At 69.3% G+C, this 57,374-nt stretch carries 50 protein-coding genes, 2 tRNA genes and 2 pseudogenes (1 of these 54 running past the window's edge); 20 read left to right on the plus strand and 34 right to left on the minus strand.

Translation table 11 applies throughout. The annotated features are described in order from the left end of the window. The 17 genes from D1369_RS20080 to D1369_RS20160 form a co-directional block, all read right to left on the minus strand. A protein-coding gene (locus D1369_RS20080; RefSeq protein WP_037900781.1) for a hypothetical protein crosses the window boundary here: on the minus strand, nt 1–308 show its beginning. Its footprint begins 1,048 nt before the window's first position; 308 of the gene's 1,356 nt are visible here — the first part of the coding sequence; the start codon lies at nt 306–308; its stop codon lies off the left edge, out of view. A 47-nt stretch (nt 309–355) separates the two neighbouring features. Further along, nucleotides 356–1,843 (minus strand): aminopeptidase P family protein, encoded by a 1,488-nt coding sequence (locus tag D1369_RS20085; RefSeq protein WP_007383338.1) that lies wholly within the window; start codon nt 1,841–1,843, stop codon nt 356–358. A gap of 10 nt (nt 1,844–1,853) precedes the next feature. Further along, complete coding sequence (locus D1369_RS20090) at nt 1,854–2,768, minus strand: ornithine cyclodeaminase family protein (protein ID WP_106433613.1); 915 nt, start codon at nt 2,766–2,768, stop codon at nt 1,854–1,856. Between the two features lie 20 nt (nt 2,769–2,788). Next, on the minus strand, nt 2,789–4,045 hold the full coding sequence (locus tag D1369_RS20095; RefSeq protein WP_050789726.1) for an aminotransferase class I/II-fold pyridoxal phosphate-dependent enzyme: 1,257 nt from the start codon (nt 4,043–4,045) through the stop codon (nt 2,789–2,791). A 147-nt stretch (nt 4,046–4,192) separates the two neighbouring features. Next, nucleotides 4,193–5,122, minus strand: a complete 930-nt coding sequence (locus tag D1369_RS20100; protein ID WP_007383335.1) for a hypothetical protein — start codon at nt 5,120–5,122, stop codon at nt 4,193–4,195. 31 nt (nt 5,123–5,153) lie between these two features. Then, nucleotides 5,154–6,002 (minus strand): aldolase/citrate lyase family protein, encoded by an 849-nt coding sequence (locus D1369_RS20105; RefSeq protein WP_007383334.1) that lies wholly within the window; start codon nt 6,000–6,002, stop codon nt 5,154–5,156. Then, entirely contained in the window at nt 5,999–6,763 is a 765-nt protein-coding gene (locus D1369_RS20110; protein ID WP_007383333.1) for a 2-oxoglutarate and iron-dependent oxygenase domain-containing protein, read from the minus strand. The genes D1369_RS20105 and D1369_RS20110 overlap by 4 nt, the downstream gene beginning before the upstream one ends. Next, entirely contained in the window at nt 6,760–7,311 is a 552-nt protein-coding gene (locus D1369_RS20115; protein ID WP_007383332.1) for a MaoC family dehydratase, read from the minus strand. Before D1369_RS20115 ends, D1369_RS20110 begins: the two co-directional genes overlap by 4 nt. After that, the gene (locus D1369_RS20120) at nt 7,308–9,038 is read right to left on the minus strand and encodes a 2-isopropylmalate synthase (protein WP_050789725.1); all 1,731 of its coding nucleotides are present in this window, start codon (nt 9,036–9,038) and stop codon (nt 7,308–7,310) included. The genes D1369_RS20115 and D1369_RS20120 overlap by 4 nt, the downstream gene beginning before the upstream one ends. Nucleotides 9,039–9,425: 387 nt before the next feature. After that, nucleotides 9,426–10,169 (minus strand): 2OG-Fe dioxygenase family protein, encoded by a 744-nt coding sequence (locus D1369_RS20125; RefSeq protein WP_202477039.1) that lies wholly within the window; start codon nt 10,167–10,169, stop codon nt 9,426–9,428. Continuing rightward, the gene (locus D1369_RS20130) at nt 10,169–10,348 is read right to left on the minus strand and encodes a hypothetical protein (protein ID WP_007383329.1); all 180 of its coding nucleotides are present in this window, start codon (nt 10,346–10,348) and stop codon (nt 10,169–10,171) included. The genes D1369_RS20125 and D1369_RS20130 overlap by 1 nt, the downstream gene beginning before the upstream one ends. After that, nucleotides 10,345–11,313: a transketolase C-terminal domain-containing protein gene (locus tag D1369_RS20135; RefSeq protein WP_037900779.1), complete on the minus strand. Its 969-nt coding sequence runs from the start codon at nt 11,311–11,313 to the stop codon at nt 10,345–10,347. Before D1369_RS20135 ends, D1369_RS20130 begins: the two co-directional genes overlap by 4 nt. Next, nucleotides 11,310–12,152 (minus strand): transketolase, encoded by an 843-nt coding sequence (locus D1369_RS20140; protein WP_037900777.1) that lies wholly within the window; start codon nt 12,150–12,152, stop codon nt 11,310–11,312. The genes D1369_RS20135 and D1369_RS20140 overlap by 4 nt, the downstream gene beginning before the upstream one ends. Then, a complete protein-coding gene (locus D1369_RS20145) occupies nt 12,149–13,444 on the minus strand; it encodes a DegT/DnrJ/EryC1/StrS family aminotransferase (RefSeq protein ID WP_037903472.1) in 1,296 nt (431 codons plus the stop codon). The genes D1369_RS20140 and D1369_RS20145 overlap by 4 nt, the downstream gene beginning before the upstream one ends. A 43-nt stretch (nt 13,445–13,487) precedes the next feature. After that, nucleotides 13,488–14,540: a BtrH N-terminal domain-containing protein gene (locus D1369_RS20150; protein ID WP_007383327.1), complete on the minus strand. Its 1,053-nt coding sequence runs from the start codon at nt 14,538–14,540 to the stop codon at nt 13,488–13,490. Nucleotide 14,541: 1 nt separating this feature from the next. Continuing rightward, on the minus strand, nt 14,542–15,129 hold the full coding sequence (locus D1369_RS20155) for a hypothetical protein (protein ID WP_106433507.1): 588 nt from the start codon (nt 15,127–15,129) through the stop codon (nt 14,542–14,544). 148 nt (nt 15,130–15,277) lie between these two features. Next, nucleotides 15,278–16,054, minus strand: a complete 777-nt coding sequence (locus tag D1369_RS20160) for a sulfotransferase family protein (RefSeq protein ID WP_202477038.1) — start codon at nt 16,052–16,054, stop codon at nt 15,278–15,280. 201 nt (nt 16,055–16,255) lie between these two features. Between D1369_RS20160 and lysX the strand changes: the two genes are divergently transcribed. From lysX to D1369_RS20185, 5 genes are read left to right on the plus strand one after another with little or no spacing between them, the layout of a single operon-like run. After that, the gene (gene lysX / locus D1369_RS20165; RefSeq protein ID WP_007383324.1) at nt 16,256–17,134 is read left to right on the plus strand and encodes a lysine biosynthesis protein LysX; all 879 of its coding nucleotides are present in this window, start codon (nt 16,256–16,258) and stop codon (nt 17,132–17,134) included. Continuing rightward, nucleotides 17,131–18,255 (plus strand): M20/M25/M40 family metallo-hydrolase, encoded by a 1,125-nt coding sequence (locus D1369_RS20170; protein WP_007383323.1) that lies wholly within the window; start codon nt 17,131–17,133, stop codon nt 18,253–18,255. The genes lysX and D1369_RS20170 overlap by 4 nt, the downstream gene beginning before the upstream one ends. Nucleotides 18,256–18,260: 5 nt before the next feature. Then, nucleotides 18,261–22,346 carry a non-ribosomal peptide synthetase gene (locus D1369_RS20175; RefSeq protein WP_118082556.1) on the plus strand — a complete coding sequence of 1,362 codons (4,086 nt, stop codon included), beginning with the start codon at nt 18,261–18,263 and terminating at the stop codon, nt 22,344–22,346. 16 nt (nt 22,347–22,362) lie between these two features. Further along, nucleotides 22,363–23,517 carry an acyl-CoA dehydrogenase family protein gene (locus tag D1369_RS20180; protein ID WP_007383322.1) on the plus strand — a complete coding sequence of 385 codons (1,155 nt, stop codon included), beginning with the start codon at nt 22,363–22,365 and terminating at the stop codon, nt 23,515–23,517. Between the two features lies 1 nt (nt 23,518). Continuing rightward, on the plus strand, nt 23,519–24,592 hold the full coding sequence (locus D1369_RS20185; RefSeq protein ID WP_007383321.1) for an acyl-CoA dehydrogenase family protein: 1,074 nt from the start codon (nt 23,519–23,521) through the stop codon (nt 24,590–24,592). Nucleotides 24,593–24,596: 4 nt separating this feature from the next. On the opposite strand, the gene D1369_RS20190 is transcribed toward D1369_RS20185, so the two are convergent. The 4 genes from D1369_RS20190 to D1369_RS20205 form a co-directional block, all read right to left on the minus strand. Further along, nucleotides 24,597–25,310, minus strand: a complete 714-nt coding sequence (locus tag D1369_RS20190) for a response regulator transcription factor (protein ID WP_050789724.1) — start codon at nt 25,308–25,310, stop codon at nt 24,597–24,599. A gap of 81 nt (nt 25,311–25,391) precedes the next feature. Beyond that, complete coding sequence (locus D1369_RS20195; protein ID WP_007383319.1) at nt 25,392–25,571, minus strand: hypothetical protein; 180 nt, start codon at nt 25,569–25,571, stop codon at nt 25,392–25,394. Between the two features lie 124 nt (nt 25,572–25,695). Beyond that, nucleotides 25,696–28,599 carry a BTAD domain-containing putative transcriptional regulator gene (locus D1369_RS20200; protein ID WP_037903466.1) on the minus strand — a complete coding sequence of 968 codons (2,904 nt, stop codon included), beginning with the start codon at nt 28,597–28,599 and terminating at the stop codon, nt 25,696–25,698. Nucleotides 28,600–28,835: 236 nt separating this feature from the next. Continuing rightward, on the minus strand, nt 28,836–29,768 hold the full coding sequence (locus D1369_RS20205) for a phosphoribosylglycinamide synthetase (RefSeq protein WP_237557645.1): 933 nt from the start codon (nt 29,766–29,768) through the stop codon (nt 28,836–28,838). 354 nt (nt 29,769–30,122) lie between these two features. Here D1369_RS20205 and D1369_RS20210 point away from each other — a divergent pair, with 354 nt between their 5' ends. Further along, nucleotides 30,123–30,671 (plus strand): DUF1062 domain-containing protein, encoded by a 549-nt coding sequence (locus D1369_RS20210; RefSeq protein ID WP_007383316.1) that lies wholly within the window; start codon nt 30,123–30,125, stop codon nt 30,669–30,671. Between the two features lie 28 nt (nt 30,672–30,699). Continuing rightward, nucleotides 30,700–31,440: a VOC family protein gene (locus D1369_RS20215; protein WP_007383315.1), complete on the plus strand. Its 741-nt coding sequence runs from the start codon at nt 30,700–30,702 to the stop codon at nt 31,438–31,440. A 36-nt stretch (nt 31,441–31,476) separates the two neighbouring features. Here D1369_RS20215 and D1369_RS43920 read toward each other — a convergent pair. Together D1369_RS43920 and D1369_RS20225 are read right to left on the minus strand one after the other, a co-directional pair. Then, a pseudogene (locus D1369_RS43920) lies at nt 31,477–31,566 on the minus strand (VOC family protein); the annotation flags it as partial. A gap of 170 nt (nt 31,567–31,736) precedes the next feature. After that, nucleotides 31,737–31,823: transfer RNA gene (locus D1369_RS20225), tRNA-Leu, on the minus strand. Between the two features lie 477 nt (nt 31,824–32,300). On the opposite strand from D1369_RS20225, the gene D1369_RS20230 reads away from it, so the two are divergent. The 7 genes from D1369_RS20230 to D1369_RS20265 all read left to right on the plus strand — a co-directional run bounded on the left by D1369_RS20230 (nt 32,301) and on the right by D1369_RS20265 (nt 41,722). Then, nucleotides 32,301–33,188: a DUF3662 and FHA domain-containing protein gene (locus D1369_RS20230; RefSeq protein WP_118082557.1), complete on the plus strand. Its 888-nt coding sequence runs from the start codon at nt 32,301–32,303 to the stop codon at nt 33,186–33,188. A 10-nt stretch (nt 33,189–33,198) separates the two neighbouring features. Continuing rightward, complete coding sequence (locus tag D1369_RS20235) at nt 33,199–33,711, plus strand: FHA domain-containing protein (protein WP_007383314.1); 513 nt, start codon at nt 33,199–33,201, stop codon at nt 33,709–33,711. Between the two features lie 98 nt (nt 33,712–33,809). Next, nucleotides 33,810–35,375: a Stp1/IreP family PP2C-type Ser/Thr phosphatase gene (locus D1369_RS20240; protein ID WP_037903464.1), complete on the plus strand. Its 1,566-nt coding sequence runs from the start codon at nt 33,810–33,812 to the stop codon at nt 35,373–35,375. A 27-nt stretch (nt 35,376–35,402) separates the two neighbouring features. Further along, on the plus strand, nt 35,403–36,857 hold the full coding sequence (locus D1369_RS20245; protein WP_007383312.1) for an FtsW/RodA/SpoVE family cell cycle protein: 1,455 nt from the start codon (nt 35,403–35,405) through the stop codon (nt 36,855–36,857). Next, nucleotides 36,854–38,326 carry a penicillin-binding protein 2 gene (locus D1369_RS20250; protein WP_007383311.1) on the plus strand — a complete coding sequence of 491 codons (1,473 nt, stop codon included), beginning with the start codon at nt 36,854–36,856 and terminating at the stop codon, nt 38,324–38,326. Before D1369_RS20245 ends, D1369_RS20250 begins: the two co-directional genes overlap by 4 nt. Nucleotides 38,327–38,495: 169 nt before the next feature. Continuing rightward, on the plus strand, nt 38,496–40,487 hold the full coding sequence (pknB, locus tag D1369_RS20260) for a Stk1 family PASTA domain-containing Ser/Thr kinase (RefSeq protein WP_007383310.1): 1,992 nt from the start codon (nt 38,496–38,498) through the stop codon (nt 40,485–40,487). Nucleotides 40,488–40,666: 179 nt separating this feature from the next. Then, a complete protein-coding gene (locus tag D1369_RS20265) occupies nt 40,667–41,722 on the plus strand; it encodes a restriction endonuclease (RefSeq protein ID WP_237557644.1) in 1,056 nt (351 codons plus the stop codon). 66 nt (nt 41,723–41,788) lie between these two features. On the opposite strand, the gene D1369_RS20270 is transcribed toward D1369_RS20265, so the two are convergent. The 6 genes from D1369_RS20270 to D1369_RS20295 are packed head-to-tail and all read right to left on the minus strand — an operon-like array spanning nt 41,789 to nt 46,075. Further along, nucleotides 41,789–42,526, minus strand: coding sequence for a class E sortase (locus tag D1369_RS20270; protein WP_007383308.1), 738 nt, complete (start codon nt 42,524–42,526; stop codon nt 41,789–41,791). A gap of 13 nt (nt 42,527–42,539) precedes the next feature. Beyond that, a complete protein-coding gene (locus D1369_RS20275) occupies nt 42,540–43,733 on the minus strand; it encodes a class E sortase (RefSeq protein WP_007383307.1) in 1,194 nt (397 codons plus the stop codon). Then, nucleotides 43,730–44,368, minus strand: coding sequence for an aminodeoxychorismate/anthranilate synthase component II (locus D1369_RS20280; RefSeq protein ID WP_007383306.1), 639 nt, complete (start codon nt 44,366–44,368; stop codon nt 43,730–43,732). Before D1369_RS20280 ends, D1369_RS20275 begins: the two co-directional genes overlap by 4 nt. Then, the gene (locus D1369_RS20285; RefSeq protein ID WP_020119471.1) at nt 44,365–44,526 is read right to left on the minus strand and encodes a hypothetical protein; all 162 of its coding nucleotides are present in this window, start codon (nt 44,524–44,526) and stop codon (nt 44,365–44,367) included. Before D1369_RS20285 ends, D1369_RS20280 begins: the two co-directional genes overlap by 4 nt. A 52-nt stretch (nt 44,527–44,578) precedes the next feature. Then, nucleotides 44,579–45,268 (minus strand): class E sortase, encoded by a 690-nt coding sequence (locus D1369_RS20290; RefSeq protein WP_037900771.1) that lies wholly within the window; start codon nt 45,266–45,268, stop codon nt 44,579–44,581. A 27-nt stretch (nt 45,269–45,295) separates the two neighbouring features. Further along, the gene (locus D1369_RS20295) at nt 45,296–46,075 is read right to left on the minus strand and encodes a DUF881 domain-containing protein (RefSeq protein ID WP_007383303.1); all 780 of its coding nucleotides are present in this window, start codon (nt 46,073–46,075) and stop codon (nt 45,296–45,298) included. Between the two features lie 140 nt (nt 46,076–46,215). Between D1369_RS20295 and crgA the strand changes: the two genes are divergently transcribed. Further along, a complete protein-coding gene (crgA, locus tag D1369_RS20300) occupies nt 46,216–46,470 on the plus strand; it encodes a cell division protein CrgA (RefSeq protein WP_007383302.1) in 255 nt (84 codons plus the stop codon). A gap of 264 nt (nt 46,471–46,734) precedes the next feature. On the opposite strand, the gene D1369_RS20305 is transcribed toward crgA, so the two are convergent. After that, a complete protein-coding gene (locus D1369_RS20305; RefSeq protein WP_007383301.1) occupies nt 46,735–47,619 on the minus strand; it encodes a rhomboid family intramembrane serine protease in 885 nt (294 codons plus the stop codon). 104 nt (nt 47,620–47,723) lie between these two features. Then, nucleotides 47,724–48,257, minus strand: a complete 534-nt coding sequence (locus D1369_RS20310; RefSeq protein ID WP_007383300.1) for a peptidylprolyl isomerase — start codon at nt 48,255–48,257, stop codon at nt 47,724–47,726. A gap of 242 nt (nt 48,258–48,499) precedes the next feature. On the opposite strand from D1369_RS20310, the gene D1369_RS20315 reads away from it, so the two are divergent. Beyond that, nucleotides 48,500–49,201, plus strand: a complete 702-nt coding sequence (locus tag D1369_RS20315) for a DUF5324 family protein (RefSeq protein ID WP_007383299.1) — start codon at nt 48,500–48,502, stop codon at nt 49,199–49,201. 150 nt (nt 49,202–49,351) lie between these two features. Next, a complete protein-coding gene (locus tag D1369_RS20320; RefSeq protein ID WP_037900769.1) occupies nt 49,352–50,302 on the plus strand; it encodes a hypothetical protein in 951 nt (316 codons plus the stop codon). A gap of 114 nt (nt 50,303–50,416) precedes the next feature. Here the strand turns inward: D1369_RS20320 and D1369_RS20325 are convergent. After that, nucleotides 50,417–50,489: transfer RNA gene (locus D1369_RS20325), tRNA-Ala, on the minus strand. 186 nt (nt 50,490–50,675) lie between these two features. Between D1369_RS20325 and D1369_RS20330 the strand changes: the two genes are divergently transcribed. Both D1369_RS20330 and D1369_RS20335 read left to right on the plus strand, forming a co-directional pair. Further along, nucleotides 50,676–51,224 carry a DNA-binding protein gene (locus D1369_RS20330; protein ID WP_007383297.1) on the plus strand — a complete coding sequence of 183 codons (549 nt, stop codon included), beginning with the start codon at nt 50,676–50,678 and terminating at the stop codon, nt 51,222–51,224. Nucleotides 51,225–51,457: 233 nt separating this feature from the next. Next, a pseudogene (locus D1369_RS20335) lies at nt 51,458–52,354 on the plus strand (serine/threonine-protein kinase); the annotation flags it as partial. A gap of 2,170 nt (nt 52,355–54,524) precedes the next feature. Here D1369_RS20335 and D1369_RS20345 read toward each other — a convergent pair. Next, nucleotides 54,525–55,952 carry a hypothetical protein gene (locus tag D1369_RS20345; protein WP_037900764.1) on the minus strand — a complete coding sequence of 476 codons (1,428 nt, stop codon included), beginning with the start codon at nt 55,950–55,952 and terminating at the stop codon, nt 54,525–54,527. A gap of 247 nt (nt 55,953–56,199) precedes the next feature. After that, nucleotides 56,200–56,328 carry a DLW-39 family protein gene (locus D1369_RS43925; protein ID WP_003999697.1) on the minus strand — a complete coding sequence of 43 codons (129 nt, stop codon included), beginning with the start codon at nt 56,326–56,328 and terminating at the stop codon, nt 56,200–56,202. A gap of 339 nt (nt 56,329–56,667) precedes the next feature. Between D1369_RS43925 and D1369_RS20355 the strand changes: the two genes are divergently transcribed. Continuing rightward, nucleotides 56,668–57,009 carry a DUF6344 domain-containing protein gene (locus D1369_RS20355; RefSeq protein ID WP_007383294.1) on the plus strand — a complete coding sequence of 114 codons (342 nt, stop codon included), beginning with the start codon at nt 56,668–56,670 and terminating at the stop codon, nt 57,007–57,009. The last annotated feature ends 365 nt before the right edge of the window (nt 57,010–57,374 follow it).

The raw sequence follows: 57,374 nt of genomic DNA on the forward strand, positions 1-57,374 counted from the left end.
GGCGGGTTCGGCACGCCGGCGGAGGCCCGCTCGATGGCGCGTATCTGCACGTCCTCCATTCCGTTGGCACGGGCGAACGCGGCGAGATCCCCGTCGAACAGAAGGCCCGGAAGACGGAAGAGCGCATCGCGCAGCACTTCCAGGTCCCGGTGCAGTGCCTGGGTCTGTGCCGCGGAGAGGAACACCGGACGCGGCGCGTACGCCTCTCCGTAGGAAGCACGGCCGGCTTCGGTCCTGAGGACAGGTCCCTGCAGTCGTCCCCCGATCCGCTCCAGGTACTTCTCGGTCAGTGCGTGGTCGCGTGACATTTTCTCGGCACTCCTTGTTTTCCGGTGGGACAGCGGTGAACCGCCGGTCAGACGTCGTCGATGCCCGGTTCCCGCGGGCCGGCCTCCCGCTGGTCGGCGAGCCAGGCCTCGACCTCGTGGGACTCCGTGGGGAGCGCCTCGGTCAACACACGGTGGCCGCGGGCAGTGACCAGCACGTCGTCTTCGATCCGCACGCCGATACCGCGCAGCTCCTCGGGTACGAGCTCGTCGTGCGGCTGCAGATAGAGGCCGGGTTCCATGGTCAGTACGTGGTTCTCCCGCAGCACACCGCTGCCGTAGGCCTCCGGCCGGGCGTGTCCGCAGTCGTGGACGTCGAGGCCGAGCATGTGCCCGAAGCCGTGCAGCGACCATCGGCGGTATGCGAGGGAGGACGGGTCCATCGCCTCCTCCACGCTGCCCTTCAGGAGGCCGAGCGAGAGCAGCCCCTCGGCCAGGACGCGCATGCAGATCTCGTGGATCTCGGCGAAGGCCGCGCCAGGGGCCAGCGCCGCCAGCCCTGCGTTCCGCGAGGCGTACACGATGTCGTACACATCGCGCTGGGCCGGGGTGAACGTCCCGGAGACGGGCAGTACGCGGGTGACGTCCGCGGTGTAGCAGTTGTTGTTCTCGATGCCCATGTCCATCAGCAGGATCTGCCCGGGTTCGACGCTGCCGTCGTTGCGTGCCCAGTGCAGGATCGTGGAGCGGGGTCCGCCCGCTACGACGGAGCTGTAACCGAGGGCGTTGCCGTCGACGCGGGCACGCCAGGAGAACACCCCCTCGATGTACCGCTCGGACGTCGGGGCGTCGGACCGCAGTCGCCGGGCGACGTCCTCGAAGCCGCGGACCGTGGCGTCCACCGCGTCCTGGATCTGGGCGAGTTCCCACTCGTCCTTCTCCATCCGCAGCTCGCCGAGCACGCTGGCGAGCAGGGCGTCGCGGCCGGTGTCGCCGGGGGTCACGGGCAGCATGCCGGACTCGAGGCCGCCGTCGATGCCGGGGTCGTAGCCGCGTAGGACCCGCAGCCGGGCCGAGGAGGCCACCGCGCTCAGCACCGCGGGCAGCTCTTGCAGCGGGCGCGTGTCGATCGCCAGGATGGCGGCCTTCTCCTGTGGGGAGTTGCGCCGGCCGACCCAGATCTCGCCGTCCATCCGGTCGAGGTACTGAGCACCGGACTCCGCGTTCGAACGCGGGCGTGTGTAGAGGACGGCGTCGTGTCCGCCGGCCGTCGGGTGCATCACGAGCACCGAGTCGGGCTCCTGATCGCCGGTCAGCCACAGAAAGTCACTGCCCGCCCGGAAGGGGTAGGGGGAGCCGAACGTGCGCGAGTGGATGGTGCCCGTGGGGATCACCAACGTGTCGCCCGGGAACGCCGCCGAGAGCAGGTCCCGGCGCCGGGCGAGGTGCTTCACCTGGGGAACAGGGGTGAGATCTGCCTCCTCGGTGCGCCAGCCGGTCGTCATGAAGTCGAGGAATCGCGGGGGAAGCGCACGGTCGTGGCCGCCCGAGCGCTCTTCCCGTCCTATGTTGGCCAAGCTCTTGTCCTCATCCGTGTGTGGTCGGTGCTGCGCCGTGGTCGATCACATGGGCGCAGGTGATCAGGTCCAGGTAGGCGCACCCGGTGGACGCGAAGACCGTCCGCCGTTGTGCGAAGCCGGCCGAGCCGGGCCCGAGCAGGACGTCCAGTTCCACGGCCGCCGCGTGGCTCTCGCCGGCCTCGGCGATGGCCGTGGCCAGGTCTTCGACGATCACGACGCTGGTACGCAGGAGTTCGGCGGGCAGCTCGCGGGATTCGGTGGTGTGCGCCCCCATGCAGTTGATGTGGGCATGGGCGGGCAGGTCCGCCGAGATCGGCAGCGGTACCGCAGACGTGGTCGCGGTCGACAGGATGTCGACTCCCCGGCTCGCCTCTTCGGCCGAGTCGCACACCACGACCTCGACCGCGGCTCCGTCGGCGCGCGCCATGGTGGCGATGTCACGGGCGAACGCCGCTGCCCGGCGTCCGGTACGGGAGAAGACCCGCACCTCGGCGAGGTCGCGCACCGCCGACACCCCGAGGAACTGCTGCCGGGCCTGGACTCCCGACCCGATGATGCCCAGCACCCGGCTGTCCCGGGCGGCGCACCGATCGGTCACCAGCGCCGTCACGGCCGCGCACTTCACGTTGGTGACGGTCTCCCCGTCCAGCGTGCCGAGGTGGCGGCCGGTGGAGACGGAGAACATCGGCACCCGCGCGGTGACGGTCGCGCCCCGGTCCGCGACGGGGGTCGCCACGATCGTGGCGACCTTGTTGATGTAGAGGTCGTGGTCGGGCGAAACGGCGGGCATGGAGATGAACTTCGCGCCCGCCGCGTCCTCGATGGTCTCGCGCGGCGGAACAAGCATCCGCGTCACGGATCCGCTGCTCAGGGCTTCGCCCATCGCCTCGGCCAGCGAGCGGACGAACCGGGCGGACGACATGCGCTCCGTCGCCGTCGCCGTCACAGGAATCCGTCCAGCACGTCCTGGAGGGTGTCGACGAACTTCTCGGTCATCGCCGTGGTCATGTCGCCGCGCAGCATCAGCCGGATGCCGGCCTGCCCACGCGGCACCACCGGGAAGAACATCGCCGAACAGTAGTAGCCGCGCCGGTAGAGCTCGGTGGCCAGTTCCACGGCCCAGTCGTTCTCGCCCACGGTGACGAACTTGATGTGCGATCCGACACCGCGGATCGGCCTGTTGCTCATCCGCTGGTCGAACAGCGCGATGTTCTCGGCCAGTTGGCGCTGGCGCTCGCCGAGTTCCGGAGACCGGTGGACGGCGATGCTGCCCAGGGTCGTCCCGATGGCAGCGGTACGCAGTCCCTGGGACCAGCCCATCGGGCCGGACCGGTAGAGGAAGTCGAAGACACTCGACGAGCCGAGCATCGCGATCCCGCCGGTGGAGCCGAACGCCTTGGCCGTGGAGGCGACGATCATGGTGCGTTCGTCGAGTTCACGGAACACCGACCGGGCATAGCCCTCGCCGTTCGGGCCCTGGGTGGACAGGGCGTGGGAGTCGTCCATGTAGACGTACATGCCGTACTTCTCCTGCAGGGCCCTGATGCCCTCCAGGTCGGCGAGGCCGCCCGTGGAATAGGCGCCCTCGCAGACGTAGGCGACGCGCGGGTACTTGCGGCACACGTCTTCCAGGAAGTCCATGTCGTTGTGCGGGGAGGTGAGCACGAGCGTCTCGTCGGCCACGACCGGTTTGAGGAAGTTCATCGAGAAGTGCGCGAACCGGTCGAAGACGACGACCAGGGGATCGGTCCCGGTGATATGCCCGGACGCCAGCAGCGGCAGCACCGCCGCGCTGATGACCCCGCAGGAGATCGAGGGCAGCACGGGCGTGCCGAACAGCGCCGAGAGCTCCTCCTCGAGGCGGTGGGCCGCCTCCAGGCGGATCCGGAACTCGGCCATGGCCAGCCCGGTGACGTTCTCGGTCCGCAATGCCTCGACGCCGCTCTCGACGACTGTCGGATGGCTGTTGAGGCCGAGGTAGGAACAGGAGGCGAGGTTCAGGAACTCATGCCCTGTGCGTACGTCGCGCAGCCGGTTCTGGCCGCCACTGGCGTCGACCCGGATGTCGAGCATGCCGTGCGCCGCGGCCAGCTTCCAGGCTGCCTCGCCCGCCGGGACCATGCGCTGGTTGTTGCGGAACCGGTGCGGTCCCATCGTGGTGTTGTAAGGGGGGTCGATCACGGTGTCGCGGGTATGCATGCGTCTCCTCGACGGGGCGGATGGGAGGGAGGGGACGGCAGGCGCGGGCGCTCACAGGAAGGGCGGAGCGGCGTGGCCGTCGCCGGCCGGGCTGCGGCGGGTGCTCGGCGCCGGCCGGCCTGATCCCGGTTCGCCCCGCCGTCGCCGTCAGTTGCCTCGGACGGACGGTCCCTGGGCCGCGAGGACGCCGTCCACGCCCCGGTGGTAGCGGTCGTGGTCCGAGGTGTGCACCTCGGGCACCTTGACGTTGACCTCGGGGATGTCGAGACGGTAGTGGCGGTACCAGTTGTTCAGGTTCTGTCCGTCCGCGAACTGCAGCTCCATGTGGCGCAGCGGGCGCTTGCCGGGCTTGTCGGAGTCGATCAGCCGCGGCATGGAGCCCGCGTGCGCGAGCCCGCCGTCGACCTCGTTGTTGAGGACAACCATGATCATGTCATTGAGGAGGTCGCAGTCCACGACGACCGCGTGGTCGGCGAGGATCGCCTGGACATGCTCCTGCTTGACCGCGACGTTGTAGCTGTGCGGCATCAGCTCGATGAGGTCGGCCGGGGCGACGCCCGTCCGGACGCAGTACTCACGGGTGTTGCACACGATCGGCCGGCCGCCGTCGATGTTGGTGTTGGGGCCGTAGACGTTGGCGATGAACGTCGTTGCGGCATCGAAGTGCACGCACTTGGTGGTGAGGAACTCACGCGACTCGGTGTGGTCCGAATTGGGTGTGAAGCTGGTGTTCTTGTTGAACCCGTCCACGTCCATGCTCGCCACCTGGTCGTAGTCCATGACGAGCGGGGTGTGCTTCGCGAGGTCGGTCTGCGCGGTGAAGGAGCGGAATATCGCCTCGAGGTAGTCACGCGCCGCCGCGGCCTCGGCCTCGTCGTGGATGTCCTTGCCGTGCTTGGCCAGCAGCGTGCTGAGGCCGTGGCACACCGCCAGACCGGCCCCCTTCGCGACCAGTTCCTCCAGTCGGGCGGTGAGGTCGGCCGGCACGGGGCCGAACCGGCCGTCGACCAGCTCGACCTCGTAGTCGGAGATGTCGACCATCGCCTGCTGCGCGAGGTCCTTCATCGAGATGCTCACTGTGCTTCCCCTCGGGTGACGGTGTTCGGTTTCAGCGGACAGGACGTGCGATGCCGCTGTGCAGCGCGATCGTGCGCCGGGCTTTCAGGACGAAGGGCGGCGCGAGCACCCGGTCCTTGCTGACCGCGAAGCCGGCCTCGTCGGCCTCGTAGTCCTTGATCGTCTGGTAGTGGCGGTCCAGTTCTCCGGGTGAGGTGCCGAACGTCTCGACGATGACGTCGACCTGCTTCGGATGGATGGCCGCCTTCCCGGTGTAGCCGCACTGCTTCGCCACCTCGCTCTGGGCAAGGACGACGTCCATGTCCCACAACTCGAAGGAGTTTGTGTCGATGACCGGCAGGCCGTACCGCGATGCCGCCACACACATCCGGGCCCGCGCATGGGCAAGGTAGGACTCGTCCGGTGCCCACATCTCGGCCACCAGGTCGGCTTGTCCGAAGCACAGCCCGTCGCTGACCGCCGCTATCTCGAATGCGTTCTCGACGGCGTCCACCGTCTCGATGAAGCTGCAGATCTCCGGCGGATCGGACAGGTGGGACAGGAGCGAGCGGTAGATGGCGACATCGCGGGCGCCGCAGATCTTCGGCACCAGCACCGTTTCCACGGGCAGACCGCCGATCCGCCCGTCGAGCGCGAGCAGCGTCTGGATGTCAAGCAGGCCGTCCGGCGTCTCGATGCTGTTGATGCGCACCCATACGCCGGCATGACCCGTCCCCGTCAGATCTACTTCGCCGAGCCGCTCGCGGGCGGCGGGCTTCGCCTGTTTCGGGACGGAGTCCTCGAGGTCCAGCACCAGCGCGACCGACTCGCGCGGAACGTTCTTCAGCAGCTTGTCGACGCGCGACGCGGGGACGTAGAACAGGCAGGGGTGAACCTTCACGACCGGACCTCCTCCCGACCGAAGAAGGCGTTCAGCCTCTCCAGCGAGAAATCCTCGTAGGGGGCCGGCTCGTACGCGTCCGGCTGGGCCTGGGTGTACGTCGGGAACCACTCGATGACAGCGTCGTCGTAGCCCGGCTTGAAGAGCGCGATCGACTGTCGTGACCGGTCGCCCTCGCCCGCCCGCTGCGCCGCAGCATGTGCCTCGTGCGACCAGCGGACCTTGAGGTTCCCGGTGCTGACGATGAACCAGTCCCTGCCGGGGACGTCCACGTCGATCCAGTTGCCGGCCGCATCGCAGAGCTGCAGCCCTGGGCCGTCCTTGGTGAACAGTGTGATCGACGCGCCGTCGACGAACTCGCCCAGTCCCAGCGCCACGGTCAGCATCCCGGTGACCCGGTCGGCGACGACCCGGCACGCGGCGAAGTAGGTCTTGAGCGCGTCGCGCAGTGCGATGCCCCGCTTGTCGGCCGGGAAAGGAAGGTGCTCGGAGCCGTCGAGCACGAGCCGCCCCATGCCGGACTTCTCGGTGCACTTGGCCGGCCCGTCCTCCCTGCCGGTGTACGGGCAGGCCCTCCCCGGCGCCTGCCCGAAGAAGTCGTGGGCCAGTTCGTAGGCGTCGTCGAAGACCTTGCGGTCGATGCCGTGGTCGTGCACGACGAGGAATCCGGTTTCGGTGCAGGCCCGGAAGATCTCGGCGGAAATCCTCACCTCGTCCTGCTGCTCGGCCTGGGCCAGACTGATCACGGGAATGTCGGTCATGGACGCTTCCTGTCTCGAAACGATGGCCCGGCGGCGGGATCCTCCGGGTCGCGCATGGTGGCCAGCACGGTGCGGTCGAACGCGATGACCTGCACTCCGTCCTGGTTGCGACCCACCGTGTGGACCGTGACGACGCCCTCGCCGGGCCGGGTGGCGGAGGGGCGCTTGGAGACGATCGTGGTCTCGGCGTAGAGCGTGTCCCCGACGAACACCGGGGCGCTGAGCCGGACCTTGTCCCAGCCGAGGTTGGCGACCGCCTTCTGGCTGATGGTCTTGACCGTCATCCCGTTGACGATCCCGAACGTGACCAGGCTGGACACCAGCAGCTTCTTGAACGGGGTCTCGGACGCGTACTCCTCGTCGATGTGGAGGGGGTGCTGGTTGAGGCAGAGCAGCGAACTCCAGACGTTGTCGGTCGTGGTGATGGTGCGGCCGGGCCGGTGCTCGAAGACATGGCCGACGACGTAGTCCTCGTAGCTCAGGCCGGAGTCCTCACGGAAGCGCCCGGGTTCGAGTTCCACGTACGGCGTCGGTATCGGGTCGTTCACCGGGCTCCCTCCCGAGCTCCGGTCAGCTGCGGCACGGACCCGCCGTTCCCTGGCCGGGCCCCGCTGCGGTGCAGGGCCGACAGCACCGCCCGCACGGTCGCCTCGCCGGCGGTCGCGCCCAGTCCCGCCCCCCACACCGGCTCGTGCGCCACGAACAACTGCGCATAGCAGACGTGGCGTGCACCGGAACCCGGCCCGCCCTCGTCGCGGACCAGTTGCTCCACATGGGCGTCCACGCCGTACGCACGGGCCGCGGCCAGCAGCGCCTCGGCCGGGTCGTCACCGGAGGCGGGCGCCGTGAAGCCGGCCCAGTCACCGGCATCGCAGTACTCGGCGCGGAAGACGTCCCAGATCCGGCCCGGATCCACCTCGGTACCGGAGAGATCGGTGACCCGCTGCACAACGCGGGCGAACTCGGCACGCAGCGCGACGGGCAGTTCGATCCCCCAACGTGTGCGCAGCACATGGGCGATACCGCCCTTGCCCGACTGGCTGTTGACCCGGATGACCGCCTCGTAACTGCGACCGAGGTCCTGCGGATCGACCGGCAGGTAGGGCACGTCCCACGGCAGTTCCGCGGCCGGGACTCCGGCGGCTGCGGCCTGGTCCTCCAGGTGCAGCAGTCCCTTGGCGATGGCGTCCTGGTGGGTGCCGGAGAAGGCGGTGAAGACGAGATCGCCGGCGTACGGATGCCGGTCCGGCACCGGCATCCGGTTGCACTCCTCCGCGGCGCGGCGGACGGACGGGATGTCGGAGAGGTCGAGCTGGGGGTCGACGCCACGGCTGAACAGGTTCAGCGCCAGCGTGATCAGGCAGACGTTGCCGGTCCGCTCGCCGTTGCCGAACAGCGTGCCCTCGACCCGGTCGGCCCCCGCGGCGAGCGCGAACTCCGCCGCGGCCACCGCGGTACCGCGGTCGTTGTGCGGGTGGACGGAGAGGATGATGCCGTCCCGTCGGTCCAGATTCCGGCTCATCCACTCGATCTGGTCGGCAAACACAGTGGGCGCGTGCATCTCCACCGTGCTGGGCAGGTTGAGCGTCAGCGGGCGCTCCGGCGTGGCCTCGACGATCTCGGCCACCGTGTTCGCGATCTCCAGGGCGAACTGCGGCTCGGTGACGTTGAACGTCTCCGGCGAGTACTCGAACCGGATGGCACCGTCGGCCCGGTCGGCCAACCGCACCAGACGCTGCGCGCTCTCCTGGGCCAGCGCCATCACCTCGGACGGCGTCTTGCGGAACACCACCTCGCGCCACAGGCACGCTGTGGCGTGGCAGAGATGAACGACGGCGCGGTCCGTGCCCCGCACGGCCTCGAAAGTGCGGTCGATCAGCTCCGGGATGGCCGGGGTGAAAACCGTGACGGTGACATCGTCGGGAATGTGGCCGCCGGTGATGAGGTGACGCACGAATTCGAACTCGGTCTCACTGGCCGAGGGATAGCCGATCTCGATGTCCTTGAACCCCAGGCGGACCAGCAGGTCGAACATCTTCCGCTTACGCCGCAGGTCCATCGGGTTGGCCAGGGCCTGGTTGCCGTCGCGCAGGTCCACCGAACTCCACAGCGGCGCGTGCGCGGGTGCGCGACCGAGCCAGGTACGGGTGCCGGGCTCCAGGAGTTCCTGCGGCTCGGCACGCTGGTAGCGGTGAACCGGCATGCCGGACTGTTGCTGAGCGTTCCACCAGGGCTGTGTGTGCAGCCGCTGGTCCGCCGATGTCTTCGTCTTCATGAATCCCCTTGGCTCATTGCTGTTCCAGCAGTTCTCCAGTCGGCGGTTCACCGTGGTGACGAGCTCGGAGGCGGCGGGCTGTACGCACCGCGGGGCAGGTCACGCTGCCCGGCGATCCCGCCGTTCGAAAGCACGGTACGAGCGGGTCGGCACCGGGTGCGTCTGCGGCAGGTTCATTCGCGGGGACGCACTGCGTCGACTCCGGGCCCCTGCCGCTGCGTATTTCACTTACCGTCCCCTGCTCCACGGTGACCTGCTCGGCCGCCCTCACGTGGGTGCCACGCTTCTTCCACGGCCCGGCGCCGCGGACCCGGTCCGCACGGGCAGACCGTCCGGCCTGCCGCGCGAGGCACGGCGACCGGCGGCCTGCCGCATGCGCGGCGGAGATCACAGCGCGGTGTAGGCCATGATCAGGACGTCGCGGTGGCCCGGTTCACCGGCGTCCTCGGTACGCACCGCCGTGACCTCGTGGTAGGTGCGGCGGTCGTCACTGAGCAGAATGTCGCCGGGCTCACGGAGCGTTGTGGTGACGAGAAGTTCGCCGTCTTCCGCGTACACCGCGCTCTCCCCACCGGTCAGGTTGCGGCGACCGATCATCAGGGACGTGATGAAGGTGACGCCGTCCCTGTGCCGGCCCTCCGGAGTGGGCTCACCGGCCTCGTCCTTCGTGGCGGTGGTCCGGATCGGGGTCACCTTGATGTTCCACTTCGTGGTGCCGTCGACACGGCTGAAGATCTCGGCCGGCCTCACCAGCACGTTGCGCAGAACGGGGTCGCCGACGAACGCCTCGGTGAGCGGTTCGTAAACCCGGTCGACGCCGCCGTGCAACTTGTTGACGTCAGCCTCCTGACGGTACGGACCGTGCGGGAGCCGGGTGAGGTCACCGGTTTCCATGTCGAGGTCGAACTGGCCGTACCTGCGGTAGCGATAGGTGCCGCCGTCGGCCATGTAGGGGTCGCGCCGGAGAACCTCCCAGTTCTCGGCGAAACGCGCCCAGTCGGCGGGACGGACGCCTGTCAGGGTCGAGAAGTCGTTGTGCCGGACGAGATGGGCACCGGACTCGGACAGGTCCTTGATCGCGGCGAGCGCCACGTCGCCGGTCAGCTCTGCACTGATCATCGCTGCGGCCATCACTCGCCCCAGTCCTCTTCGACCTCGGGTGCGACGGCGAGCACGAGAGGGCTCAGCGCCACGATTTCCAGCTCGACGCGGCAGCCCACGCACTCCAGGATTTCGTTGAGCCGCACGGATTCGCCGATCTGTACCGGCTCCTCACAGCCCGGGCAGGCCTGTGCAGTGGTCGTGGTCATGAGATGAGTTCCTTCCGATCGATCTTCCCGGGGCGGGCCGCGATGTCGAGAGCGGTACGGACCGCCCTCACGACCCGCTCCGCGGTGAGGTCGTAATGCGCGACGAGGTGTTCCTGGTTGCCCACCTCGTCGACGAACTGGTCCGGCATGCCCAGCCGCAGCACCCGGGTGGGCGCTACCTCCGCCAGGGTCTCGGCCACCGCACCACCGAGGCCGCCGCCGCGCCAGTGCTCTTCCAGCGTCACGACGAGCGGCACCGGCCGGGCCGCGGCCACCAGCGTCTCCGTGTCGAACGGCCGCAGGGTGTGCATGTTGAGGACCGTGGCCTCAATCCCCTGCCGGGCGAGGACGTCCGCCGCGGCCAGACAGGCGAGCACCGGGTACGGGCCGCAGCAGGCGAGCACCACGTCGCCGCCCTCCCGCAGCGTCTGCGCCCGCCCGATGACCGGCGGCGGGGCAGCCGGCAGTTCGGGGGTCGGTTTGCGGCCGAGCCGGACGTAGAGCGGTCCGGGCAGGTCCAGGCTCTGTTCGACGAACGCCTCCGTGGCGGCGGCGTCGGCGGGCACCACCACGGTCATCGAGGGCAGTACCCGCATCACCGCGAGATCTTCCAGTGCCTGGTGCGTCGGACCGAGGTGCCCCGCGGCGAGGCCGCCGTGGGTGGCCATGATGCGGACCGGCAGCCGGTTGTAGGCGATGTCGATCTTGATCGCTTCCAGGGCCCGGGAGGTCGCGAAGGCGGCCATCGTGTTGACGAACGGGACCCGTCCGCACGCGGCCATCCCCGCGGCCACGCCCATCAGGTTGTGTTCGGCGATGCCGACATTGAGGTATTGGTCGCCGGCCGCCGCGGCGTACTCGGCGTTGAACAGGCCGGTGTCGGAGTCCAGGCACATCAGCTCGGGATGCCGCTTCAGGAGCGGAAGCAGGCTGTCCCTGTACGCCTCCCGAGTCGCGCGGCTCATGCGGCGTCCTCCGCGGCCCGCAGCCCGCGGAGGGCCCGTGCGTGGTTGCGCGGCGACAGCGTCACGTAGTGGCTGGCACTGCGGCCGGCGAGGAACGGCAGCCCCTGGCCCTTGACCGTGCGGGCGATCAGCACACTCGGCTTGCCCGGCTCCCAGGGTGTGGAGCCGAGATGCGCCGCCAGCTCGTCCGGGTCGTGCCCGTCCACCTCGCGGACGGCCCAGCCGAAAGCGCGCCAGCGGTCGGCCAGCGGTTCCATCGGCGCGATCGCGTCGGTGCGGCCGGTCAACTGCAGCCCGTTGCGGTCCACCACGGCGACCAGCCGGTCAAGGCGCAGCGACACGGCCGCGATGGCCGCCTCCCACACCGAGCCTTCCTGCAGCTCGCCGTCGCCGAGCAGGACGAAACTGCGCGCGGAGCGGCCCGCGTACCGGGCGCCCAGCGCGAACCCGCAACCCAGCGCGAGTCCGTGGCCGAGTGATCCGGTCGGCAGCTCCACACCGGGCACCGCGCGCACCGGATGGCCCATCAGCCTGCTGCCGGGGCGTCCGTACCCGGCGAGTTCCTCGACCGGGAAGAAGCCGCGTTCGGCCAGCGTGGCGTAGAGGCCGACAGCGGCGTGGCCCTTGCTGAGCAGGAAGCGGTCGCGATCCGGGTCGTCCGGACGCCGCGGGTCCACGTTCAGCACCGAGAAGTACAGCGCGGCGAGTACGTCCGCGCAGGAGAGCGCGCCGCCGAGATGCCCGCCTTCGGGCCCCGCGCACATGTCGACGACGTGCGCGCGGATGCGTGCGGCGACCGAGGCAAGAGAGGTCCGCTCAAGGACCGGGGTCGCGTTCATGAAGCCGCCTTCGCGAACGTGGCCACCATGTCGCGGTTCGCCCACACCTTCTCGAAGGCGTCCGCGTACAGGCCGAGCAGCTCACCCGCTTCGGGATGGAGGTGGCGCTTTTGGAGGGTCAGGGAGTCGGCGATGACCGCGCGGGTGACCGGGTAGCCCTCACCTGCGACCGTTCCGGGTGCGCCGGTCACGGCCCACGGGTAGCCCGAGCCGAAGCCGGCGCGGTCCGTGAACACCTTCTGGTCGGGCAGCGGCATGAGCTGGTACTGCGACATCGGTACGCCTTCGGCGCGCAGCAGCCGCCGCAGGGCCCCGCGCAGTGCCTCGGGTCGCACCCCGTCCAGGCCGAACGCGGCCGGGTCGAACCGGAACCGCAGGATGTGCCAGGCGTGGGTGGTGTCCGGCAACGCGGTCGGCACTCGCAGACCGGGCAGTTGTGCGAGCCGGGCAAGGAACTCGGTGACATTGTGCTGCCGCGCACGCTCGTACTCGTCGTACCGGTCGAGCTGCGCGATGGTGAACGCGGCCTGGAGCGCGTTCATCTTGTGGTTCCAACCCAGGCCGTACGAGATGTAGTCCCGTTCCCGACCGGCTTCGATCACCTCGCCGAACTGCCTGCCGCGGCGCATCGCCTCGGCCAGTTCCGCGTCGCGGGTCACCAGCAGGCCACCTTCACCGCAGGTCGGTATGTTCTTGCTGACCTGGAGGCTGAAGGCGCCGGCGGCACCGATCCCGCCGACCGGTCGGCCACGGTGGGTCGCACCGGGAGCCTGCGCGGCGTCCTCGATCACCGCGAGCCCGTGCCTGCGCGCGATCTCGGTGATCCGGTCCATGTCGGCGGGCGCGCCGTGCAGATGCACCGGGATGATCGCCCTGGTCCTGGCCGTGATCCGGCGCTCCAGGTCGTCCGGGTCGATGTTGAAGGTGACCGGGTCGATGTCGGCGAACACCGGAACGGCCATCTGGTGCACCGGTGCCAGCCCGGTGGCGATGAAGCTCAGTGCGGGCACGATCACCTCGTCCCCCGGTCCGACACCGAGCGCGGCCAGCGCGACGGACAGCGCCGCGGTGCCGTTGGACACTGCGACGCAGTGCTCGAAACCGAAGCGGCGGGCCCACGCCTCCTCCAGAGCGGACACCGGGTTCACGCCGTCCGTGTCGGACACCAGTCTCGCCCCGTCGAGCGCGTCCAGGACCGCCTTGCGGTCCTCGTCCTGCACCAGGGGCCACGGCACGTGACGCCGATTCGTCGGCACGGCCGCGGTGCCGCCGAGCGCTGCCAGCTTGCTCATCACTCTCCACTCCGCAAAGTCACGGTGGTCGATGCGTACGCGCTCACAGCCGGCCCGCCGCCGCGCCGACGGCATCGACCGCGCAGGCGTAGGCGCCGCGCAGTCGCGTGACATGGCGCGCGATGTCGGGTGCGGCGGCGCGCGGGTCCGCGAGCCCGTGCGCACCGGTGAAGCGCAGGCCGGTCCAGGCGTGCGCGACGGACTCGACGGCCCGTCCGGCCGCGGCGAGCGCCGGGTCGTCCCAGCGGCTGCCGCAGCGGCGCAGGAGCTCCCCGTGCAGGGATGCCTGCGCCTGCATGCCCCAGCCGAAGGGATAGAGCTCGCGCAGTGCGCCGGCGTCTTGGGCCCGGCACCGGTCGAGGAGTTCCGCGGCGAACTCGTCGTACCCGGCGAGACCGGTACGGGCCGGGGTGGCCGTGGTGAAGCCGTCGACGTCGGTGCGCAGGAAACCGCCGAGCAGTTCGGGCGTCAGGGGCCCGGCCGGGGCGTCGAGGCGGACGTCGAGGCAGCGCCGGCCGATCCCTGAGTCGCTGAAGAAGGCGTCCTGTACGTCGGACGGGTTCGCCGAGCCCCAGCTGCGCAGGAAGTCCTCGATCGGGACGGCACCGCGGAACGCGGGCGGCATCGCGTCCGAGACATGGACCACCCCGCGCGTCTCGTCCAGTCCGTAGACGATCACGAGGTGTGCAGCGTGCACGTCCTGGTACGCGGGTCGGAACGGCAGGTAGAAGTTGTCCACGGCGGCGATGACCAACCGGTCCTCGGCCAGCGTCTCGCGCACCTCCCGCCAGAGGTCGTCCTCGTCGGCAGGCTGCCACCAGCGCGCGTGCAGCTCGTGGTGGGGTGCGAGCGCGGCACCCAGATCGGTGCCACCGGATTCGTCGGCGGGGCAGGGGTAGTAGAACTCCTCGGACCTGACGTCGCCCGGCAGGTGGAGGAACCGCCAGCCCGCGCCGAGCACGGCCAGCGGATCGGCGCCCGCCCGTGCCAGTACCGAACCGAAGGTGGACTGCAGGCAGCTGATGAGGTCGCGGTACCACAACTCGGGTTCCGGTCCGGTGATCATGTAAGTGCGTGTCGTCGTGTCGACGGTCATCTCAGGGCTCCGTCCGCTGGAGGGTGACCGCGAAGACATGTATCGCCACGTTGCGCGGCAGCACGATGCCGGTCAGACCGGCCCGCCGGGTGACCGGCACCCGCTGCGCCCACATGACCGCGGGAATGCCTCGCTGCACGTGGTGCGGATAGTGCATGACGAGGCTCTCGAATGCCTTGACCTCGCCGAACCACGCCGGCGCCGCCCAGAAATCGGAGACCCGCAGTGCTTCCGCGTCGACCGATCCGTCGGCGAAGATCAGCTCGACGGTGTCCTCGCAGCGCCGTTCGGACGCCGCCAGGACGTGGATCCAGTCGTAACGGCCTTCAGGCACACGAATGAACTGTCCGGCACAGCGGATGTTGTCCGGTCCCTCGCAGAGCGGAGGGAACTCGAAGGGAACGCCGTCCACGTTCACGAGGCTCTCGCCCGCAGGCAGGTGCTCGGCCGAGAACGAGTTTCCCCATACGTTGAATGCTCCCGCCTTGGTCTCCGCGGCAGCGGAGACGGCGACATTGTTGCGATGGCCGGAAATGTCCACCGGTTCGCACAGGCGTGTCCTGGCGGAGAACACCGAAATACCCGTCAAGTGATCCACCTCATTGAAGCACCGTCTTATGTCCCAAACCTAGCCCGGTCGTTCAAGCTTTTCGTCCGCACCGCAACTACCCTGCCCAGCAGAATTACTGTGCGGCGGACTCTCCGGGTAATCATGTTGATGATTCCGGTCGGCATGGTCACGGCCGGAGCGCGACGGCGCGCAGTTTCTCGTAGTACGGCTGGTGGTAATCGCGGTAGGAACGCAGCACCGGGTCCGCCGCGACCACCTCGGCTCCGCCGCTCCTGACCCGCTTGAATCCGGTCGTCTCACTGGTCGACTTGTGCCACTTGCTGGTCGACCGCCATTCCGACCGCATGCCCGGCGCCCAATTCAGCGCCTCCGGAAGGAAGTCGATCCCCACCGCCGCGCAATAGGCCCGCACGGTGTCGGCCGGCCGGTCGAGCAGATCGTCCGAGTCGATCACCACCGGCGTGCTGCCGGTGGCGGTCTCCACGGCCGTGAAGATCTCGTACAGTCGGGCGAAGCCGATCTCGTCGCGGCCGAGGTCCGGGTTGAGCGCATGGTGCGACGCGATGGCCTCGGCCGGCTCACGGATGATGAAGGTATGGGTCGCGGCCGACAGGAAGGCCTCGTCCGCGAGGAGCGCCGGGTAACGGAAATCCGTGGTGTCCTTGAAGAACACCGGCGTTCCGGCGGCCATGGCGCGCAGCGCCGCGAGCACGTCCCGCTCGCTGCGTGCAACGGTGTCGCCGACCTCCACCTCACCGAAGTCGACGACCCGGGAGAACGGTTCGTGCACCACGGCGCGGTCGCCCCGCTCGGTCATCATCCGCGCGAAGGCGGTGGAGCGACAGCGTGGGGCGCTCCATAGCGCGAGCACCGGGATCCGCTCCGGTTGATGTACCACGTTTTCCCCCTCTTCCGTGTCGGCCGTGAACCTCGCGGCAGGCATTCGAATCAATTCGAGAGTGACATGGCGGCGACCTGGGTGCGGTAATCAGAATTCGCAACCGCGGGACCAAAGGTCAACACAATGCGACCCCACGAATGATCCGGATGCGGACGCACACGGCGCCGGCGCGCTCGTAGTTTCCTTTCACGCGGCAGACCGGTATGTCACCCGGTGAACCGGTGGCCCTAATACGGAGGTCATGTGTCAGCGGCATCAGAGCGCCCAAGTGGCCACAAGATCGCCATACTCGCCAGTCGGGTCGGTGCGGACGAGAAAAGGCTGTTCGACGCATTCGACCGGCGCGGTGTGCCCTTCGACCACCTGGACACGCGCCGGCAGTGGTTTCTGGCCGGACAGCGCGACATGCCCTGGAATCTCGCGCTGAATCGCGAGATAGGACAGGTACGTGCGGCCTACGCGGCCCACAGCCTCGCCGCGGCGGGAGTCGAGGTGGTCAACAGCGCGGAGGCCACCGAGGCGTGCGGCGACAAGTGGCGCACCACCATGGTCCTGCAGGCGGCCCGGCTGCCGACCCCACGCACCGCGCTCGGCCTCACTCCGCAGGCCGCGCTGGACGCCCTCGACTCGCTCGGCTACCCGGCGCTGATCAAACCGCTGGTCGGCTCGTGGGGCCGGCTGGTGGTCCGGCTGCCCGACCGCGCCGGCGCGGAAGGTGTGCTCGAGTACGCCGCCGCGCTGCCCGGCCCGCAGTCGCACCTCGCGTACGTCCAGGAGTTGATCGACAAGCCGGGCCGGGACATCAGGGTGATCGTGGTCGGTGGTCAGGTGCTGGGCGCCGTCTACCGGACCAGCGAGTCCCTGCGTACCAATGTGGCCCTCGGCGGAGAGGCCCGGCCGTGCGAGGTGACACCGGAGATCAGCAAACTCTCCCTCGACGCGGCCGCCGCCGTAGGTGCCGAGATCGCCGGAGTCGATCTGATCGAGGACCAGGACGGTCGGCTGCTGGTCCTGGAGGTCAACCACCGGGTCGAGTTCGCCGGTTTCCAATCCGCGCACGGCGACCGGATCGATGTCGCGGGTTTCATCGTCGACCATCTACTGGAACGAGCGCAACGATGAACTGGGCGTTCACCTCCTCCGGCGCCGTCACCGAGACGTACGCCGCCGGACTGCTGCGCAACATGCTGGAGATCCCCTCCTCGTCCTATCAGGAGCGGGCGCTGGCCGACTACTTGGCCGAGGCGATGGCGGACCTGGGGTTCGAGGCGCACATCGACGGTGTGGGAAATGTGATCGGCGTGATCGAGCGGGGTGTCGGCCCGACCCTGATGCTCCTCGGGCACATGGACACCGTCCCGGGCCATCTCCCCGTCCGCTCCGAGGACGGCCGGCTCTACGGCCGAGGCGCCGTGGACGCGAAGGGGCCGCTCGCAGCGATGATCTGCGCCGCGGCCGGGGCGGCGGACTTCACCGGCCGGATCGTGGTGATCGGCGTCGTCGAGGAGGAGACCCCGCGGTCCCGCGGAGCGATGGCGATCCGGGCCACCCACGACCGGCCGGACGCGCTGATCATCGGTGAACCGAGCGGCTGGTCGAGCGTGGTGCTCGGGTACAAGGGCAAGCTCGACCTGCGCTACACCGTGAAGTGCCCCGCCACGCACCCGAGCAACCCGCTGCCGAAGGCGTCCGAACTGGCCGCCGCGTCCTGGCAGGCGCTGGTCGAGCTGCTCGGCCCGGACGCGAGCCACGGCGTGTTCGACCAGCCCGGCGCGACCCTGTGCCGGCTCAACGGCGACCTGACCACGGCGACGGCGGACCTCAGCGTCCGCCTTCCCCCTGGATTCGACGTCGACGCGTTCGTGCGCGAGCTGCGTGACCGCCTGCCGGCCGGTGATCTGGACGTGCTGAACTCGGTGGCGGCCTGCCGCGTGCGACGGGGCGACCCGGCCGTCCGCGCGCTGGTGTCCGGTATCCGGCGGTTGCACGCCCGACCGCGCCTTGCGGTGAAGACAGCCACCTCCGACATGAACACGCTCGCCGAGGTCTGGGACATCCCGATGGCGACCTACGGCCCGGGCGACAGCAGCCTCGACCACGCCGACGACGAGCACATCGTGCTCTCGGACTACCAGCGCGGCATCGACGTGCTGACCACCGCCATCTCGGAGTTGGCACACCTGCCGGCGCGATCGGACGGCCGGGTGGCCGACGCACCACCGCGCATAAGGAGTCTCAGGTGACAGACATGGCCCAGCGCCTGGCCGCGCTGCCCGATCAGCGCCGCGCACAGTTCCTCACCCGGCTCAAGGAGCATGCGGAGGCCGCGGCGAGGCGGGGCCCGACCTCGCGCGGTGACACGGGCCCGACGCCGCTGTCGTACGAGCAGCAGTCACTCCGGATCCTGGGCCACCCGGAACCGGGCGTCCCCGGTACTGCGCTGTGCCTGCGGCTGCGGGGTGAGCTGGACGCGCAGGCGTTGCAGTCCGCGCTCTCCGCGGTGGTGACCAGACACGAGGCGCTGCGGACCTCGATCGTGCAGCGCGAGGGCGGCCCGATGCAGGTCGTCGTGGCTCAGGTCCCGGTCGAGGTGCCCTGCTTCGAAGCGGAGGGCGAGAACCACGGGCAGCGGCTGGCCGCGGCTCGGGCCCTGGTCGAGCAGTGGATCGGGACCCCGTTCGACGTGCGCCGTACGCCGATGTGGCGTGCCATGCTGGTCAGGGTGGCGCCGGAAGACCATCTGTTCGTGTTCGGCGTACCCGCCGCCGTCTGCGACGCGCGGTCGCGTGACCTGCTGCTGCGTGAACTCGCCGAGTTCTACCGGTCGTCGCGCGAGGGCGACGCACCGCGGCTGCCCGACCTGCCCGTGCAGTACCCGGACTACGCGGTGTGGCAGCGCGACCGCCTCGCCGGCGGCCTGGACGAGCTCACCGCGTACTGGCGCGACAGGCTGGCGGGTACCGAGGTACTGGAGTTCCCTACCGACCGGCCACGGGCTGAGAAGCGGATCCGACCGGGCGGCAGGGCTGACTTCCCCCTCGGACACGAGGCCCTGGAGCGGGCGGCGGAGCTGGCCCGGCAGGAGGGCACGAGCCCGTTCGACGTCCTCGTCGCCGCGTTCTTCAGCCTGCTGCACCGCTACACCGGCCTGGACGACCTGGTGATCGGCTCGCCCGTCGAGACCCGGCGGCACGACACCGTGTCCTCGGTGATCGGTCTCTTCACGGACATGCAGGTGCTGCGCGCGGACCTCTCCGGTGACCCGACCTTCCGCGCACTGGTCCACCGGGTCGGGCGGGTGACGCGCGAGGCGTCCGAGCACGGCGGTCTGCCGTTCGGTGAGCTGGTCGCCGCGGTCGATCCGGTCGTCGACCCGTCTCGCCCACCGGTCGTCCAGATCGTGTTCGGCGCGGAGCACGCGGTCCGCCCGCCGGACCTGCCCGGCCTGAACGCCTCACGGGAGGAGGTCGGGACCGGCACCGCCCGGTTCGACATGAGCTGGACCCTGGTGGAGCAGCCCGATGCCGGCACCGGCCCGCACCTCGCCATCGATTTCGACACGGACCTGTTCGACGCCGAGAGCATCGCCAGGTTCGCCCGGCACTACGACGGACTGCTGCACACCCTGACCGCGGCCCCGGACGCCCCCCTGTCCACCGCCGAGATGCTGAGCCCGGCGGAGAAGGAGTTCCTGGCCCGAGCCGCCCGGGGACCGGTGCGGCCGATACGCGAATCCACCGTCGTGGCCGAGTTCGAGGCGCGTGTCGAGAAGTCCCCGGACAGCGTGGCGGTCGTCGTCGACGGCGTCGAGACCAGCTACGCCGAACTCAACGCTCAGGCGAACCGGCTCGCCGCCCTGCTGCGCCGGCGCGGCGTCCAGGCGGGCACTCGGGTCGGCCTCTGCCTGCGCAGGACCGCGGACGTGCCGACCGCGATGCTCGCGGTGCTCAAGACGGGCGCGGCCTATGTGCCGCTCGACCCGTCGCATCCCTCCGGGCGGGTCGCGGAGATCGCCGCCGACGCCGACCTGCGGGTGGTGATCGCGCACGCCGAGGCCGGCCCGGCCCTGACCGAGGTGCACGTGCCCGTCGTGACGCTGGACGACGTCCGGGGGGAGCTGGCGGCGCTGCCCGATCACAACCCCCCGCTCGCGGCGCGGCCCTTCGACGTCGCGTACGTCATCTACACCTCCGGCAGCACCGGCAAACCGAAGGGGGTGCTCCTCGAGCACCGCGGTGTCGTCAACTTCATCGACTCGACACGGGAGTTGTTCGACCTGACACCGGCCGACCGGGTGCTCGGGTTCGCTTCGATCACCTTCGACGTCTCTGTGTTCGAGACGTTCTCGGCGCTGCTCACCGGAGCCCGTCTCTGCCTGGCGACCGACGAGGAACGGCTGTCCGTCGACCGGCTCCAGTCACTGATGGAGCAGACCGGCATCACCGTCATCGACCTGCCCCCGACCGTGATGCCGCTGCTGGTGCCGGAGAGGCTCACCGAGCTGCGGATCGCGTTCGTCGGCGGCGAGGCGTTCAGCGGTGAACTGGTGAACCGGTGGAACGCGGGCAGGCGGCTGTTCAACGGCTACGGGCCGACCGAGTGCACCGTGACGATGATCGTCGAGGAGTGCCCGGGCACCTGGGAGGCCTCGCCGCCGATCGGCCTGCCCATGACCAACCATGTGGCGCACGTGCTCGACGGCGACCTGCGCCCGGTGCCGATCGGCGTACCGGGTGAACTCGTGATCGGCGGCGCCGGCCTGGCGCGTGGCTACCTCAACCGGGACGAGCTGACGGCGCAGAAGTTCGTCACCGATCCCTTCGGCACCGCGCCCGGTGGACGGCTGTACCGGACCGGAGACCTGGTGAAGCGGCTGGCGGACGGCCGTCTGGTCTTCCTCGGCCGGATCGACCAGCAGGTCAAGATCCGCGGACTGCGGATCGAACTGGGCGAGGTGGAGTCGGCCCTGACCGGCTTCGGCGGAATCGGACCGGTCAGCGTACGGGCGTGGAGCGACGACAAGGGACACAAGCATCTGGTCGGCTATCTGACCGGGGTCACCGAACAGCAGGTGCCGTCGGTGCGCGAGTACCTGGGCACGCTCCTGCCCTCGTACATGATCCCGTCGTACTTCGTGGTCCTCGCCGAGCTTCCGCTCACCGGCAGCGGCAAGGTCGACTGGCGCAGGCTGCCGGCGCCGGACGTGGACCGTGCGGGCGAGGGGTATGCCGACGCGTCGCTCACCCCGACGGAACGCAGGCTGCTGGGCGAGGTGCTCGCCCCCCTGCTGGGCGACGGCCGGATCGGCGTGCACGACGACTTCTTCCTGGCCGGCGGCAACAGCCTGCAGGCCGTCCAGCTACTGTCGGCGATCCACCGCGGCTTCGGGGTGGAGATCGCCCTCGGCGACTTCTTCGCCTCGCCGACCGTGGCCCACCTCGCCGCCACCATCGACGCGCTCCGCGCCGCCGGGCGCTACGACGACGGTGATCCGCTCGCCGCGCTGGAGTGCCCGTCCGGCCAGGAAGCCGCCGGCACCGCCGTGCCGGGCGTCGACCGGGCGCCGGTGGTGATGCGTGCGTCGGGTCCCTCGCAGGTGATCCTTGTGCACCCGTCGGGCGGGGAGCTGTTCTGTTACGTGCCCCTGGTCAGGGCACTGCGTGAGGACATCGGGGTGACCGGCTTCGCCGCCGATCCGGACGACACCCGGGTGGATCCGCGGGAGGGGCTCGCGGCGAGTGCCGTCAGGATCGCGCAATCCCTGATCGAGACCGGTCTGCCGCAGTCGTGCTGCCTGGCGGGCTGGTCCTACGGTGGTGTGCTCGCCTTCGAGGTCGCCCGGCAGATCGAGCAGAAGACCGGGGAGCGGCCGCCGGTGGTCCTGCTGGACGCCGCCTACGACGAGGACCCCCTCCCCCTCGACGAGACAACGGTGCGGCAGCGGTTCGTGCACGACGTCGCCAGGCTGACGGGACGCGACGGCTCCGAGGTGCACGCGGTCCTCGAGGACCGGACGGCCGGCGTGGCCGACGTCGGACGGACACTGACGGACCTCGGCATCGACCTGGGGCTCACCGACGAGGAACTGACCCGCCGGTACGAGACGTTCCGGCACTGCGCCCTGTCCATGCAGGCGTACTGCCCGCCGGGCCCGTACGGCGGACCGGTCACCGTGCTCAGCGCCTCACCCCGGATCGCCATGGAAGAGCAGTGGCGGACAGTGTGTGCGGGCCCGTTCCGGACCGCGAGCGTGCCCGGCGACCACTACACCCTGTTCACAGAACCGGCGTTGAGCCGGGTCGTCGCGGCGCTCGAAGAGGCGCTCACCACCTGAGCTGAGGAGAGATACCTTGCGGATCGGGTTCACCGAAGACCAGCAACGGTTCCGAGCGGACGTACGCAAGGCGCTGCGCTCCGCCGGGATACGGGCCGCGGCGGCCGAGGCCTGCGGTGCGGACGGTGTCGAGCCGGACGCGCGTCCGCTTTACCGTGTGCTCGGCGAGCTGGGTCTGCTCGCCGTGCACTGGCCTGTCGAGTTCGGCGGAGCGGGCCGCCCCCTGACCGATGCCGCGATCGTCGCCGAGGAGCTGGTGCGCGCGGGTGTGCCGGACACGTTTCACGTCAACTCCATCCAGATCGTGGGCCAGTTCCTGCTCATGGCGGGCAGCGAAGAACAGAAGCGCCGCTACCTGCCCGCGCTGGCCCGTGGCGAGAGTTTCGCCTCGGTGCTGTACACCGAACCGGACGCGGGGTCGGATCTCGGTGCGCTGCGGGCCGTGGCCGAGGCCGAGGGCGACGGTTACCGGATCACCGGCACGAAGGTGTTCAGCCTCAAGACGCGGTTCGTCGACCTCGGGCTGTGCGCGGCCCGTACGACGCAGGGCGCCGGGAAGTACCAGGGCATCAGTCTGTTCCTGGTCGACATGGGCGCTCCCGGTGTGACGGTGTCGGTGATACCCGGTATCGGTGACGAGCACTACCACCGGGTGGACCTCGACTCGGTTCCCGTGCCGGGCGACAACCTGCTCGGTCCGCGCGACGAGGGGTGGCCGCTGCTCAACGAGGCTCTGGCCGTCGAACGCACCGGACTCGACTACTACCTCAAGGCGGAGCGCTGGTTCGAGGCAGCGCTGGACGCGCTGATCGACGGCGCCCCCGACTCCCCGCACGATGACCGCCTCGAGCAGATCGGTCGCTGGCACGGCGCGCTGACGGCCGACCACGTCCTGGCCTGGGAGGTTCTCACCGGACTCGCGGCCGGTCAGGTCGACCAGGTGTCGGCGGCCGTCGCCAAGTACCACAGCAGCGAACTAGCGCAGAGCATCGCGGCGTGGGCCGCAGACATCCCGACGTCCGACCAGCGCGCCGACCGGACCGCGGCGGCTGTGGTCCTCGACTCCGCCTACCGGGAGGCGCCGGGACTCACGCTGTCGGCGGGGACCTCCGAGGTGATGCTCCAGATCATGACCGCTGCGTTTGATTCCCTCGGACAGAAAGAGCACTGACATGGACCTTTGCCCCGACCTGCTCTTCACCCAGGTGCGCAAGGCTCTGCGTACGGCCCTGGCCGGCGTCGACGCCCGGATGGAGCTGCACGGCGCACCGGTCACCGACGGGGTCCGCGGCCCGACCCGGACGGTGCTCGACGCACTGGACGCCGCCGACTTCGAGCGCCCGCGCTCCCTCGGCGGCCTCGATCTCGGCCTCACGGCCGGAGTGCTGGTCAGCGAGGAACTCGGCCGTGCGGCATGCGGCAATTCCTACCGGGCCGACGCGCTGGCGGCCGATATGAGCGCGCCGGCCGGCGCGGCGCTGGCCGGACTGGAGGCACTGCCGGTCGGCAGCGGGGTCACCGCACCCCCACGGGCCGGCGGCTGGGCACTGACCGGTACGGCCACGGTCGACGACGTGAGCGCCGGGACCTTTCTGGTAGCCACCCGGACAGGTACCGAGCCGGTGCTCGTCGCGGTGGAGCGCGAGGCGGCCGGTGTCAGCACGGAGAGCGGCTGCTGGCCGCCGGTGGTCCGCTTCGACGGTACGCCGGTCACCGCGGCGAACGTGGTCGGGCCCCTGGACGGCTCGCCCACCGGCCCACTCGCCCGGGCGCGACTGCGGCAAGCCGCCTACCTGCTGGGCATCGCCGAGGGCGCGCATCAGATGGCGTTGAGGTACGCCGGCTTCCGGCGGCAGTTCGGCACCAGGCTGCGTGATCTCCCGGCTGTCTCCTTCCCCTTGGCGCGCGCCCTGGTCTCGTTGCGCGCGACCGGGGCGGCCGTGTACCGGGGTGCCTGGCTGGTCGACTCCGTACCCGAGGAGGTCGGCACCGCGCCGATCGTGGCACTGGCGATGGCCTCCGAGACGGCGCGTGACGTGGTGCGGCTGAGCATGCAGACCTGCGGCGTACGCGCGATGACGGCAGAACTAGGTCTGCACCGGTACTTCCGGCTGGTCGCAGCCGAGTCCGCCCGGTACGGCGACCCGGCCGCGCTGTGGCGGGCGGTCGGCGCCGATCGCCTCCGCACGGCGCGGCGTGCGGAGGCCGGCACGGGGTCCGCGGCCCCGGCGACCGTCGGGCGGTGAGGGGTCAGCTGGCGCGCAGACCTCCCAACGCCAATGCCCTCTCCTCACCAAGGGGTTGGGCCGCCGAGTGGATCAGACCGGTCCGGTAGGCCAGCGACACCAGCTCGGCGCGGTCGCGGACACCGAGTTTGGTGCGCACTCGGTACAGATGCGTACGGACCGTGGCCTCACCGATGATCAGTTCGCTGGCCACCTCCTCGGTGGACATGCCGAGCGCCACCATGCGGGTGACTTCCCGTTCCCGCGGGGTCAGTTCGGCCACCTCCGGACACATCACCGCTTCCTGGGGCTCCGGTTGCGCACGGAACCAACTGACCAGGCGCGCCGCGATACTGGGCGCGAGCATGGTCTGTCCGGCGGCTGCCGCCTGGATGGCGGTGATCAGCTCCTGGGGGCTCGCGTCCTTGCCGAGCAGACAGCTTGCGCTGGCGTGCAGCACGTCGCTGACCGTCTTGTCGTCCTCTGACGCGGTGAACACGACGACGCTGGGCGGTTCCTCCTCCTTGCCGAGTCTGCGGATCATCTCCAGGCCGGAGATGGTCTGCAGGTTCAGGTCCGTGACCACGACATCGGGGCGTGTGGTGCGCACGAGAACGATGGCTTCCATCCCGTTGTGCGTGGTACCGATCACGTCGATGTCCGGCACTGCGTCGAGGAGAGTCCTGAGACCGTCCGCGATAACGGGCAGTTGGTCACAGATGAGCACGCGAATGGTCATTGTGTTCCCCCTGGATGTGGACAGGCATGCGATGCGGGGTGGGACGGGTGGGCCGCAACCAGTTGTTGCGGCCCACCCCCCTCAGCCGTTGCCGTTGTTGTCGCCCGGCCCGAAAGCGACGAGGGCCGTTACGGGGGCGGAGGCTGCGGTGCGCTGCTCGACCGTCTTCCCCTGCGCGGCGGCAGCGGATGAGGCCGTGAGTCCCCCCAGAAGTGCCCCGAGAGCGATGACGGAGGCGGCGGCGACAGGGGCGAAGCGCATGACTGAACTCCTTTTGGAAAGGAAGGCCTTTTGACTCCGCTGATACTTCCGATCTGTCTTCCCCGCCCGTTCCCCTCTGGGCACCCGCCCGATTCCCGCGTCGGTGCCGTCCGACGCCCAGGGCTCAACGTGCCGTCTCGGGCACCTTCATGAGGGAGAAGAGGTTGTCTGCCGCCAAGCGGTGCTGCTGGGCCATCTGCGAGTCTCCCTGGGCCTCGGCGGTACGGCCGAGGCTCCACAGCGCGCACGCCTCGTCGTAGCGCAACTCCATACGGCAGGCGATCTCGTGGGCCAGCAGCTGCTGTGCCCGCGCCGTCTCCAGGTCTCCTTGCGCGTATCGCACGCGCCCGACCGAGAGGTGCACGGTGGCTCGGTGGATGTCGTCGGTGCTGCTGGTGGCCTTGGCGAGTGCGTGGTCGACGCTGTCCGCCGCCTCCTCCAGCTCTCCCATGCGGACCAGCACGTCAGCTCTGCGGGCGAGTACGAGGGGCAGTACCGAGGGCATGCTCATGCGCTGGCACCGTTCCAGCGCGGCGTCGGCACATTTGAGGGCCTCCTCGAAGCGGCCGAGGCGCTCGATCGCCTGGGAGAGATTGCTCAGCGCGTCCACGGAGAGCTGTATCTCCTTGATCGAGTCGAAGATGGCCACCGCCCGCTTCGCCGCCTCAGCCGCCTCGTCGAACCGTCCGAGCCGCACCTGGACCAGGCTGAGGGTGCTCAGGGACGAGCCGTCGAGCCGGGTGAAGCCGAGTTCCTGAGCGCGCGCGTTGGCCTCCTGGCACAGCTGCAGGGCGCGCTCCAGCTCCCCCATGCTGTTGCATGCCTGTCCCAGACGTGCCCGGCACTCGGCCTCGCTGTGCACATCCTCCATCTGCCGGGACAGGTCCACGGCTTCCTCCAGCCGGGCGACCGCGTCGCTCAACTGCCCCAGCCGCCACCTGCCCATGGCCAGATTCATCAGGTTCAGTCGGATCAACGCCCGGTCCCCGAGCTCTCGCGACGCGCTGACACCCTTCTCCAGCGCCGCGTTCGCGCTGGCGTCATAGGCGCGGATGCTGGAGTGGAAACCCAACTCACGCGGCAGCCGCGCGGCGTGCCACAGCAGTCCCTCGTGATACGCGGCGTCCACCGCCGCCAGCAGACTGTCGCGGTGTTGGTCGAGCCACTGGAGCGCCTTGTCCTTGTGGTCGAACTCGTCTGCCCGGACTTCCTCGTCCCCGAAGTGGCGCCGTCCCGGAAACAGCGTGTCGCAGGCACGTTGCGCCGTGTTGAGGTAGTGATCCATCAGACGCCGCACCGCCTGACCGTCCTCCGGCGACTTCTCGCTCTGTGCGACGCGTTGCACAAAGCTGCGCACCAGGTCGTGCAGCGCGTACACCCCCGGCTCCCTGGCCTCCAACAGACGTACGTCCACCAGCCCTTCCAGCACGTCCTCGGCCGTCAGGACGTCGGTGTCCAGCAGTGCGGCGGCTTCTTCGGTGTCCAGGTAGCGGCCGGGGTGGTGCCCCAGAAGCCGGAAGGCCTTCCGCTGTTCCCTGGGCATGGACTGGTACGACAGCAGCAGCGCGCCCGCCACCCCCCGGCCCTCGCTGGTGAGTTCGTCCAGGCGCCGGTTGTGGTCCCGCAGTCGTTCGACGAGACGCTGGACGGTCCATTGCGGACGGTTCGCCAGCCGGGCGGCCGCGATCCGGACCGCCAGCGGGAGTCCTCCGCACAGCCGCAGCAGCTCACGGGCCGCGGCCGGTTCCTTCTCGACACGTGCGGCGCCGAGGGCGTTGCGCAGCAGTTGGTGGCTGTCCAGCTCCGGTAGGGCGCCCACGGTGAGCCACTCGGCGCCGTCGAGTCCGGTCAGCCGTGGGCGGCTGGTGATCAGGACCAAGCTGTCGGACGAGGCGGGGATCAGCTCCCGCACCTGCTCCGAGCTGGCGGCGTTGTCCAGCACCAGGAGCATGCGACGGCCCCTCATGTAGGACTGCCACCGCGCGGCGCGTCCCGCCGGTACCGCCGGCAGTTCCTCGCTGGGGATGCCTGCTGCGGCGAGCAGGTCTCCTTGTGCCTGGAATGCGCCGAGCGGCGTCTGGCCCGGCGTGAAGCCGTGCAGGTCGATGAAAAGACTGCCGTGCGGATACTGCTCGGCCAGTTGATGGGCGGCCCGCACGGCGAGAGCCGTCTTGCCGCCGCCGCCCATGCCGTCGAGGCACAGGACCGTCGGCGACCCCTCCGGGGCACGTCGGGCCGCAGCGCAGATCCACTGCAGCTCCGCACTGCGTCCGGAGAAGTCAGGCACGTCGAAGGGCAGGGCGTGCGGAGCCTCGTTCACCTGGTGCGGGGCACGGGACGCAGCGCGTTCCGGGCGGGTGAGCGACGGGTCCTGGCGCAGGATGCGCTCGTGCAGCGCGGTCAGCTCCGCGCTCGGGTCTATGCCGAGTTCGTTCGCGAGGTGATCTCGGGCACGGGCGAACTCGTCGAGCGCCGCGGCCTGTTGGCCGGAGAGGTAGAGGGCGAGCATCAGCCGGCTGCGGAGCGTCTCGCGCAGCGGATGCTCGTCGACGAGGACACGCAGCTCGCCCGTTATCCCGGGGGCCTCGCCCGCGTCGATGCACAGACCGTAGAGCTGCTCGGCGGCGGTGAGCCGCTGCTCCTCCAGAGCCGTCGAGGCGGCGTCGACCACACGGCCGCCGGAACCGGCCAGCACCGGCCCTCGCCACAGGGCCAGCGCAGCACGCAACTGTGCGACGGCCCGCTCCGCCTCCCCGGCGTCCAGCGATGCCCTGACCTCTCGCAACAGCTCCTGATAGCGCAGCAGATCGAGTTGCTCGGTGTCGACGACCGCGCGGTATCCGGGCCCGTCGGTGACGATGATGTCGGGACCGTGAGGAAGGCGGCTGCGCAGTTTGGCAACCGTCTTGCGCACCTGATGCTCGGCGCTGTCCGGCGGTTCTTCGTTCCAGCCGGCCGCCACCAGACGGGAGACGGGCACGACGCGCCCGGCCTCCAGGAGCAGCGTCACGAGGACGCGCCGTTGCAAGGACCCGTTGATCGATATCAGGTCGCCGCCGCTACGCACCTCCAGAGAACCCAGAACGGCGAATTCCGGCCTCGGACTTGTCTCGTCTTCACTATTTTTGGATGTCGCGGCCCGCACCTTGCCCTCCCCCGTCAGCGATGAGATGGGACACACGTCACCGGGAGCGTAGATCATCTCGCGCAGTACGTGCACCAGGCCGCTACATTCAGAAGGAAAACATGACTACCTTGTGTGCGTCATGGGGTGGCCGCCCGGATGTCGGTCACCAGGTCCTGTCGGGCCTTGGCGACTCGTTCGCGGGTGACCTCCGGGGTGTCCCCCTCGACGACCACGTAGGCGCGCCGGGCGTGTGGGTCGCCGATCGGCGCGACCCGGTCGCCGACGGTGTACGGGAAGCGGGCTCCACGGACCCACGGGGTCACGGCAATGTCCTCCGTGCCGGTGTACGTCTCCAGCCGCCCCTCGGGCAGCAGGAAGAAACCGACCTCCGCGTACCGGGAAGCCTTCGGCACGACCGGACGGCTGCCCTGGAGACCCCTGAAGACCGCCGCCTCCAGGTCGAACCCGCGCGCAATCTCGAAGAGCAGGGGGATGCGGTCGGTCCCGGGGTGCGCTCGGCAGGACACGATCCGCGGCCCGTGGGGCAGCAACGCCACCTGCGTGTGGGCCGGGCCGGAACGGTATCCGCTCTCCGTCAGCCGCTCCTCGACCAGTGCCCCGATGATCTTTTGCTCGTCGTCGGTCAACGGCGCCGGGTGGAGGTATCCCGTCACGAAGAAGTGCGGTGGCCCGGTGGTGCGTTGAGCCGTCATTCCCAGTACGTGGTGGGAACCGTTCACCGTCAGTGTCTCGACGCCCACCCTGGGAGCCTCTGCCGGGACCCGGTCGTCCCCTTCACCGGCCCACAGCAGTTCGTACACCGCCGGAGGGTTGGGAGACAGTCCCAGCCGCCATGCCTCCCGGACCACCGGCAGGACGGAGCTGCCATGTCCGCAGTGCAGAACGGCGTCGATGCCATGGCTCTGCGCGGTGCGCGAGATGGTCGCGCGCAAGCTGGTCTCATCGTCGAAATCGGTGGCCAGCAGCTGTTCGGAGAACTCCTCGATGCGCGGTGCGAAGTCGGCCTCAATCAGCGACGGATCCCATACCGACCAGATGTGGAACCCCAACTCGGCTCCTTTTCGCACGAGTTGGTGACCAGGCATCACCAGGAGCAGTCTGAACTGCGGGCTTCTTGGGGAGTCTGCACACATACGCGCCACTGTGCAATGCGGTCTTCCCGCCCCGTTCCCCTTCCCTTCCCCACCGGGTGACCTCGGCCGCCGACGGCTCGACGCCGTACCGCGGCGGAGGAAGGTCAACGCACTGCGTACTGACGGGTAAACCTGTCGTGGACGCGCAGGGCGCCGGACGTCCGTAACGTCCGTCATGCCTGCCGGCGTACGACCGACGCAGGTCACCCCGAGTCCACCGGTGACTCCCCTTTTCTGCTGCGGACTTCTCGCTGAAACAGGTGTGCTTCTGTGCTCGAAAACTGGGTGGTCAAACCTGTCTGTCTGCCGCTCATCCGCCGTCGTTGCCACGTGTGCTCGTCCGACAGCTTCCGGACAAGCGGTAAATTTCGCATCAACGCGAACCACAAAGTGCTCGACGTCTGGCTCCTCGCGCTCTGTACGGCCTGCGGGGAGACCACGAAGATCACGGTCATGGAGCGGATGAACGTGCGATCCGTACGTCCCGAACTGCTGGACCGACTCCATGACAACGACTCCGGCCTGGCAGCTGAGCTGCTCCAGGATCCGGTCATGCGGCGCCGCAATCGCATCGACCTCGACTGGGCGGACGCCTGGCGCCTCGACACCGAAGGATCGGGCCACGTGGACCGCGAGGTGGTCGACGTCTCCGTCCGCTTCGCGGCGCGGATACCCGTCCGACCGGCGCGACTGATCGCTGAGGGCTGCGGCCTTTCGCGGGCCGAGGTCGAGAAACTGATCACGGACGGGAAGCTCGTTTCGACGGTCCGGCTGAGCGGCAAGGTCTCCGACGACTTCACCTTCACTCTCAAGCGCTGAGCCCGCAGTGGTAGCTAGCATCACCGGCATGGCGCTGCGACCTGCTCACGTGATCATCAAGGCACTCGCCCCCGCGGCGGTCGGCGAGTTCTGGGCGGAGGCGCTCGACTGGCACGCCTACCACCCCGGCGTGACCACCTACGTCGGACCTGCCGGTGGCCTGGTCTGGCCGGACCCGGTGGTCGTCGGCATCGATGTCGTTCCTGTCCCGGAAGCCAAGACGACGGAAAAGAACCGTGTGCACCTCGATCTCGCCACCCGCTCCGTGGACCATCAGGCGGAACTGGTCGCACGGCTGAAGGCTCTCGGCGCGACGCCCGCCGACGTGGGTCAGGTCGACGTGCCGTGGACGGTACTTGCCGACCCGGAGGGCAACGAGTTCTGTGTGCTTGAGCCCCGGAAGATGTATCGGGACACCGGGCCGATCGCCGCGGTGGTGGTCGACTGCCTGGATCCCCGGGCCATGGCCCGGTTCTGGGGCGAGGCGATGGACTGGACCTCGCACGAGGTGACCGACGAGCACGCGGTGCTGCGCTCCGCCAAGGATGTCGGCCCGTACTTCAGATTCCTCCGCACGCCCGACGCGAAGACCGTGCCGGACCGCGTCCATCTCGACCTGCTTCCTTACCCTGGAGACGACAAGGAAGCGGAGGTTGCCCGGCTGCGGAACCTCGGCGCCGGCGACCTCGACGTCGGCCAGGGAGACGTCCCGTGGACGTGCCTGACAGATCCCGAGGGCCACGAGTTCTGCGTTCTCGCGCTGTCCTGACGCGGCGGTCACCGACCAGGTCGTCGCCTTACCCGGTTACTGGCGCCGTCGGCCGAGGATGCAGAACTCATTGCCTTCGGGGTCTGCCAACACGACCCACGACTGCTCACCCTGGCCGATGTCGACATCAGAAAAGACCGAGCCCGATGAGTGAGACTGGCCACACTTCGACAGCCCACTAAAGATCAACAATCACAAAGGTCGACTGCCCTGCCCGGGCATAGCGAAACGGGCCCATCGTGATCACGATGGGCCCGTTTCGTCGGTGCAACCAGAGCACTTTCGTCGGTGCTCCGTGGTGCGCGAGGGGGGAGTTGAACCCCCACGCCCTTTCGGGCACTGGAACCTGAATCCAGCGCGTCTGCCTATTCCGCCACCCGCGCATTGGGTGTGTCCTCGGGCTCCTCGCCTTGCGGTGCGGCGCCTTCCGACACGCAGAACATTAGCACGCTGGAGGGGGTGGGTTCACATCCCATATCCGCGGGCAGCCGCCCACCAGCGGCTTCGGAAGCGGGCCACCGAACGGGGTGCCGTCGGCCACGTATCAACCTCGTACCGGTTCACGTATCAACCTCGTACCGGTAGCGCCCGTCTCCCCAGGAGCAGGTAGGGGTCCACAGTCAGGTGCGGGACACTGGTCTGCGGCCGCCTCTACGATCCTTGACGAAGGAGCGCACAGCGGAGTTCGGCTGCGGAGTTCGAAGTGGAGCTCCACAGGGAACTTCGGAGGCGTCGACACCCGTCGACCGTGCCGACAGGGGGAACCAGCCGATTCACCGGCGCGTGGATACGATCAGTAAGCAGTACCAGGTAAGCAGCAGGCGCAGTACCCAGGACGGCAAGGACGGAGGAGGTGCCTCATGGGAGTCCTGAAGAAGTTCGAGCAGCGTCTCGAAGGTCTGGTCAACGGCACCTTCGCCAAGGTGTTCAAGTCCGAGGTCCAGCCCGTGGAGATCGCGGGCGCGCTCCAGCGGGAGTGCGACAACAACGCGACCATCTGGAACCGCGACCGCACGGTCGTACCCAATGACTTCATCGTGGAGCTGAGCACGCCGGACTTCGAGCGGCTCAGCCCCTACTCGGGCCAGCTCGGCGACGAGCTCGCCGGCATGGTGAGCGACTACGCCAAGCAGCAGCGCTACACCTTCATGGGCCCGATCAAGGTCAACCTGGAGAAGGCGGACGACCTCGACACCGGTCTGTACCGGGTGCGCAGCCGTACGCTCGCCTCCTCCACCAACCAGCAGGCCCCCGGCCCCGCGGCCCCGGCCGGCCGGGGCGGCGCACCGGCGTCCGGCCCCGGCGGCTACGGCTACCCGCCGGCCGCTCCGGCAGGCGCCCCGCCCATGCCCGCCGCCCCGCCTCCCGGCGGCCGTGGCGCCCCGGGCGGCTACGGCTATCCACAGTCGGCCCAGGGCCAGCGCCCCGGCGCCGGCGGCCCGGTCGGCGCGCCCGCGCCGGGCTCCCGTACCCGCCACTGGATCGAGATCAACGGCGCCCGCCATCAGATCTCCCGCGCCACGCTGGTGCTGGGCCGCAGCACCGAAGCCGACGTGCGGATCGACGACCCCGGCGTCTCGCGCCGGCACTGTGAGATCCGGACCGGAACGCCCTCGACGATCCAGGATCTCGGGTCCACCAACGGCATCGTGGTGGACGGGCAGCACACCACCCGCGCTACGCTCCGCGACGGCTCGCGGATCGTCGTGGGCAGTACCACCATCATTTACCGGCAAGCCGAAGGGTGAAGCGGGGGCAATGTCAGAGCTGACCCTGACGGTCATGCGGCTGGGTTTCCTGGCCGTACTGTGGCTGTTCGTGATCGTGGCCGTTCAGGTCATCCGCAGCGACCTGTTCGGTACGCGCGTCACCCAGCGCGGCGCGCGCCGGGAGGCCGGCCGGGCCCAGCAGGCCCAGCGGCAGGCGCCTCCGCAGCAGCGCCAGCAGCCGGCCGCCGGGGGCCGGCAGCGCCGTAACGCACCCACCAAGCTCGTCGTGTCCGAGGGCACCCTCACCGGCACCACCGTCGCGCTCCAGGGCCAGACCATCACGCTGGGCCGGGCGCACGACAGCACCATCGTGCTGGACGACGACTACGCCTCCAGCCGCCATGCCAGGATCTACCCGGACCGCGACGGTCAGTGGATCGTCGAGGACCTTGGCTCCACCAACGGCACGTATCTCGACCGAACGCGGCTGACGACCCCGACACCGGTTCCGCTGGGCGCAGCGATCCGCATCGGCAAGACCGTCATCGAGCTGCGGAAGTAGTGCTACATCATGAATAGGCGCGAGCGGAGCGAGCACGCGGTGTGGGCCCCCACCCCGGGCCCCGGCGCGCTCCCGACCGGAGGGTGGGCACCGTGCGGATGTACCCGGAGCCGACAGGCGAGGTGCGCATGAGTCTGTCACTGCGCTTCGCCGCCGGATCGCACAAAGGCATGATCCGGGAGGGCAACGAGGACTCCGGATACGCCGGGCCCCGCCTGCTCGCCATCGCCGACGGCATGGGCGGCGCCGCCGCCGGCGAGGTCGCCTCCTCCGAGGCCATCTCCACCATCGTCGCCCTCGACGACGACGTCCCCGGCTCCGACGTCCTCACCTCGCTCGGCGTGGCCGTCCAGCGCGCCAACGACCAGCTGCGCTCCATGGTCGAGGACGACCCCCAGCTCGAAGGCATGGGGACCACCCTGACCGCCCTGCTGTGGACGGGCCAGCGGCTCGGCCTCGTGCACGTCGGCGACTCGCGCGCGTACCTGCTGCGCGACGGTGTCCTCACGCAGATCACGCAGGACCACACCTGGGTGCAGCGCCTGGTCGACGAGGGCCGCATCACCGAGGAAGAGGCCACCACCCACCCCCAACGCTCCCTGCTGATGCGGGCGTTGGGCAGCGGCGAACACGTCGAGCCCGACCTCTCCATCCGCGAGGTCCGCGCCGGCGACCGCTACCTGATCTGCTCCGACGGCCTCTCCGGCGTGGTCTCCCACCAGACCCTGGAAGACACCCTCGCCAGCTATCAGGGCCCCCAGGAGACCGTGCAGGAGCTCATCCAGCTCGCGCTGCGCGGCGGCGGCCCCGACAACATCACGGTGATCGTGGCCGACGTCCTGGACCTGGACACCGGGGACACCCTCGCCGGGCAGCTCTCCGACACCCCGGTCGTGGTCGGCGCGGTCGCCGAGAACCAGCACCAGCTGCACGACAACGGCATCATGCAGACCCCCGCGGGCCGCGCCTCCGGGCTCGGCCGCCAGGGCCACGGGCAGGGCGGGGGCGGCGACTTCGGGCCGTCCAACCCCTCCGACACCACCGGCTACGTCCCCGCGGGCAGCTTCGGCGACTACTCCGACGACGACTTCGTCAAGCCCCGCAAGGGCCGCAAGTGGCTGAAGAGATCCTTCTACTCGGTCCTCGCGCTCGCCGTCATCGGCGGTGGCCTCTACGGCGGCTGGCGCTGGACGCAGACCCAGTACTACGTCGGCGTCAACGACGAACACGTGGCGCTGTACCGCGGCATCAGCCAGGACCTGGCGTGGGTCTCGCTCTCGAAGGTGTCCAAGGACCACCCCGAGATCGAACTCAAGTACCTGCCGCCGTACCAGCAGAAGTCGGTCGAGGGCACCATCGCCGAGGGCGACCTGAAGACGGCCCAGAAGAAGATCGACGAACTGGGCGTCCAGGCCTCCGCGTGCAAGAAGCAGGCCCAGGCGCAGGCCGCGGAGAGCAAGAAGAACTCCAAGACGGGCGAGGGCCAGGCCGGCGGCACCACGGGAACCACTCGGTCCTCCCTGACGTCAAAGGCCACACCGACCCCGACGAGCACGTCCTCCCCGTCCCCGAGCGCTTCCGCATCCCCGACGCCCACTCCCACCCCCGGCCCCACTCTCTCGGACGAGGAGAAGCAGGTCGTCGGGAACTGCGGAACGCAGTAGGCAAGCCGTGAGAGGCCCTGGCACACGATGAGCAGCAGTACTTCGAACACGTCGACGCACCACACGTCCACGATCGGCGCGATCGGCGCTCCCAGCCGTCGCAACACCGAGCTGGCGCTGCTGGTGTTCGCCGTCCTCATCCCGGTCTTCGCCTACGCCAACGTGGGCCTGGCCATCAACGACCAGGTCCCGGCCGGGCTGTTGAGCTACGGCCTGGGCCTCGGTCTCCTGGCCGGCGTCGCCCATCTCGTCGTACGCAAGTTCGCCCCGTACGCGGACCCGCTGATGCTGCCGCTGGCCACCCTGCTCAACGGCCTCGGACTCGTCGCCATCTGGCGCCTCGACCAGTCCAAGCTGCTCCAGCAACTCCATGTCGCCGGCGGCAAGGCCACCAACCAGCTGATCTACACGGCGATGGGCATCGCCCTGTTCGCCGTCGTCCTGGTCTTCCTCAAGGACCACCGGGTCCTGCAGCGCTACACCTACATCTCCATGGTCGGCGCGCTGGTCCTGCTGCTCCTCCCGCTGGTCCCGGGCCTCGGCGCCAACATCACCTACGGCGCCAAGATCTGGATCCAGGTCGGCAGCTTCACCATCCAGCCCGGTGAGTTCGCCAAGATCGTGCTCGCGGTGTTCTTCGCCGGCTACCTCATGGTCAAGCGCGACGCCCTGGCCCTCGCCAGCCGCCGCTTCATGGGCCTCTACCTGCCGCGCGGCCGCGACCTCGGTCCGATCATCGTCGTCTGGATGATCTCGATCCTCATCCTCGTGTTCGAGACCGACCTCGGTACCTCGCTGCTGTTCTTCGGAATGTTCATCATCATGCTGTACGTCGCCACCGAGCGGACCAGCTGGATCGTCTTCGGTCTGCTGATGTCCGCCGCCGGTGCCGTCGGCGTGGCCAGCTTCGAGCCGCACGTCCAGACCCGTGTCCAGGCCTGGCTCGACCCGATGCGCGAGTACACGCTGAGCCGCAACCCGAACGGCGACGGCATGGTCCACTCCGAACAGGCCATGCAGGCCCTGTGGGCCTTCGGCTCCGGCGGCACCCTCGGCACCGGCTGGGGCCAGGGCCACTCCGAGCTGATCCGCTTCGCCGCCAACTCCGACTTCATCCTCGCCACCTTCGGCGAGGAACTGGGCCTGGCCGGCCTCATGGCGATCCTGCTGATCTACGGCCTGATCGTGGAGCGCGGCGTCCGCACCGCCCTCGCCGCCCGCGACCCCTTCGGCAAGCTCCTCGCCATCGGCCTGTCCGGCGCCTTCGCGCTCCAGGTCTTCGTGGTGGCCGGCGGTGTGATGGGCCTGATCCCGCTCACCGGTATGACGATGCCCTTCCTGGCCTACGGCGGCTCCTCCGTCATCGCCAACTGGGCCCTCATCGGCATCCTGATCAGAATCAGCGACACCGCACGCCGCCCGGCGCCCGCCCCCGCCCCCAGCCCCGACGCCGAGATGACCCAGGTGGTCCGCCCGTCATGAACAAGCCCCTGCGCCGGATCGCGATCTTCTGCGGTCTCCTGGTCCTGGCCCTGCTCATCCGCGACAACTGGCTCCAGTACGTCAAGGCCGACAGCCTCCGGGAGGACCCGGACAACCGCCGTGTGCTCATCGCGCGGTATGCCACGCCCCGCGGCGACATCATCGTCGACGGCAAGGCCATCACCGGGCACGCCGAGACCACGTCGGGCGACTTCAAGTACAAGCGCACCTACAAGGACGGCGCGATGTGGGCGCCCGTCACGGGCTTCGTCTCGCAGGCCTACGGCGCCACCCAGCTGGAGTCCATCGAGGACGGCATCCTCACCGGCACCGACGACCGGCTCTTCTTCCGCAACACCCTCGACATGCTCACCGGCAAGCCGAAGGAGGGCGGCAACGTCGTCACCACCCTCAGCGCCGCCGCGCAGAAGGCCGCCTACGACGGTCTGAAGAAGCAGGGCGGCAAGGGCGCGGTCGCCGCCATCGAGCCCTCCACCGGCAAGATCCTGGCGCTGGCCTCCTACCCGTCGTACGACCCCTCCACGATCGCCGGCGGCAGCGACTCCGACGCCGAGGCCTGGAAGAAGATCGACAAGAAGAACAACCCCGACGACCCCTCGCTCAACCGGGCGCTGCGCGAGGTCTACCCGCCCGGCTCGACCTTCAAGGTCGTCACCGCGGCCGCCGCGCTGGAGAACGGCCTGTACAAGTCGGCCGACGAGCAGACAGACTCCCCGCTGCCGTGGACCATGCCGGGCACCACGACCCAGCTGAAGAACGAGGGCAACATCCCCTGCAAGAACGCCACCATGCGGGTCGCCCTCCAGTACTCCTGCAACACCGTCTTCGGCAAGATCGGCTCCGACCTCGAGAACGCGAAGATGCTCGAAGAGGCCAAGAAGTTCGGCTTCACCGAGGAGCAGTTCACACCGGTCCGCTCCAGCGCGTCGGTCTTCTCCGACGACATGAACAAGTCGCAGACCGCGCTGTCCTCCATCGGCCAGTACAACACCGCCGCGACGCCGCTCCAGATGGCCATGGTCGCCTCCGCCGTCGCCAACAACGGCACCCTGATGAAGCCGTACATGGTCGACTCCCTCCAGGCCCCGAACGTGGACACCCTGGAGAAGACCGAGCCGGAGAAGATGAGCGAGCCGCTGTCCCCGGAGAACGCCCAGATCCTCCAGTCGATGATGGAGACGGTCGTCCAGAAGGGCACCGGCACGACGGCCCAGATCCAGGGCGTCACCGTCGGCGGCAAGACCGGTACCGCCCAGCACGGCGAGAACAACAGCAAGAACCCGTACGCCTGGTTCATCTCGTACGCCAAGGTCGGCGACAGCGCCCCGGTCGCGGTCGCGGTGGTCGTCCAGGACGACAACGCGGTCCGCGAGAACATCTCCGGCAGCGGTCTCGCGGCGCCCATCGCCAAGAGCGTCATGGAGGCGGTCATCGACTCCAAGAAGTGACCCCGCTCACGTCGCCTTCACATCGGTGCACGTTGCGATACCGGTCCTGTATCGGGTGACGCACTTGGCCAGGTCACACAAAGCTAGCCGGGTACGGTAGGCCCGGAGTGCAGCCTCCGACCGCACACACGTGCCGGTCGGGACCGACGGAGAGGGCTGGTAGGAAGCTATGGAAGAGCCGCGTCGCCTCGGCGGCCGGTACGAGCTGGGCCAGGTGCTCGGCCGTGGTGGCATGGCGGAGGTCTACCTCGCCATGGACACGCGCCTCGGCCGCACGGTGGCGGTGAAGACGCTGCGCGCGGACCTCGCACGCGATCCGTCCTTCCAGGCCCGGTTCCGCCGGGAGGCCCAGTCGGCCGCCTCGCTCAACCATCCCGCGATCGTGGCGGTCTACGACACGGGCGAGGACTACATCGACGGGGTCTCGATCCCGTACATCGTCATGGAGTACGTCGACGGCTCCACGCTCCGCGAGCTGCTGCACTCCGGCCGCAAGCTGCTGCCGGAGCGCTCCCTGGAGATGACCATCGGGATCCTCCAGGCGCTGGAGTACTCGCACCGCAGCGGGATCGTCCACCGGGACATCAAGCCGGCCAACGTCATGCTCACGCGCAACGGCCAGGTCAAGGTCATGGACTTCGGCATCGCCCGCGCCATGGGCGACTCCGGCATGACCATGACCCAGACGTCCGCGGTGATCGGCACCGCCCAGTACCTCTCCCCTGAGCAGGCCAAGGGCGAGCAGGTCGACGCGAGGTCCGACCTCTACTCCACCGGCTGTCTCCTCTACGAGCTGCTGACGGTCCGGCCGCCCTTCGTGGGTGACTCCCCGGTGGCCGTCGCGTACCAGCACGTACGCGAGGAGGCGCAGCCCCCGTCGGTCTTCGACCCCGAGATCACGCCCGAGATGGACGCCATCGTCCTGCGGGCCCTGGTCAAGGACCCGAACTACCGCTACCAGTCGGCCGACGAGATGCGCGCCGACATCGAGGCCTGCCTCGACGGCCAGCCGGTCGCGGCCACCTCGGCGATGGGCTCGGTCGGCTACGGCGGCTACCCGGACGACCAGGCGACCACGGCCCTGCGCTCCGACGCCGGCGCCACCACCATGCTGCCCCCCATGAGCCCGGACGACGGCGGCTTCGGCTACGACGACCGCCCCGACCGGCGCCGCCAGAAGAAGTCGAACACCTCGACGATCCTGCTCGTGGTGGCGGGCATCCTGGTGCTCGTCGGCGCGATCCTGATCGGCAAGTGGATCTTCAGCGGCGGCGGCGCGGGCAACGACCAGGTCACCGTGCCGAACCTCGTCAACCAGAAGCAGGACGACGCCACCAGACAACTGGGCAACGTCGACCTGAAGCTCGGCGAGGTCACGCAGAAACCGTGCGAGAACACGGCCAAGGGCAACGTCTGCGAGCAGAACCCGACCGGCGGCACCAAGGTCGACAAGAACTCCACCGTCAGCATCGTGGTGTCCACCGGGGCACCCAAGGTGGCCGTCCCCAGTGTCCTCGGCCTGGACGTCGACAAGGCCACGGAGACACTGCAGGACGACCAGTACCAGTTCGTCGTCAAGACCAAGAAGCAGGTGTCCACCGAGGAGCCGGGCACCGTCCTGGACCAGGACCCGAGACTGGGCGCGGAGGTGGAGAAGGGTTCCACCGTCACCCTCACCATCGCCAAGGCCGAGGCGAAGTCCACGGTCCCGAACGTCGTCGACCGGTCCTGTGATGAGGCCAGGGCGCAGATGCAGGCGAACAACCTCGTCGGCAACTGCACCGAGGTCGAGACCGATGACACCAACAAGATCAACAAGGTCATCTCGACCACACCGCAAGCCGGCACCCAGGTCGACAAGAACTCGTCGGTCAACATCCAGATCGGCAAGCCGAAGGACAAGACCGAGGTCCCGGACGTCAGGGGCCGCACGGTCGCCCAGGCCAAGCAGATCCTCAACAACGCCGGCTTCACGAACATCCAGTTCGCGAACGGCAGCGACCAGAGCGACACCGCGCTCGTGGCCCAGCAGGACCCGGGCGGGGGCAGCGAGGTCGACAACCCGGGCGGCACCCAGATCAACCTCACCACGGTGAGCGTCGGCAACGGCAACAACGGCGGCAACAACGGCGGAGGCTTCTTCGGAGGCGGGACCGGCTAGCCGCACGCACCACTCCGTCCAGAGACGAAGCCCCGCCGCCCCTCACAGGGCGACGGGGCTTCGTCATGGCGACCCGCGCCCGTCCGTCGGCGTGTTCGCATACCGATCGTGTCTTCCTATATGCCGACTCGTTGATCCATTCGGGTGGGGTGCCGAAGCTCTGCCCTGGCCATGGAGCCATGCCTCCACCGGAAGGGCAGAACATGATCAACGAATCGGCGCTGCTGGAATCCCAGAGCCTGCGCAACAGCGTCCTGGAACGCACGGACGTACTCGACAGGGTCAAGGCACTGTCACTGCTGCCGGACGGGATGCATGTGACTACGGCGATGGTGGCGACGTACTTCGGCGTAGGTCTCGAAGCGATCAAATCGCTCGTCAAGGATCATCGGACAGAGCTGGAGGCGAACGGCTACCAGCTGCTGGCCGGCGAAGAACTGAGGTCCTTCAAGAACCTCAGTGGCCTCCAGTCACACACGCGCTCCCTCGCCATCTTCTCCCGCCGAGCCGTCCTCAACGTCGCCATGCTCCTCCGCGACAGCGAAGTCGCACGTCAGGTGCGTATGTACCTCCTGGACATGGAGTACCTGGCCCGCACCCAGCCTGTGGATAACCCCGTCCACAGGGAAACCGTCTCCCTCGACGACCGCATCGACCAACGCATCACCCACATCCTCGGCAAGACCGTCGTACCGATGTTCAACGCCCTGATCGAAACATCAGGCGAGCACCGCAAGGAACTGATCGCCCTGCGCGCAGGAGTCCAGCGCATCGAACGACGTCTCCACCAGCACCACACCCGCCTGCAACGACTCGAAGGCGTACGGGACGACCGGCCCACCGTCGGCGTCATGGCCGCCATGGACGCCATGAACGGCCGCAGGTTCGAGCACCACATCGCCAAACTGCTGCACCGGGACGGCTGCACCGACGTCGTCGTACAGGGCGGTCGCGGGGACCGGGGTGTCGACATCATCGGTCTCACTGCCGCCGGACAACGGCTCGTCGTGCAGTGCAAGAGGTTCGCGCCCTACCTCAACATCACCAGCCCGGAGGTCCAGAAGTTCGTCGGAGCGGCGAAGGTTCTCCACAACGCGGATGTGGCCCTCTACGTGGCGACCTGCCCCTTCACCCCTGAGGCCCTGAGCATCGCCGCCGAGACCGGGATCACCGTCGTACACCGTGGGCTGCTGGAGGAGTGGAGCGCCGGGGAACCGCTGGAAGTCCTGGAGTAGGCACGGCCCCGACGCAAAGAGGCCCGAAGCCGCAAGAGCAAGTTGCGGCTTCGGGCCTCCGTCATGCTAGGTCAGTTCCTTCGGCGGCGTCCGCTCGTTGTCCACCTTCTCGGTGCGGACCAGTTCTCCCCACACCACGTACCGGTACCGCGAGGTATACACCGGCGTGCACGTCGTCAGCGTGATGTAGTGGCCGGCCTTCTTCTTGCCGGACTCCTTGGGGATCCGGCCGAGCACCTTGACGTTGTACTTCGAGGTCTCGGGCAGGACGGCGTAGACCTTGTAGACGTACCACTCGTCCTTGGTCTCGAAGACGATCGGGTCGCCCTTCTTGACCTTGTCGATGTTGTGGAACTTCGCGCCGTGGCCGTCCCGGTGGGCGGCGAGGGCGAAGTTGCCGCTCTTGCCGCTGGTGGGGAGCGTGGCCTTGACGGGGTCGGTGTAGTAGCCGGCGACGCCATCGTTGAGGATCTTCGTCGAGGTGCCCTTCTCGACCAGGACCTCGCCGTTCCTCATCGCGGGGACGTGCAGGAAGCCGATGCCGTTCTTGGTGTCCAGCGCACCGGGACCGCCCGTGGTCCGCTCGGTCCAGGCGTCACGCACCTTGTCTGCCTGTTTGTCCGCCGCGCGGTCGGCGACGACGTTCGTCCACCACAGCGAGTAGACGACGAACAGGCCGAGCACCAGGCCTGCGGTGATGAGGAGTTCACCGAAGAAGCTGACCGCCATGGCGATCCGGCCGGTGCCGCGGCGGCGCGGCGCGGGGCTGCCGGTGTTCTGCTCTTGCTCTGTGGTCGCTGCCACTGATCATCTGCCCTTACTGGACGAGCGCATCCGGCTTGCCCTTGCTGCGCGGCCGTTCCTCGACCATCTTGCCCCAGACGATCAAGCGGTACTTGCTGGTGAACTCCGGCGTGCAGGTGGTGAGGGTGATGTAGCGGCCGGCGGTGGTGAATCCGGATCCCTTCGGGACGGGGTCGATCACGCTCGTGTTGCTCGGAGACGTCACCGGCAGCGTCGACGTCATCTTGTAGACGAAGTACTCGTCCTGCGTCTCGACGACGATCGCGTCACCGGGGCTGAGCTTGTTGATGTAACGGAAGGGCTCGCCATGCGTGTTGCGATGCCCCGCGAGAGCGAAGTTGCCGGTCTTCGCGTCGGGCATCGCCGTCTTCAGCGCGCCCTCGCTGTAGTGGCCGACCATGCCCTTGTCGAGGACCTTCTTGTTGCTGACGCCCTCCGCTATCGGCACGACGACATCCAGCTTCGGGATGTGCAGCAGGGCGAATCCCTGGCCCGGCTCGAAGGTGCCCGGGGCACCCTTCCCGCTCGCCCAGTCGTTCTGGAGGCTGCTCGCCTCCTTGTCCGCCTGTGCGTGCGCCCGGACGTTGGTCCACCACAGCTGGTAGCTGACGAACAGCAGCATCAGCACGCCGGTGGTGATGAACACCTCACCGATCGCCCGGCTCGCGACGACGGCCGCGCCGGGTTTGCGTGCCTTCGCCTGTCTGCGGGCCTCGACGCGGGAGAGCGGCCTGCCGTCCGGCGACTCCTGGTCCGACTGCGCTTCGGGTGCGGCTCCGCCGCCATGGCGCCCATGACGGCCCTTGGCGGCCTTTCTCCGGGCCGCACGGCCCCCCTGTGGGGATCCAGTGGCGGATGTGACGGAAGAGGCCGTGGAGGCGGATATGGAGGGGGGAGGCGGATCGGGTATCCGAAGCGCCACCGTCTCGTCGTCGGCCGGCGGCACATACGGCGCCGACGCCTGGCGGTCCGACGCCCCGCCGTCCGACGCCCGGCCTTCCGACACCCCGCCGGGCGGCTGCTCGGTGTACTGCCCCTCTGCGTAGGAACTCTCGGCGTACGGCTCCTCGCCGTAGGGACTCTCGGCGTACGGCTCCTCGGCGTAGGAAGCACCGCCGAAGGAGTGCCCTGCGTAGGGATCGCCGCCGTAGGACTCGTACGACGCGTCGCCGTACAAGTCCTCGCGCTCGGGGCGCAGGGCCGTCACGCCGTGGCCCTGCCCACCACCGGGGCGAGCCCCGCCGACCTCGCCACCGCGCCCTGGTCCCCGCACTCCACCAGCCAGTTGGCCAGCATCAGGTGACCGTGTTCCGTCAACACCGACTCGGGGTGGAACTGCACACCCTCGACCGGGAGTTCACGGTGCCGCAACCCCATGACGATCCCGTCGTGCGTCCGCGCGGTGACCTCCAGCTCGGCCGGAACCGTCGCCGGCTCGGCGGCCAGCGAGTGGTACCGGGTCGCCGTGAAGGGAGTGGGCAGCCCAGCGAAGACCCCGCGGCCCTCGTGCTCCACCAGCGACGTCTTGCCGTGCAGCAGCTCGGGAGCGCGGTCCACCACACCGCCGTACGCCACCTGCATCGACTGCATGCCCAGGCAGACACCGAAGACCGGCACCCCGGTCGCAGCACAGTGGCGCACCATCTCGATGCAGACCCCGGCCTCCTCCGGAGTACCGGGGCCGGGCGAGAGCAGAACGCCGTCGAAACCGTCCTGGGCGTGCGCCGTCGACACCTCGTCGTTGCGCAGCACCTCGCACTCCGCGCCCAGCTGATACAGGTACTGGACCAGGTTGAAGACGAAGCTGTCGTAGTTGTCGACAACGAGAATGCGCGCGCTCACTGGTTGTCCACCGTCACATCGTTGAAGGGCAGCAGCGGTTCGGCCCACGGGAACACGTACTGGAACAGGACGTACACCACAGCAACGACCAGCATGAGTGAGAGCAGCGCCTTCACCCATGCGCTGCCCGGCAGATGCCGCCAGATCCAGCCGTACATGCCGTCCCTTCCGTCGCACCACGGCACCACACACACGCCGTACCGCACCAGACTAACGGCGCAGGGCAACAGGCTTGCCGTCCTCCACAGGCTGTGTGGAGTCCAGGTGTGCCCAGACGATCAGCCGGTGACTGTGTCCCCACTCCGGATCGCACGTGGTCAGCGTGAGATAGCGGCCAGGCCGCGTGTACCCGGATTTACGTGGCACAGGATCGATCACCTCAATGTCGGAGGGCACGGTTTTGTATGGCCCTTTGTCGATCCGATACGTGAACCAGGTCGTTCCGTCGGTCAGCACGACCGCGTCACCGCGCCGCAGCCGCGGGAAGTCCTTGAAGGGATCGCCGTAGGTCCGCCGGTGCCCGGCGACCGAGAAGTTGCCCGGCTGCCCGAGCTGCGCGGTGTTCGCGTAGTGGCCGAGGCCCTTCTTCAGGGTCCGGACCTGGGTGCCTTCGAGCACGGGCTTGTTCCACGTGAAACCGAGCCGGGGAATGTACATGATCGCGAAGGGCTTCCCGCTCCGGTACGGCGCCGGCCGCGCGGGCGAGGCGGACGCGCCGGCCGTCACCTTGGGCTCCTGCACGCTCCCCTTGGCCCACTGGTTCTGTAACTGGTCGATCTGGTCGTCCATGACGGTGTCGGCCTTCACACCAGTCCAGAACAGCACATAGGCGACGAACAACACGATCAGGGCGCCGGCGGTGATGCACAGCTCGCTGACGGTCCGGACGACGACACGCACCGGCGGCTCCAGGGACTCACACCGTGCTCACTCCACGGGCTTGGCGTACTGCAGATCCACTGTGCCCGAGTAGCCGGGAAGAGTCACCGTGCCGTCGTCGGCGACATTCCAGCCGAGGCCGTAGACGTTGACGTAGACCATGTAGTTCTGGATCGCCTTGGAGTCCGCGAGCGCCTGCTTCAGCCGGCCGGGGTCCCCGACCGCCTGGATCTTGTACGGCGGCGAGTAGACGCGGCCCTGGAGGATCAGGGTGTTGCCGACGCAGCGCACGGCACTGGTGGAGATCAGCCGCTGGTCCATGACCTTGATGCCCCGGGCACCGCCCTTCCACAGGGCGTTGACCACGGCCTGGAGGTCCTGCTGGTGGATGACCAGGTAGTCGGGCTGCGGCTCGGGGTAGCCGGGGAGCTTGGCGGTGGCGTTCGGCGGGGCGTCGTCGAGCGTGACCGTGACCGCCTTCCCCTTGAGCTTCCGGGTGCCCGCCCGGTCCTCCAGGGCGGCGAGCTTGTCGTCCTCGGCCTTGGTGCTGCCGTCGTCGCGCTCGGCGAGCGACTCGACGTCCCGGCGCAGCGAGCCGTTCGACTCGTCGAGCACGCCGTTGTTGCGGCTGCGCTCCTGGATGAGGTCCGAGAGCTTGAGCATGGAGGCGTCCGTGCGGATGTCGGTGCCCTTGGCCGTTTGGAAACTCGTGAAGAAAATGAGTCCCGCGAGAGCGAAGACGGCCACGGTGAGCACCCGCACCGGCCGGAAACCTCGCCTGCGGACAGGACTGGATCCGGACTGGGGGGAGTCGGCAGAATTGCTCAACGTACCCTTATCTCCTTCGGCGCCGCGGACGCACTACGCTAACGGACGCCCGGGGGAGCGCTAAGAGTCCCCTTGTACGCTGCCCGGAGCCCGACCAGTTACCTGCGCGGCCACGCAGCGCATCGACAGGAGAGACCCTCGTGCCGAAGTCACGTATCCGCAAGAAGGCCGACTACACGCCGCCCCCGGCGAAGCAGGCGACCGCCATCAAACTGAACAGCCGCGCCTGGGTCGCCCCGGTGATGCTGGCCATGTTCCTCATCGGGCTCGCCTGGATCGTCGTCTTCTATGTGACCGACGGCTCCCTGCCCATCGACGCCCTGGACAACTGGAACATCGTGGTGGGCTTCGGTTTCATCGCCGCCGGATTCGCCGTCTCCACCCAGTGGAAGTAGCTCTCCCCAGGGGTATCCGCTGAGTTATCCACAGCCTGGAGCAATTTCCACAGGCCCTGGGGAAAAGACGACGATCTGTGGATAACCCACAGGACGTTGACGCCGGTACGACCATCACACCAGCTCCCGCAAGCCTGTTCGCCCCCTGCCTGACCTGCACTAACGCGGGTCAGCGCCAGGGGGCACAGCTGTTCCCGAACTGTATGCACAAGATCGGGCACTCGCTGTGGAAAACGGCCGCTCAGAGGGGTCGTGCGGACCGTTTCAGGTCAGCTGGGCGGTCCGGACCACGATCATGACCGCGACGACCAACAGAACCAGCGCGCTGGTGCCGTACTGCACCAGCGCCCGCCGCTCGCGCGGGGCGTGGACCATGCCGTAGCCCGTGATGAGCCCGGCGACGAGGCCGCCGATGTGGGCCTGCCAGGAGATGCCGCTCCAGCTGAAGGTGAAGATCAGGTTGATCACCAGGAGCGCGATGATCGGCCGCAGGTCGTAGTTGAGCCGGCGCATCAGGACCGCGGTGGCGCCGAAGAGACCGAAGATGGCGCCGGAGGCCCCGAGCGTGGCCGTGCTCGGGGAGGCCAGCAGATAGGCCAGGGCGCCGCCCGCGAGCCCGGAGACGAAGTAGACCGTGAGGTAGCGGGCGCGGCCGAGGGCCGCTTCGAGGGGGCCGCCGAGCCACCACAGGCTCATCATGTTGAAGCCGATGTGCCAGATCTCCTGGTGCGCGAACATCGAGGTCACCAGGCGGTAGTACTGCCCGTCCGCGACACCTTCGGTGGGCTGGAAGGGCGCCGGCGGCCAGGCGCCGACGAGACTGAGATCCGTCGCCAGGGACGCCTTGGCCTGGATGGCGATGAACACCGCGACGTTGATCCCGATCAGGATCTTCGTGAACAGCCGGGGATCGGCCGTGACCGTGCCGCCCGCGATGGTGCGGGGCCTGGCCGTGGCCGGAGCCGGCCCGCTGCCGCCTCCGTCGCGCACGCAGTCGGGGCACTGGAAGCCGACGGAGGCGCTGACCATGCACTCGGGGCAGATGGGGCGCTCGCAGCGGGTGCAGCGGATGCCGGTCTCACGGTCCGGGTGCCGGTAGCAGCCAGGCAGGTTCTGGGCCTCCGGTGAGGTGCCCGCCTCCTGATTCATGCGATCCCCTAACTCGCCCTGAGCCGTCGTGCCCACATGCACCGCCCCGCTCATCCTTACGGTTGAGCGGGGCGTTTGGTTCCCTTCGCGGTGGTTGCCGGGGCTCAGCCCTGGCGCGTCTCCACGACGACCTGCTCGATGACGACGTCGTTCACCGGACGGTCGTTGGGGCGGGTGGTCTTGACGCCGGCGATGGCGTCGACGACCTTCTGGCTGGCCGGGTCCGTGACCTCGCCGAAGATGGTGTGCTTGCGGTTCAGCCAGGCCGTCGGGGAGACGGTGATGAAGAACTGCGAGCCGTTGGTGCCGGGGCCGGCGTTGGCCATGGCGAGGAGGTAGGGCTTGTTGAAGCCGAGGTCGGGGTGGAACTCGTCCTCGAACTCGTAGCCGGGGCCGCCGATGCCGGTGCCCAGCGGGTCGCCGCCCTGGATCATGAAGCCGCTGATGACGCGGTGGAAGATCGTGCCGTCGTAGAGCTTCTTGGTGGACTTCTCACCGGTGCCCGGGTGCGTCCACTCGCGCTCGCCCTGGGCGAGTTCGACGAAGTTCTTGACCGTCTTCGGGGCGTGGTTCGGCAGGAGCCGGACTTCGATGTCGCCGTGGTTGGTCTTCAGGGTGGCGTAAAGCTGCTCGGCCACGATCTGCCTTCCGTTGTCTTCTTGTGCCCGACCGATCCTCGCACGGATCCGGCCGAGGAGGGTCCGGGCAGGGGCGCGGAGCGGCGATCCGTGGCATTGTCGTCGACAAGCTCCTGTTGCCACGCATTCATCCATTATTGATCCGGATGCCCGCCCTCAGGTGCCGGGCTGTGCTCCGGCAGGCATGATCCGTAAAAGGGTGGAAAGTCGAATTACCGTACGCCACCGAGGAGGAGGATCCCGTGACCCGCATCGACAGCGTGCGCGCCGCGACCGGTTCGGCGAAGGACAGCGTGCTGCACGCCGCGGAAGCGGTGGCGCCCTACGCCGACACGGCCAAGGACAAGGCCTCGCACTACGCGACGGAGGCACGCGTACGGCTCGCGCCCAAGGTCTCGCAGGCGGCGGAGCAGGCGCGTGTCCAGTACGGCGTTTATGTCGCGCCGCGTCTGGAGCAGGCCCGTACGCATGTTCCGCCGAAGGTCGACCAGGCCGCCCACGAGGCCGCCGAACGCACCCGAAAGGCAGCTCGGCAGGCCGCCGACTATTCCCGCCCGAGGATCGAGCAGGCCGTCGCCGCGGCCGGCCCGGTCCGTGAGGAGGCCACGGCCCGCAGCGTGGCCGCCCTGGCCGCACTGCGCGGTCAGATCACGCCCAAGGAGGTCCGGAAGCTGGTCCGCAAGCACGAGCGGCGGGCCCGCGCTGGACGGCTCGCCAAGGCGCTGGCGGTCGCGGGCATCGTCGCGGGCGGCGCCTACGCCGCCTGGAAGTGGTGGGACAAGCAGGCCAACCCCGATTGGCTGGTCGAGCCGCCCGCCGCGACCGAGGTGCCCGAGGCGGGCCGGCTGACGTCCGTGGACGGCACCGGCCAGGCCGTCCTGGACCCTGAGGTCCAGGCGAAGGAGGCCGAGGAGGACGCCGCAAGGCACGACGAAGGGCGCTGACGCCGAGACCGGCGTGTACCAGCGGTGGGGCGGAGATTCTCCGCCCCACCGTCATGTTCACCCGACGGTGTGAGCGAACCGGTACGGCAGCGCTCCCGTGCACCACAGTCGCCGGGGACACCTCTGCGCACCGGACGGACTGCCGCCCTGATGAACCTCTCGCGCCGCGGGCCGCTCGCCCTGGCCGCCGTACTGCTGCTCCTGGCCTCGGCCTGCACCGCCCGCGCCCCCGAGCCCGCGGCGGTTTCCGCGTACGGCGCGTACGTCGGCTACGACCCCGCGGACGTGGGCCGTCTCGACGCGCTCGGCGCCTGGCTCGGCGGCCCGGCGCCCCGGGTCGGGCATGTGTACCTGCCCGGCGACCGCTGGAGCAACATCGAGGGGGCGCCGGACTATCTGGGGGCCTGGGCGGCCTGGCGACGGGCCGATCCGCGGCGGATGTTCGTCCTGAACGTGCCGATGCTGGAGCACACGGAGGCGCACCTTCCCGACAGCACGGTCCGCGAGGAGCTCCGGCGCGGTGCGGACGGCGACTACGACGGCCACTTCCGCGCCCTGGCCCGGCGGTTGGGGGCTCTCGGCGTCCCGGACACGATCGTCGTCCTCGGCTGGGAGATGAACGGCACCACCTACACCCACCGCTGCGGTCCGGACCCGGCCGCGTGGAAGGCGTACTGGACGAGGATCGTGCGGGCGATGCGCTCGGTGCCCGGTCAGCGCCTCCGCTTCGAGTTCACGCCCAGCCGCGGCCGCGACGCGATCCCGTGGCCGCGCTGCTATCCGGGCGACGGGGTGGTCGACATCATCGGCATGGATGCCTACGACGCCCCGCGCGGCCTGCGCTTTTCTGACCAGGTGACCGAGCCGTACGGCCTGCGCGCCCACGTCCGCTTCGCCCGCGCCCACCGCAAACCCTTCTCGTACCAGGAGTGGGGCCTGTACGAGAACGGTGACGACCCGGCGTACGTGCGCGGCATGCTCACCTGGTTCGCCCGGCAGCGTCCCCTCTACCAGGCCATCACGGACTACTGCCCGCACGGTGTGTGGGGTTGCCGGGCCCATCCGAGGTCGGCTGCGGTGTACCGCTCGCTGCTGAGGTAGCTCCAAGGGCCGTCAGGACCTTCAAGGACGGCATCAGCGTTCCACTCCGCTTCCACCGCGCGCACGAAAAACCCCTCCGCCTGCATATCCGCAGGTCGGAGGGGATTTCTGGAGTGGAGCCTAGGGGAGTCGAACCCCTGACATCTGCCATGCAAAGACAGCGCTCTACCAACTGAGCTAAGGCCCCGGGAAGAGGAACGTCCGCCGGAAGAACCACGTACCGGTGGGCGCCGCAGACCAGAGTACCGGGTCACCCCCGGGATTCCGCAAAAAGGATTGGGGGTCCCCGTGAACGACCACTCTCCGTAAGATGCTCAACCGTGGTTCGCTGTCGCGAACCACGGTTTTTTGGGGAAGCGATGGGGAGACGCACATGGACGCCGCACAGCAGGAAGCGACCGCAAGAGCGCGGGAACTGCAGCGGAACTGGTATGGGGAGCCGCTGGGGGCGCTCTTCCGTAAGCTCATAGACGACCTGGGCCTCAACCAGGCTCGTCTGGCGGGGGTGCTGGGACTGTCCGCTCCGATGCTGTCGCAGCTGATGAGCGGTCAGCGGGCGAAGATCGGCAATCCTGCCGTGGTCCAGCGGGTGCAGCTGCTGCAGGACCTGGCGGGGCAGGTCGCGGACGGCAGCGTGAGCGCGGCCGAGGCGACCGAGCGCATGGAAGAGATCAAGAAGTCGCAGGGGGGTTCGGTGCTCAGCAACACCACGACCACGACGAGCAGTTCGGGTGCGCCGACGGTCAAGCGGGTCGTCCGCGAGATCCAGTCGCTGCTGCGCTCGGTTGCCGCCGCCGGAGACATCATCGACGCGGCCGACACTCTCGCCCCGACCCACCCGGAACTGGCAGAGTTCCTCCGGGTCTACGGCGCCGGCCGCACCTCCGACGCGGTCACGCACTACCAGTCCCACCAGAACTGAGCCGTCCGCCCGGTCGCCGAAGGGGGTTCGGCAGCCGGGGCGGTGGCGGTGCCAGGGAGGAGCGCGGGGGGTCGCGCTCCTCACCGGCGGGCGACATACGGGGGTGTGTCGGCCGCCGAGGAGACGAGGAACACGGGGCCGTATCTCTCATCCGGGAGGCCACGAGGGAGTCGTATCGCTCATCACGGGGGAAGCAAGGGGGATAGCCGCAGGGGGAGGAGCGACGCGCAGTCATGGGTGAGGTGTTCGCCGGCCGGTACGAACTGGCCGATCCGATCGGACGCGGAGGCGTCGGCGCCGTCTGGCGTGCCTGGGACCACCGGCGCCGCCGCTATGTGGCCGCCAAGGTCCTGCTGCAGAGCGACGCCCACTCTCTGTTGCGCTTCGTCCGCGAACAGGCCCTGCGGATCGACCACCCCCATGTCCTCGCGCCCGCCAGCTGGGCCGCCGACGACGACAAGGTCCTGTTCACCATGGACCTGGTCGCCGGCGGCTCGCTGGTCCATCTGATCGGGGACTACGGTCCGCTGCCGCCCGCCTTCGTCTGCACTCTCCTCGATCAACTCCTCGCGGGGCTGGCCGCGGTGCACGCGGAAGGTGTCGTGCACCGTGACATCAAGCCCGCCAACATCCTGCTGGAAGCCACCGGCACCGCCCGCCCGCGACTGCGGCTGTCCGACTTCGGCATCGCCATGCGGCTGGGCGAACCCCGCCTGACCGAGACCAACCTCGTCGTGGGCACGCCCGGCTATCTCGCCCCCGAGCAGATGATGGGTGCGGAACCGGACTTCCCTGCCGACCTGTTCGCCGTCGGTCTGGTCGCGCTGTACCTCCTGGAGGGCGCCAAGCCCGACGCCAAGGCACTCATCCAGTACTTCGCCGCCCACGGCACCCCCGGCGCGCCCCAGAGCGTCCCCGAACCGCTCTGGCAGGTCGTGGCGTCTCTCCTCCAGCCGGACCCCCAGGCCCGCTTCCGCACCGCCACGGGGGCCCGCAAAGCCCTCGCCGCCGCCAGAGAACTCCTCCCTGATCCCGGCCCCGACGATGAGACCATCGAAATCTTCGACCAACTCGGGCCCCTGCCGCCCGGGTTCGGCCCGGAAGGCCCCCTCAAGCAGGCACCGGGCGTGGACCCGAACCGGACACGGAACGGCGGGTCCGGGACAGGGGGAGCGACGCGCTTCGGGATGGGTGACGGAAGCGGGGGTTCGTTCGGGGGCGGTGGGAGGAGCGGTGTCCCCTCCCAGGGCGCCGGAGGAAACGCGGGGTCTTTCGGGGCCGACGGAGGAAATGGCGGGCCTTTCTGGCGGGGCCCCGGCGAAGGCGCCGGCGGAGCCGGGGGTGCGGGAGTCGGAGCCGGTGGTGCGGGAGCCGGTGGTGCTGGGGCGGGTGTCGGTGTGGGAGCCGGTGGTGTTGCTGGGCCCGGGGCTGGTGCCGCTGTTGAATCGGGTGCCGGTGGGGGCTCTGGCGGTGCCGCTGAACCTGGTGCCGATGCTGAGGCCGGCTCTGGGGCCGGTGCCGGTGCCGGTGCCGGTGGGGCGCACAGTGGTGGTGAGGTCGGTGAGTGGCCTTCGTGGCCTGGTCAGGGCAACGGCGTGGTCTCCCGGCCGGTTGAGGAAGGTGGGGCGCCCTCCTGGTTCGGTGAAGGAAACGGTGTGGGGCCGCGGCCTGGTGACGCCGGCGAGGCTTCCTTCCGGTCCGGCGAGAGGAGTGGGCCGGGTGCCTTCCGGACTGGGGACGCGGATCGGGCAGCCTCCTGGCCCGACGAAAGAAACGGGCTGGAGCCCCGGCCCGACCAAGCGAGCGGAACCCCTCCCCAGCCCGGCGACAACAGCAGGCCGCCCACCTCGCAACCCAGAGACCCGAGCCTGGCACCCTCCTGGCCCGGCGACGGCAACACGGCGGGATTCCGGCCCGACCAAACAGGCGGGCCTCCCGTCCAGCCGGGCGACAGAAGAGGACCCGCCCCCTCCCAGCCCCAGGGGGCAAGCGGAGCGCCCAACTGGTCCGGCGAAGGAAACGGACGGTCCTCCCACCCCGAGGCGCCAGGCGGGGTGCCCTCCTGGCAGAGCGAGGTAGGTGGCATACCTTCCCAGCCTCACGAGGCAAGCGAGACGCCTTACCAGCCCAGCGAGGCAGATGGGACCGCGTACGAGCACGGTGAGCCGAACGGGCCCGTGTACCGGCCCGGCGACGCGGACGGACCCGCTTACCCACCTGGTGAGCCGAGCGGGCCTGGGTTCCGGCACGGCGAAGCGTACGGGGCAGCCTCCTGGCCCGGTGAGGGAAACCAGTCGTCCTGGCCCGACCGAGGAAGCGACCAGTCCTGGCCCGGCGAGGGCAGCGACGTCTCCCGGCGTCCCGGGAAGAGCGGTCCCGTATCCCGGCCTGCTGAAGGAAACCCACCACCCCCTTGGCCCGCGGAGGCAAACTCGACGTCCTGGCCCAGGGAATCGAACGCGGCGCCATGGCCCGAACAGGCCGACCGGACGTCCTGGCCCCGCGAGGCCGGCCCTCCGCGCTCTCCAGGTACCGGCGCCCCCGCTATCCATCTGAACACCGGCACCAGCGCGTCCTCCCCCACCACAGGCCACGGGACCCCCTGGCCTGATCCCGCCGACGGCCCGTCCTCGGCGTCGGACACCGGCAGCTTCCATCTGCCGGCGCCCCAGCCCACGGACTCCCGTTCGCAGCCCCTCAGCCCACCGGAGCGCCGGCCACAACCGCACCACCGCCACGCCCACCCACAGGCCCAAGCACAACCACACCGGCCTGCCACCCCGGCACACTCCGCCTACGTCTCCCCCCACGACCCCACACCCTCCACTCACGTCCTGCCCTCCCCCCAACCCCAAGCCCCACGCTTCCCCGCGCAGGCACCGGCACCGGCCCCGCACCAGCTCCACGCTGATACCTCTACTGCTTCGTACACCGCTCAGAGCCCGCAGGTTCCACTCCCCACCAGGTCACTTTCGCGGGCACGCCGCAGCGGCCCACCCGCAAGGGTGGCGATCCCTCTCCTGCTCCTGGCCCTGGCCTGCTACGCCGTGGGGTTCTGGGCACTCACCCGGATCTGAGGACCCGGCACCCCGACAGACCGGGCTCCTGAAGGGCTCGCGCCCCAGGCAGTCGCCCCGATCGGGCGGCAAAGCAGCCGCACTCGATCCAGACACCGAGCGCCCGCATCCCGGCAACCCCAAGGCTCCGGAGCACACATCCCTGAAGCCCGACAGCGCAGCCAAAGGTTCCAGGACCCGCCCCGCCCTGCACCCCAGCCAAAGGCTCCGGGACTCGCCCCCCCTACACCCCGGCAGCCCTCCGCCGCCCCACCACAACCCACACCCCGAGAACCGCCAACAGCAAGGTCCCCGCCCCGATCCCCCCGACGGCCACCAGCTTCATCCCGGCACCGCCACCGCCGTCCCCACCAGCGTCACTCGAACCCGCGTCCCCCACCGTCCCCGAGCCCCGCCCAAGAAGCCCCACCTGGAAGATCCCCGAAGGCTCGGACCGCCCCGCGTAACCGGGCCCGGCCGTCGCCTCCCCCTTCACCCGCACACGCAGCGTCAGCCCGAACGACCCGTCCCCGAACTCCTCGCCCACCCGCGCGGCGAGATGCACGACGAGGTAGTACGACCCTGCGAACCGCATCCCGCCCACCCGGTCGGAAACGGCGTACCGGTTGTCGTACCCGACCGGTGGCAGGGCGGCGAGCGCGCCCGATTTCTGGCTGCCGTTGTAACTGATGCTGGTGTCGTCGACGAGGCCGCGCACGGGGTTGTACAGCGCGAGATTCACGCCCCCCGGCACAAAGCCCCCGCCCTCCCCGCCGGCGCTCGCGCTGCTCAGATCGGCCGTGGCGTACACCTGCTGCCCCCAGTCGACGGGCACCTTGTAGAACAGCGTCTGTCCGGGCCGCACGTCGTCGCGCCAGGCTCCCTGCTCCAGCGCAGTCGCCGAGGTGAAGCCCCCGCCGCCCCGCCGCCGTACGGCCTCACCGCCGGGAGGCGAGGGCGTGGCCGAGTCCCAGGCCTCGGGCGCACTGGTCGAACCGGCCTTCCGCAGCCGCGGCTCCAGTACGGGTGCCAGCTCCAGGTCCCAGTCACCCGGCGAGGACTCGGTGCGCAGCACCCGCTCGACGACGACGTAGTACGTACCGGCGTCCCGGCACAGCGACCGGCTCGACGGGAGCTTACGCGCGCCCCACACAGTGAGAGGTCGGGGGCTGCGGCCGGCGCCGATGCTGGCGGTGTCCGGCGCGGAGCAGGTACGGCCGTCGGCGTCCTGTACGGACACCCTGACGCCTTCCGTAGCGGTGACCGCGGCGTCCGTCGGGGGTACGGCCGTCGCGGCGACGTACACGGTCGACGTGCCGTCGAGTACGAGGCGGTAGTAGACCTTGCCCTCGCTCGGCAGCGAACTCAGGTACGTGGTGCCGGGGTCAAGACGCTCGGCGTCCCCGGTGTCCGTAGCTCCCCTGACCGACGGGGCTCCCTCGGCGAAGGCGTACGAGGAACCCGTAGTCGAGGAAGAGGCCGTGGCCGAGGAAGAAGCCGTTGTGGACGAAGAAGCCGTGGCGGAGGAAGAAGGAGAAGCCGAAGGGGACCTGAGGGGGGCGGCCGACGCGGCGAAGCCGCCAGATCCCGGCGCACCGCCCACCGCGCCCAGGACGACCCACCCGACCGCCACGACGGCCACCCGCCACCACGCCGTACGCCGCCGCCCCATCCCGCGCCACCCCTCCGTGCCCGCGCCCGAGCTCCTACGACCGACCGTCACCGATGCGCCATGCCCGCCCGTGCGGCCGGGCGGACGTGGCCCATCCTGCCCCGCCGGGCCGCCGCCCACCCTCGCAATCCGTACGACCGTCCGAAACCCCGGTCGCCGCTGAGTCCGGCGCCGAGCGTGGCCTCGGACAACACAAAACCCCGACCGCAACAACGGCCGGGGTCTGTTCAGAACCGGATGTCGGTCCTCACGAACCCGTGGGCACGGAGTCAGTCGCCTCCGTCCACAGATCCTGCTCGGCGCGATCCGCCTGGATCTGGCGGTACACGAGGAGCCCGCCGATGGCGGCCAGTGCGACCAGGAGAAGCTTCTTCACCGCGCGACCTCGTCTTTCCTTGACGTAGGGGACCTCTGGCGCCCGACTATACACACCGACCGATACCGATCGGTGACCTGCATCCGGGCCCTCAACTCCGGTCGGGAACGGCCCAATAGAAGCGGAAGAGGGGCCTCCGATCGACGGGTGATCACACCTCCTCGGGCGGTCACTTCAGACCCTTTAATACCGCTTCTCCACTTTTTCGCGCTCTATGCACCCATCCGTGTGGTGTTCATCTGAAGATCGACGCGCCACAGGCTCAGGTCCGTGCTTTCGAGGCGCCCATACACATCATGAGGAAAGTACGCAAATCGCCCAACCCGAAAGTGAGGGACCATGGCCCGGAACAAGGTCATGAAGCTGTGGACCGTCGTCATCACCGCCGTCCTCGCGCTGTTCACGGCGCTCGGACTCATCACGACGACCGCAGCCTCTGCCGTACCGCAGACCCAGCCGGCCGGCAACAGCGCCATCGCACACCCGGCGCCCCCGGCGATCTCCCAGGGCCTCTGGTCCTACGTCAGGTCGCTGCCACCCACGATGAAGCAGCGCATCCGGGCGGAGGCCCACGGGAAGACTCCCAGTTGCCGCGCCCGCTCCCTCGCCGACACGGACACGGCCGCGGACCCGGGCACGGAGGCGGACACGGCCGAACCGGCCGGCACGGACTGCACCTGACGTCCCTGCCCCGCCCGAGTCCCACCGAAGACGGACCGAAGACGAACCGAAGACGAACTAAGCCGAATCGCAGAAGCACTGACGAACAAGCACTGACGAAGCAGCAAAGACGCAACAAAGACGGCTCGAGAAAGCGCCGAAGAAGTGACGACGTCGCACACCGCACACCGCACACCGCACGGAAACACCCGCGGGACGCCCCCCGGAGGACACCGCACACGATGAACGCGCCATCCGTGTTCACCGGCCCCTGCACCCGCTCAGGGCTTCGCACCGACACCCTGGCCCGAGACACAGAGCTCGCCGCCTACGGGATCGGCCATGACCACCCACGCCTGGTCACCCTGACCGACTCGACACGCTTG

Source organism: Streptomyces sp. CC0208, assembly GCF_003443735.1.
Taxonomy (GTDB): Bacteria; Actinomycetota; Actinomycetes; order Streptomycetales; family Streptomycetaceae; genus Streptomyces; species Streptomyces sviceus.

What these genes read in the sequence shown, in the direction of transcription:
- D1369_RS20090 (WP_106433613.1), bottom strand. Translation starts at nt 2,768, where the DNA reads ATGTCGTCCGCCCGGTTCGTCCGCTCGCTGGCCGAGGCGATGGGCGAA.
- D1369_RS20095 (WP_050789726.1), bottom strand. Translation starts at nt 4,045, where the DNA reads ATGCATACCCGCGACACCGTGATCGACCCCCCTTACAACACCACGATG.
- D1369_RS20110 (WP_007383333.1), bottom strand. Translation starts at nt 6,763, where the DNA reads ATGACCGACATTCCCGTGATCAGTCTGGCCCAGGCCGAGCAGCAGGAC.
- D1369_RS20120 (WP_050789725.1), bottom strand. Translation starts at nt 9,038, where the DNA reads ATGAAGACGAAGACATCGGCGGACCAGCGGCTGCACACACAGCCCTGG.
- D1369_RS20125 (WP_202477039.1), bottom strand. Translation starts at nt 10,169, where the DNA reads ATGGCCGCAGCGATGATCAGTGCAGAGCTGACCGGCGACGTGGCGCTC.
- D1369_RS20130 (WP_007383329.1), bottom strand. Translation starts at nt 10,348, where the DNA reads ATGACCACGACCACTGCACAGGCCTGCCCGGGCTGTGAGGAGCCGGTA.
- D1369_RS20135 (WP_037900779.1), bottom strand. Translation starts at nt 11,313, where the DNA reads ATGAGCCGCGCGACTCGGGAGGCGTACAGGGACAGCCTGCTTCCGCTC.
- D1369_RS20140 (WP_037900777.1), bottom strand. Translation starts at nt 12,152, where the DNA reads ATGAACGCGACCCCGGTCCTTGAGCGGACCTCTCTTGCCTCGGTCGCC.
- D1369_RS20145 (WP_037903472.1), bottom strand. Translation starts at nt 13,444, where the DNA reads ATGAGCAAGCTGGCAGCGCTCGGCGGCACCGCGGCCGTGCCGACGAAT.
- D1369_RS20150 (WP_007383327.1), bottom strand. Translation starts at nt 14,540, where the DNA reads ATGACCGTCGACACGACGACACGCACTTACATGATCACCGGACCGGAA.
- D1369_RS20160 (WP_202477038.1), bottom strand. Translation starts at nt 16,054, where the DNA reads ATGCCTGCCGCGAGGTTCACGGCCGACACGGAAGAGGGGGAAAACGTG.
- D1369_RS20170 (WP_007383323.1), top strand. Translation starts at nt 17,131, where the DNA reads ATGAACTGGGCGTTCACCTCCTCCGGCGCCGTCACCGAGACGTACGCC.
- D1369_RS20175 (WP_118082556.1), top strand. Translation starts at nt 18,261, where the DNA reads ATGGCCCAGCGCCTGGCCGCGCTGCCCGATCAGCGCCGCGCACAGTTC.
- D1369_RS20185 (WP_007383321.1), top strand. Translation starts at nt 23,519, where the DNA reads ATGGACCTTTGCCCCGACCTGCTCTTCACCCAGGTGCGCAAGGCTCTG.
- D1369_RS20190 (WP_050789724.1), bottom strand. Translation starts at nt 25,310, where the DNA reads ATGACCATTCGCGTGCTCATCTGTGACCAACTGCCCGTTATCGCGGAC.
- D1369_RS20195 (WP_007383319.1), bottom strand. Translation starts at nt 25,571, where the DNA reads ATGCGCTTCGCCCCTGTCGCCGCCGCCTCCGTCATCGCTCTCGGGGCA.
- D1369_RS20215 (WP_007383315.1), top strand. Translation starts at nt 30,700, where the DNA reads ATGGCGCTGCGACCTGCTCACGTGATCATCAAGGCACTCGCCCCCGCG.
- D1369_RS20230 (WP_118082557.1), top strand. Translation starts at nt 32,301, where the DNA reads ATGGGAGTCCTGAAGAAGTTCGAGCAGCGTCTCGAAGGTCTGGTCAAC.
- D1369_RS20235 (WP_007383314.1), top strand. Translation starts at nt 33,199, where the DNA reads ATGTCAGAGCTGACCCTGACGGTCATGCGGCTGGGTTTCCTGGCCGTA.
- D1369_RS20240 (WP_037903464.1), top strand. Translation starts at nt 33,810, where the DNA reads ATGTACCCGGAGCCGACAGGCGAGGTGCGCATGAGTCTGTCACTGCGC.
- D1369_RS20245 (WP_007383312.1), top strand. Translation starts at nt 35,403, where the DNA reads ATGAGCAGCAGTACTTCGAACACGTCGACGCACCACACGTCCACGATC.
- D1369_RS20250 (WP_007383311.1), top strand. Translation starts at nt 36,854, where the DNA reads ATGAACAAGCCCCTGCGCCGGATCGCGATCTTCTGCGGTCTCCTGGTC.
- pknB (WP_007383310.1), top strand. Translation starts at nt 38,496, where the DNA reads ATGGAAGAGCCGCGTCGCCTCGGCGGCCGGTACGAGCTGGGCCAGGTG.
- D1369_RS20265 (WP_237557644.1), top strand. Translation starts at nt 40,667, where the DNA reads ATGCCTCCACCGGAAGGGCAGAACATGATCAACGAATCGGCGCTGCTG.
- D1369_RS20285 (WP_020119471.1), bottom strand. Translation starts at nt 44,526, where the DNA reads ATGTACGGCTGGATCTGGCGGCATCTGCCGGGCAGCGCATGGGTGAAG.
- D1369_RS20305 (WP_007383301.1), bottom strand. Translation starts at nt 47,619, where the DNA reads ATGAATCAGGAGGCGGGCACCTCACCGGAGGCCCAGAACCTGCCTGGC.
- D1369_RS20320 (WP_037900769.1), top strand. Translation starts at nt 49,352, where the DNA reads ATGAACCTCTCGCGCCGCGGGCCGCTCGCCCTGGCCGCCGTACTGCTG.
- D1369_RS20330 (WP_007383297.1), top strand. Translation starts at nt 50,676, where the DNA reads ATGGACGCCGCACAGCAGGAAGCGACCGCAAGAGCGCGGGAACTGCAG.
- D1369_RS20345 (WP_037900764.1), bottom strand. Translation starts at nt 55,952, where the DNA reads ATGGGGCGGCGGCGTACGGCGTGGTGGCGGGTGGCCGTCGTGGCGGTC.
- D1369_RS20355 (WP_007383294.1), top strand. Translation starts at nt 56,668, where the DNA reads ATGGCCCGGAACAAGGTCATGAAGCTGTGGACCGTCGTCATCACCGCC.